Annotated in this window: 44 protein-coding genes and 1 riboswitch (1 of these 45 only partly in view); of the genes, 38 read left to right on the top strand and 6 right to left on the bottom strand. The window is 47.3% G+C overall.

Annotated features, from left to right (window positions below; genetic code table 11):
- The 26 genes from ACFVQB_RS29590 to ACFVQB_RS29465 all read left to right on the top strand — a co-directional run.
- On the top strand, positions 1 to 1,462 hold the 3' portion of the coding sequence (locus ACFVQB_RS29590; RefSeq protein ID WP_379447881.1) for an ABC transporter substrate-binding protein. Its footprint begins 227 nt before the window's first position; only the last 1,462 of its 1,689 coding nucleotides appear in the window; the start codon falls outside the window, past its left edge; it ends in the stop codon at positions 1,460 to 1,462.
- A gap of 382 nt (positions 1,463 to 1,844) precedes the next feature.
- Positions 1,845 to 3,545 carry an ABC transporter substrate-binding protein gene (locus ACFVQB_RS29585; RefSeq protein ID WP_379447879.1) on the top strand — a complete coding sequence of 567 codons (1,701 nt, stop codon included), beginning with the start codon at positions 1,845 to 1,847 and terminating at the stop codon, positions 3,543 to 3,545.
- A 318-nt stretch (positions 3,546 to 3,863) separates the two neighbouring features.
- Entirely contained in the window at positions 3,864 to 5,561 is a 1,698-nt protein-coding gene (locus ACFVQB_RS29580) for an ABC transporter substrate-binding protein (protein ID WP_379447877.1), read from the top strand.
- Between the two features lie 267 nt (positions 5,562 to 5,828).
- Positions 5,829 to 8,210: a glycoside hydrolase family 95 protein gene (locus tag ACFVQB_RS29575; RefSeq protein ID WP_379447874.1), complete on the top strand. Its 2,382-nt coding sequence runs from the start codon at positions 5,829 to 5,831 to the stop codon at positions 8,208 to 8,210.
- A gap of 16 nt (positions 8,211 to 8,226) precedes the next feature.
- Positions 8,227 to 9,573: a GH1 family beta-glucosidase gene (locus ACFVQB_RS29570; RefSeq protein WP_379447871.1), complete on the top strand. Its 1,347-nt coding sequence runs from the start codon at positions 8,227 to 8,229 to the stop codon at positions 9,571 to 9,573.
- Between the two features lie 398 nt (positions 9,574 to 9,971).
- Positions 9,972 to 10,235, top strand: a complete 264-nt coding sequence (locus ACFVQB_RS29565) for a hypothetical protein (protein ID WP_091000449.1) — start codon at positions 9,972 to 9,974, stop codon at positions 10,233 to 10,235.
- A 318-nt stretch (positions 10,236 to 10,553) separates the two neighbouring features.
- Positions 10,554 to 11,519, top strand: a complete 966-nt coding sequence (cyoA, locus tag ACFVQB_RS29560) for a ubiquinol oxidase subunit II (protein WP_379447863.1) — start codon at positions 10,554 to 10,556, stop codon at positions 11,517 to 11,519.
- 21 nt (positions 11,520 to 11,540) lie between these two features.
- On the top strand, positions 11,541 to 13,511 hold the full coding sequence (locus ACFVQB_RS29555) for a cbb3-type cytochrome c oxidase subunit I (RefSeq protein ID WP_379447860.1): 1,971 nt from the start codon (positions 11,541 to 11,543) through the stop codon (positions 13,509 to 13,511).
- Positions 13,511 to 14,131 (top strand): cytochrome o ubiquinol oxidase subunit III, encoded by a 621-nt coding sequence (cyoC, locus tag ACFVQB_RS29550; protein WP_379447857.1) that lies wholly within the window; start codon positions 13,511 to 13,513, stop codon positions 14,129 to 14,131. The genes ACFVQB_RS29555 and cyoC overlap by 1 nt, the downstream gene beginning before the upstream one ends.
- A complete protein-coding gene (gene cyoD, locus ACFVQB_RS29545) occupies positions 14,132 to 14,461 on the top strand; it encodes a cytochrome o ubiquinol oxidase subunit IV (RefSeq protein ID WP_379447854.1) in 330 nt (109 codons plus the stop codon).
- 216 nt (positions 14,462 to 14,677) lie between these two features.
- Entirely contained in the window at positions 14,678 to 15,694 is a 1,017-nt protein-coding gene (locus tag ACFVQB_RS29540) for a LacI family DNA-binding transcriptional regulator (RefSeq protein ID WP_379447852.1), read from the top strand.
- Between the two features lie 155 nt (positions 15,695 to 15,849).
- Positions 15,850 to 18,180, top strand: coding sequence for a glycoside hydrolase family 65 protein (locus ACFVQB_RS29535; RefSeq protein ID WP_379447850.1), 2,331 nt, complete (start codon positions 15,850 to 15,852; stop codon positions 18,178 to 18,180).
- A 27-nt stretch (positions 18,181 to 18,207) separates the two neighbouring features.
- Entirely contained in the window at positions 18,208 to 19,494 is a 1,287-nt protein-coding gene (locus tag ACFVQB_RS29530) for an ABC transporter substrate-binding protein (protein WP_379447848.1), read from the top strand.
- 61 nt (positions 19,495 to 19,555) lie between these two features.
- Positions 19,556 to 20,452 (top strand): carbohydrate ABC transporter permease, encoded by an 897-nt coding sequence (locus tag ACFVQB_RS29525; protein WP_053780124.1) that lies wholly within the window; start codon positions 19,556 to 19,558, stop codon positions 20,450 to 20,452.
- Between the two features lie 11 nt (positions 20,453 to 20,463).
- A complete protein-coding gene (locus tag ACFVQB_RS29520; RefSeq protein WP_483874968.1) occupies positions 20,464 to 21,309 on the top strand; it encodes a carbohydrate ABC transporter permease in 846 nt (281 codons plus the stop codon).
- Positions 21,310 to 21,365: 56 nt separating this feature from the next.
- Positions 21,366 to 23,567, top strand: a complete 2,202-nt coding sequence (locus ACFVQB_RS29515; RefSeq protein ID WP_379447845.1) for an alpha-L-rhamnosidase-related protein — start codon at positions 21,366 to 21,368, stop codon at positions 23,565 to 23,567.
- Between the two features lie 19 nt (positions 23,568 to 23,586).
- The gene (pgmB, locus tag ACFVQB_RS29510; protein ID WP_379447842.1) at positions 23,587 to 24,276 is read left to right on the top strand and encodes a beta-phosphoglucomutase; all 690 of its coding nucleotides are present in this window, start codon (positions 23,587 to 23,589) and stop codon (positions 24,274 to 24,276) included.
- A gap of 21 nt (positions 24,277 to 24,297) precedes the next feature.
- Positions 24,298 to 25,941 carry a glycoside hydrolase family 13 protein gene (locus tag ACFVQB_RS29505; RefSeq protein ID WP_379447840.1) on the top strand — a complete coding sequence of 548 codons (1,644 nt, stop codon included), beginning with the start codon at positions 24,298 to 24,300 and terminating at the stop codon, positions 25,939 to 25,941.
- 305 nt (positions 25,942 to 26,246) lie between these two features.
- A complete protein-coding gene (locus ACFVQB_RS29500; protein ID WP_379447837.1) occupies positions 26,247 to 27,230 on the top strand; it encodes a zinc-dependent alcohol dehydrogenase family protein in 984 nt (327 codons plus the stop codon).
- 183 nt (positions 27,231 to 27,413) lie between these two features.
- Complete coding sequence (gene kduI, locus ACFVQB_RS29495) at positions 27,414 to 28,253, top strand: 5-dehydro-4-deoxy-D-glucuronate isomerase (RefSeq protein WP_379447834.1); 840 nt, start codon at positions 27,414 to 27,416, stop codon at positions 28,251 to 28,253.
- Between the two features lie 37 nt (positions 28,254 to 28,290).
- Entirely contained in the window at positions 28,291 to 29,049 is a 759-nt protein-coding gene (locus ACFVQB_RS29490; protein ID WP_167434846.1) for a DeoR/GlpR family DNA-binding transcription regulator, read from the top strand.
- 82 nt (positions 29,050 to 29,131) lie between these two features.
- Entirely contained in the window at positions 29,132 to 29,884 is a 753-nt protein-coding gene (gene kduD, locus ACFVQB_RS29485; protein ID WP_053779016.1) for a 2-dehydro-3-deoxy-D-gluconate 5-dehydrogenase KduD, read from the top strand.
- 36 nt (positions 29,885 to 29,920) lie between these two features.
- Complete coding sequence (locus ACFVQB_RS29480) at positions 29,921 to 30,766, top strand: sugar phosphate isomerase/epimerase family protein (protein WP_379447828.1); 846 nt, start codon at positions 29,921 to 29,923, stop codon at positions 30,764 to 30,766.
- Positions 30,767 to 31,012: 246 nt separating this feature from the next.
- Positions 31,013 to 32,320, top strand: a complete 1,308-nt coding sequence (locus ACFVQB_RS29475) for a homocysteine synthase (protein ID WP_379447825.1) — start codon at positions 31,013 to 31,015, stop codon at positions 32,318 to 32,320.
- Positions 32,321 to 32,659: 339 nt separating this feature from the next.
- Positions 32,660 to 34,672 (top strand): heavy metal translocating P-type ATPase, encoded by a 2,013-nt coding sequence (locus ACFVQB_RS29470; RefSeq protein WP_379447823.1) that lies wholly within the window; start codon positions 32,660 to 32,662, stop codon positions 34,670 to 34,672.
- A gap of 226 nt (positions 34,673 to 34,898) precedes the next feature.
- Positions 34,899 to 35,714, top strand: coding sequence for an alpha/beta fold hydrolase (locus ACFVQB_RS29465; RefSeq protein WP_379447820.1), 816 nt, complete (start codon positions 34,899 to 34,901; stop codon positions 35,712 to 35,714).
- Positions 35,715 to 35,868: 154 nt separating this feature from the next.
- Here the strand turns inward: ACFVQB_RS29465 and ACFVQB_RS29460 are convergent, their stop codons facing one another.
- Positions 35,869 to 36,600 carry a ZIP family metal transporter gene (locus ACFVQB_RS29460; RefSeq protein ID WP_053779008.1) on the bottom strand — a complete coding sequence of 244 codons (732 nt, stop codon included), beginning with the start codon at positions 36,598 to 36,600 and terminating at the stop codon, positions 35,869 to 35,871.
- 253 nt (positions 36,601 to 36,853) lie between these two features.
- Between ACFVQB_RS29460 and trxB the strand changes: the two genes are divergently transcribed.
- Positions 36,854 to 37,795: a thioredoxin-disulfide reductase gene (gene trxB, locus ACFVQB_RS29455; protein ID WP_036668032.1), complete on the top strand. Its 942-nt coding sequence runs from the start codon at positions 36,854 to 36,856 to the stop codon at positions 37,793 to 37,795.
- Between the two features lie 58 nt (positions 37,796 to 37,853).
- Positions 37,854 to 38,084, top strand: a complete 231-nt coding sequence (locus ACFVQB_RS29450; RefSeq protein ID WP_024631391.1) for a glutaredoxin family protein — start codon at positions 37,854 to 37,856, stop codon at positions 38,082 to 38,084.
- A 218-nt stretch (positions 38,085 to 38,302) separates the two neighbouring features.
- On the opposite strand, the gene ACFVQB_RS29445 is transcribed toward ACFVQB_RS29450, so the two are convergent.
- Entirely contained in the window at positions 38,303 to 38,500 is a 198-nt protein-coding gene (locus tag ACFVQB_RS29445) for a hypothetical protein (protein ID WP_379447814.1), read from the bottom strand.
- A gap of 145 nt (positions 38,501 to 38,645) precedes the next feature.
- On the bottom strand, positions 38,646 to 39,812 hold the full coding sequence (locus tag ACFVQB_RS29440) for an ROK family protein (RefSeq protein WP_379448139.1): 1,167 nt from the start codon (positions 39,810 to 39,812) through the stop codon (positions 38,646 to 38,648).
- Between the two features lie 199 nt (positions 39,813 to 40,011).
- Between ACFVQB_RS29440 and xylA the strand changes: the two genes are divergently transcribed.
- The 9 genes from xylA to ACFVQB_RS29395 all read left to right on the top strand — a co-directional run bounded on the left by xylA (position 40,012) and on the right by ACFVQB_RS29395 (position 52,210).
- Entirely contained in the window at positions 40,012 to 41,328 is a 1,317-nt protein-coding gene (gene xylA / locus ACFVQB_RS29435; RefSeq protein ID WP_063566575.1) for a xylose isomerase, read from the top strand.
- A gap of 481 nt (positions 41,329 to 41,809) precedes the next feature.
- Complete coding sequence (gene xylB, locus ACFVQB_RS29430) at positions 41,810 to 43,303, top strand: xylulokinase (protein ID WP_379447811.1); 1,494 nt, start codon at positions 41,810 to 41,812, stop codon at positions 43,301 to 43,303.
- A gap of 294 nt (positions 43,304 to 43,597) precedes the next feature.
- Complete coding sequence (locus tag ACFVQB_RS29425) at positions 43,598 to 44,125, top strand: glycosyltransferase family 2 protein (RefSeq protein ID WP_379447809.1); 528 nt, start codon at positions 43,598 to 43,600, stop codon at positions 44,123 to 44,125.
- Between the two features lie 38 nt (positions 44,126 to 44,163).
- A complete protein-coding gene (locus ACFVQB_RS29420; RefSeq protein WP_379447807.1) occupies positions 44,164 to 44,313 on the top strand; it encodes a hypothetical protein in 150 nt (49 codons plus the stop codon).
- 19 nt (positions 44,314 to 44,332) lie between these two features.
- The gene (locus ACFVQB_RS29415) at positions 44,333 to 46,303 is read left to right on the top strand and encodes a glycosyltransferase (protein ID WP_379447804.1); all 1,971 of its coding nucleotides are present in this window, start codon (positions 44,333 to 44,335) and stop codon (positions 46,301 to 46,303) included.
- Between the two features lie 236 nt (positions 46,304 to 46,539).
- Positions 46,540 to 47,172, top strand: coding sequence for a bifunctional 4-hydroxy-2-oxoglutarate aldolase/2-dehydro-3-deoxy-phosphogluconate aldolase (locus ACFVQB_RS29410; RefSeq protein WP_379447802.1), 633 nt, complete (start codon positions 46,540 to 46,542; stop codon positions 47,170 to 47,172).
- Positions 47,173 to 47,328: 156 nt separating this feature from the next.
- Positions 47,329 to 48,279, top strand: a complete 951-nt coding sequence (locus ACFVQB_RS29405; protein WP_379447799.1) for an alpha/beta hydrolase — start codon at positions 47,329 to 47,331, stop codon at positions 48,277 to 48,279.
- A gap of 202 nt (positions 48,280 to 48,481) precedes the next feature.
- Entirely contained in the window at positions 48,482 to 50,884 is a 2,403-nt protein-coding gene (locus ACFVQB_RS29400) for a YcdB/YcdC domain-containing protein (RefSeq protein WP_379447797.1), read from the top strand.
- 198 nt (positions 50,885 to 51,082) lie between these two features.
- Entirely contained in the window at positions 51,083 to 52,210 is a 1,128-nt protein-coding gene (locus ACFVQB_RS29395) for a transglutaminase domain-containing protein (RefSeq protein WP_379447795.1), read from the top strand.
- A gap of 162 nt (positions 52,211 to 52,372) precedes the next feature.
- Here ACFVQB_RS29395 and ACFVQB_RS29390 read toward each other — a convergent pair whose 3' ends face one another.
- Positions 52,373 to 53,839 (bottom strand): amino acid permease, encoded by a 1,467-nt coding sequence (locus ACFVQB_RS29390; protein WP_379447792.1) that lies wholly within the window; start codon positions 53,837 to 53,839, stop codon positions 52,373 to 52,375.
- Positions 53,840 to 53,955: 116 nt separating this feature from the next.
- Positions 53,956 to 54,173: riboswitch (Lysine riboswitch) on the bottom strand.
- A 142-nt stretch (positions 54,174 to 54,315) separates the two neighbouring features.
- Positions 54,316 to 55,458 (bottom strand): virulence factor, encoded by a 1,143-nt coding sequence (locus ACFVQB_RS29385; RefSeq protein ID WP_379447790.1) that lies wholly within the window; start codon positions 55,456 to 55,458, stop codon positions 54,316 to 54,318.
- Positions 55,459 to 55,683: 225 nt separating this feature from the next.
- Here ACFVQB_RS29385 and ACFVQB_RS29380 point away from each other — a divergent pair, with 225 nt between their 5' ends.
- On the top strand, positions 55,684 to 56,124 hold the full coding sequence (locus ACFVQB_RS29380) for a hypothetical protein (RefSeq protein ID WP_379447787.1): 441 nt from the start codon (positions 55,684 to 55,686) through the stop codon (positions 56,122 to 56,124).
- A gap of 40 nt (positions 56,125 to 56,164) precedes the next feature.
- Here the strand turns inward: ACFVQB_RS29380 and ACFVQB_RS29375 are convergent, their stop codons facing one another.
- The gene (locus ACFVQB_RS29375) at positions 56,165 to 56,863 is read right to left on the bottom strand and encodes a response regulator transcription factor (RefSeq protein WP_379447783.1); all 699 of its coding nucleotides are present in this window, start codon (positions 56,861 to 56,863) and stop codon (positions 56,165 to 56,167) included.
- Positions 56,864 to 57,671 lie beyond the last annotated feature (808 nt).

The following is a 57,671-nucleotide window of genomic DNA, read 5'->3' as shown; positions in this document are numbered from 1 at the left end:
TGAATTTGCCGTCAGTGGTGGTCAGGATAAAGTATCCTTAATGGCAGCAAGCGGAGATTATCCGGATATTGTGTCACCCAAAGGAGAGCTAAGCAAGCTCGTGGATGCTGGGGCAATGGTTGATTTGACTGATCTGATCGAGCAATATGCTCCCAATCTGAAGAAGCTGTATGGTAATTACATGGACCGGCTGAAATATAGCAACGAAGATCAAGGGATTTATGTACTGCCTACGTATTATGCGGTAGACCAGAAGTATTTTGATGCAGGCGGCGGATTTGGGATTCAGCAGCGTGTATTGAAAGAACTGGGATATCCTGAAGTACGTACACTCCAGGATTATGAAAATGTACTGAAAGCCTACAAAGAGAAACATCCAACAATTGATGGTCAGCCGACAATCCCGTTAACATTGGACGCGGATGACTGGAGAATCATGATTACGGTAACGAATCCCGCATTCCTCGCAACGGGCGCTCCGGATGACGGCGAGTACTATATTGATCCTGAGACATATAAGGCAAGTCTCCATTACAAACGTCCGGAAGAGAAAGAGTATTTCCGTTGGTTGAACCATATGTACGCAGAAGGACTGCTAGATCAGGACAGCTTCGTACAGAAAACGGATCAATACAAATCCAAAATTGCAAGTGGACGTGTACTGGGCGTCATTGACCAGGATTGGGGTTATTCTGATGCGGAGAATGCATTGAAAGCAGCGGGTAAAGATGAAGCGACCTATTCACACTTCCCAGTAACTCTGTCTAAAGATATCAAGGATCATTCCTTCCAGGACCCTGGTTTTGTATCTGGATGGGGTGTAGGGATTACAACATCGAATCCGGACCCGGTTCGTACAATCAAATTCTTTGATTACCTGGCTTCTGAGGAAGGTCAAGTGCTGATGAACTGGGGTATTGAAGGCCAACAGTACGAAGTGAAAGATGGCAAACGTGTGATTCCGGCCGATATTCAGGACCAAAAAACGAATAATGCTGCCGTATTCCAGAAGGAAACAGGTATTGGCCTCTATACCAATATGTCTGGTCACTATGGAGATGGTGTCAAAGATACAACGGATAACTATTACACAACGAATTTCCCAGAACAGATTGTAGCGGCGTATTCCGATGCGGAGAAAGAGACACTCAAAGCATACGGCGCAACAACGTGGAAAGATCTGTTCCCAAGTGAAGATGAGTTCCCGGTTAAACCATGGGGAGCAGCATACAATATGCCGACTCCAGGTGACTCGGATTACAACGTTATTTTCCAAAAAACACAGGATATTATCCGTAAACGGATCCCAGAAGCAATCCTCAGTTCTCCTGAGCAATTTGATGCCATCTATGATGGGATGATTGCTGAACTTAACAAAGCAGGAGCAGAGGACATGGAAAAACAATACACCGAGCTGGTGCAAAGCCGTGTTCAATTGTGGAGCGGTGAAGAGAGCAAATAATGCGTTTTTAGCAGACTGATTTTTTCGAAAAAGAGGACCCGGGAAACTGGGTTCTTTTTTATAACTAAAACGTTTTCCGAAAAACGTTTTCAATTTTATGAATTCACTATTGACAAGGACTTTTAGAGAGATTATTATTCAAATATGAAAGCACTTTCATCGCTGGTTTATCAAGACTTGTATACGAATCTCTTCAGTCAAAGAGAGTAAGGAATGGTTCCGCAAATTACTGGATAGAATGAGTGTTTTTCACTTCATTTAGAAAACGCTTTTTATGTTATAAAATCAAACGTTTTACAATCAGAATCACCCGATTACGGTATGTGCAGGTCAGCCTGTTCTACAATAGATAGCTTCATTTTATCCATAAGGGGGATTACACATGAAGGGCAAAACACCAAAAACATTCGCAATGCTTCTGTTAGCCAGCGCTCTTGCTATTACAGCAGGTTGCAGCGGCGGAGGAGGAACTACGGCTTCAGAGACACCAACGGACACAGGGGATACGACCAGTCCAATCACCTTTACGTTCTTTGGTGCTGACGCAAGTCCAAACTGGAACAACATGAAGGACGCAGTCGGCCAAGAAATTACGAAACAAACAGGTGTTACAATTGAAGCCGAGTATGATGTGAATAATGGCGGCGACCAGAAGATACCTTTGATGGCTGCCAGCGGTGAATACCCTGATATTATCTATCCTAAAGGTAACTTGTCTAAGCTTGTGGATGCAGACGCGATGCTTGACCTGACAGATCTGATTGATCAATATGCACCAAACCTGAAGAAAATCTATGGAGACCAGATGAACCGTCTGAAATACAGTTTGGAAGATCAGTCCATTTACACGATCCCAACGAACATGGGTGTAGATAATGTTGCGTTTGATGCTACAGGCGGATTCGAAATTCAGCAAAAGGTATTGAAAGAACTCGGCTACCCAGAAGTGAAAACGCTTGAGGATTACGAGAAAGTTCTGAAAGAATATTATGCAAAACATCCAACCATTGACGGACAGCCGACGATTCCGCTGACGTTGAATGCAGATGACTGGAAGATTATGATTACGGTAACGAATCCAGCCTTTCAGGCAACAGGTGGACCGGATGACGGTGAATATTACATTAACCCTGAAACGTATGAAGCGGTGCTGCACTATAAACGTCCAGAGGAGAAAGAATACTTCCGCTGGTTGAACAAAATGTACAATGAAGGCATTCTGGACAAAGATACATTTGTGCAGAAAGACGACCAATACAAATCCAAAATTGCAAGCGGTCGGGTACTGGGGCTGATTGACCAGGAATGGAACTATGGTGAAGCTGAGAATGCTTTGAAATCAGTTAACAATGGCGAGAATACGTACGCTCACTTCTCTGTATCCCTCAACAAGGATATTGTGGATCATACGTTCCAACCAACCGGATTCGATGGATATGGCATCGGAATTTCGAAAACTGCAAAAGACCCTGTACGTATTATCAAATTCATGGATTGGCTCGCTTCGGATGATGGCCAAGTGCTGAGAAACTGGGGTATTGAAGGCCAACAATATAAAGTAGAAAATGGCACCCGCATCATTCCTGAGGATATTCAAGATCGAAAAACGAATGATAACTCGGCATTTACCAAAGAAACAGGGGTTGGCATGTATAACATCTTCAGCGCTAGATATGGCGATGGTGTCAAAGATTCTACAGGTAACTACTACACAACAAACTTCCCTGAGCAGATCCAAGCAGGTTATACTGCCGCAGAGAAGGAAACACTGAAAGCTTATGGCATTACAACGTGGAAAGATTTCTATCCTTCTGAAGATGACCTGAAACTGAAAGATTGGGGCGCAGCATATAACATGCCTGTACCTTCGGATACGGATTATAACGTAACGTTCCAGAAAACGCAGGACATTATCCGTAAACGTATTCCTGAAGCCATCCTTGCCAAACCTGAGAAATTCGACAAAGTGTATGATGATCTCCTGGCTGAACTGGATAAAGCCGGTGCGGTAGAGATGGAGAAACAATACACCGTTTGGATCAAGGAACGTGTAGCTCTGTGGACAGGTAAAGACGTGAAATAATAGTGAAAATAAGTCATAATATATGATCATTTTCATTGCGAGAAAGGTCCCTTAAAAGGGGCCTTTTTTGTTGTTGACGAAAGGGGGAGGATAGCATATAATCGTTAATGTAAGCACTTTCAGTAAGCGTTTTAAATTATTTTACGAAAACGTTTTACGTTTGTTAGAAGTAAGTTTTCATGAGTTAAGGTTTTAATAAAAAGAGTACAGATTTTATTTTATAGTAAGCGCATACAGAAATGCGTCTTACGGTGGTATCCTCAGGCTTAAAGCCTGTTATACAGATAAAACCTTCATAAATAATAGGGGGATTAGACAATGAGAGGCAAAATGAAAGGCAATACACCCAAGACGTTTGCAATGTTGATGCTCGCAAGTGCAATGCTGGTTACAGCTGGCTGCGGAAATTCGGGAAGCAAAGAAGCCTCCGAGTCCAGTGGAACCGAACCGGTTACTATCACATTCTTTGGTGCGGATGCAAGTCCAACCTGGAACAAGATGCAGGATGCAGTCGGTAAAGAGATTACCAAGCAAACAGGCGTTACAATTGAGGCTGAGTATGATGTGAACAATGGTGGCGATCAAAAAATTGCGCTTATGGCTGCCAGTGGTGATTACCCTGATATCGTTTTCCCAAAAGGTAACTTGTCTAAACTTGTAGATGCAGGCGCGATGCTTGACCTGACGGATCTGATTGAGGAGCATGCTCCAAACCTGAAAAAAATATATGGGGACCAGATGAACCGGCTGAAATACAGTTCGGAGGATCAGGCCATTTACACAATCCCAACGAATATGGGTGTTGATAATGTTGCGTTTGACGCAACAGGCGGATTTGAAATTCAGCAAAAAGTGCTAAAAGAGCTCGGATACCCTGAAGTGAAAACACTTGAGGATTACGAGAATGTATTGAAAGAATATGTGAAAAAACACCCAACGATTGACGGACAGCCGACCATTCCATTGACGCTGAATGCAGATGATTGGAAGATTATGATTACGGTAACGAACCCGGCATTCCAGGCAACAGGAGCACCGGATGATGGAGAATATTACATCGATCCTGAGACGTATGAAGCCACGCTCCATTACAAACGTCCAGAGGAGAAAGAATATTTCCGCTGGTTAAATCATATGTACAATGAAGGATTGCTGGACAAAGATACATTTGTGCAAAAGGATGATCAATATAAATCCAAAATTGCAAGTGGCCGTGTACTCGGTCTGATTGACCAAGAGTGGAATTATCAAGAAGCAGAAAATGCACTCAAATCAGCGGGCAAAGATGACAGCACATATGCTCACTTCTCTGTATCCCTGAACAAGGACATTGTGGACCATACGTTCCAGCCAACCGGATTTGACGGATATGGCATCGGAATCACAACTTCTGCCAAAGATCCGGTTCGCATTATCAAATTCATGGACTGGCTCGCTTCGGATGAAGGACAAGTGTTGAGAAACTGGGGAATTGAAGGCGAGCACTACAATGTAGAAGATGGTCAACGGGTGATCCCTCAAGATATCCAGGATCGTAAAACCAATGACAACTCTAACTTTTCCAAAGAAACAGGAATCGGAATGTATAGCGTGTTTAGTGCCAGATACGGTGATGGCGTGAAAGATTCCACGGATAACTATTATACAACGAACTTCCCTGAGCAGATCCAGGCTGGTTATACTGCGGCAGAGAAAGAAACGTTGAAAGCATACGGTATTACAACTTGGAAAGATTTCTACCCTTCTGAGGATGCGCTGAAGCTGAAAGACTGGGGCGCAGCATACAACATGCCCGTACCTTCAGGTACAGACTATAGTGTAACATTCCAGAAAACACAGGATATCGTGCGCAAACGTATTCCTGAAGCTGTTCTGACAACAACTGCGAACTTTGATAAAGTGTACGATGATTTCCTCGCAGAGTTGGACAAAGCCGGCGCAGTCGAAATGGAGAAACAGTACACTGTTTGGGTTAAGGATCGTGTTTCCCTGTGGACAGGTAAAGACGTAAAATAACGTAAGATTAAGTAAATAGGCGGATAAACAAAAAAAGGCCCTGAGATAGGGTCTTTTTTTGCTGACTATGTGATGTTTAACATTGACGCAAATTTCGAAATCAAATATAATTTTCTTACTGTAAGCACTTTCAGATAAACGAAGCTTAAGCTATGATTCTAATAGGGTTCGGCCAAGAGAAATCAGTATTTTTATTGTTTATTTAGTTGTTTCGAAAACGTTTTAGTAATAATTGAAAAATTGCTGATTCAGGAACAGGAGTTATCTATGTCCTCATTTAATGAAAAAACAAAAGAACACCGTCTGTGGTATCGTCAGCCCGCTACTCGCTGGGAAGAGGCGTTGCCTATCGGCAATGGTCGCCTTGGCGGTATGGTGTACGGCGGAGCAGCGGATGAACAAATCCAGCTAAATGAAGATACATTGTGGTCCGGATTTCCACGTGACACCATTCAGTACAGCAGTCAGCGGTACCTAAAGCAGACCCGTGAACTGATCATGTCCGGGCAATATAGCGAAGCTGAAGAATTGCTGAACCGCGAAATGCTGGGACGTGATGTGGAAGCTTATCAGCCGATGGGTCACTTTAAGTTGCAGCACGCTGAACTGGATGGGATCCCGTACGATGAATTTGAGCGGGAGCTTAATCTCCACACCGGGATTACAACGACGAAGTATTCATATGAAGGCACACGTTATGTGCGTGAAGTATATGCCAGTGCACCGGATGATCTCATGGTCTGTACCATCACTGCTGATCGTGATGGAGCTGTAAACGTCAGTGTTACGTTGGATAGTCCACATCCATATAACGTTGAGGCTTCGGGTGATGCACTTACTTTGTTCAGTCGCTGTCCGAGTCATGTTGAATCGAATTATTTCAGGGATCATCCAGAGTCTGTCATCTACGAAGAAGATCGGGGAACGGCTTATGCTGTGCAATTGGTCGCAACTGCGACGGGGAAGAATGCCGAAGTAGCGGTTATGGACGGGAGACTTCATATTCAGGGAGCTGACCAGGTTATTTTTTATCTGGCAGCGGCGACCGCCTTTGAAGGCTATGATGTGGCGCCTGTTAAAGATGGTGTGCTTCTGGACCAGGAGTGCAGGCAGGTAATCACTAAAGCGATGGCTCATGGCATGAAGGCACTTCGGGAGCGACATGTGATGGATCATGAGGCTTTGTTTTCAAGAGTGTCTATTGATCTCGGCGCATCAGCGAATGAAGCATTACCTACCGATGAGCGGCTGCAAGCTTACCAGGCTGGAGCCAATGATCCCGGCCTGGAGGCGCTCTATTTTCAATATGGCAGATATCTGTTAATGGGTAGTTCGCGCAAAGGAAGCCAGCCAGCCAATCTGCAGGGAATCTGGAATCATCAGGTGGAGCCACCTTGGCACAGTGATTACACGATTAATATCAATACCGAGATGAATTACTGGCCGGCAGAAGTATGCAACCTGAGTGAATGCCATGAGCCGCTGTTTGGCTTGTTGGAGGATCTAAGCGATACCGGGAGAAGGACGGCACGCATTTTGTACGGAGCGCGCGGCTGGACAGCCCATCATAATGTAGATATCTGGAGGACATCCACGCCTACAGGCGGAGACGCAAGTTGGGCGTTCTGGCCGATGGGCGGTGTGTGGCTGACTTCACACCTATGGGAGCATTATCTGTTTACCCGTGATCAGCAATTCCTTGCGGAACGCGCGTATCCAATCATGAAGGAAGCGGCACTCTTCTGTCTGGACTGGCTGGTGGAGGGACCTGACGGATATCTGGTTACCGCTCCATCAACCTCTCCAGAGAACAAGTTCCTCACCCAGGAAGGTGAAGCTCGCAGCATCTCCATGGCTTCGACGATGGATATGACATTGATTCGTGAATTGTTCGATCGGTGTATTGAAGCAACGAAGCGGCTGGATGTGGATCAGGAGCTGGCGAATGAGTGGGGCGAGGCGCGTAGCAAGCTCTATCCATTCCGAATCGGAAGCGAGGGGCAGCTGCAGGAATGGTTTAAGGATTTTGCCGAATCCGAACCTGGGCATCGTCACGTCTCTCATCTGTATGGTCTGTATCCGGGGGAGCAGATCAACCGACTGGATACGCCTGAACTGGTGGAAGCAGCACGAGTGTCACTGGAACGTCGCATCTCACAAGGTGGCGGGCATACAGGCTGGAGCTGTGCCTGGTTGATTAATCTGTATGCGAGGCTGCTGGATAGCAAGCTGGCACATCAGTTTGTCCGTACGCTGCTGGCTCGATCCACCCATCCCAATCTGTTCGATGATCATCCGCCGTTCCAGATCGATGGCAACTTCGGTGGCACTGCGGGGATTGCCGAAATGTTGTTACAAAGCCATTTGGGCGAATTACATCTGCTTCCAGCGCTGCCTGAGTACTGGGCAAGTGGCAGTGTGAAAGGGCTTCGGGCACGAGGTGCATATACGGTGGCAATCGAGTGGATAGACGGCAGGCTCTCAAGCGCCGATATTAAGGCTGATCACGATGGCTCGATAACCATTCGGAGCGCATATCCACTGCGTTTGGAAGGAAACGACCAGGCTCAGGCGCAGCTTACAACTCAGGGTGATTATGTAGTTATTTTAACCATGACCGCAGGACAGACGATCCGCGTGTCATCATGAGACGGAGGAGTAGACAATGACGATTTTTAAATTTCCACTAGATTTCCGCTGGGGAACAGCAACAGCTTCCTATCAAATCGAAGGTGCAGCGCAGGAAGGCGGACGCGGGGTATCCATCTGGGATACGTTTGCCCGTACGCCCGGCAAAGTATTCAATGGAGATAATGGTGATGTAGCATGTGACAGTTACCATCGTTACGAAGAAGACATCGAGCTGATGAAAAAGCTTGGGATCAACACCTACCGATTCTCCATCGCCTGGCCGCGTATTATTCCTGATGGAGATGGCGAGATCAATCGGGAAGGCTTAGACTTCTATCATCGATTCGTGGATAAGTTGCTTGAAGCGGGAATCGAACCTTTCTGTACGCTGTATCATTGGGACCTGCCTCAGACGTTGGAGGATATCGGAGGTTGGGGCAATCGCAGGACGGTGGATGCATTTGTAAAATATGCTGAAGTCATCTTCAAGGAGTTTTCCGGTAAAATTAATTTCTGGCTGACTTTCAATGAACCATGGTGTATTGCGTTTCTGTCCAACCTGCTTGGTATTCATGCGCCAGGAAATAAGGACCTGCAAACATCCATTAATGTTGCTCACGGACTGCTGGTTGCTCACGGTAAAGCCGTTCAATCGTTCCGTCGCTTGGGTACAACAGGACAGATTGGTATTGCACCCAATGTATGCTGGGCTGAGCCTTACAGCAAATCTCCAGAAGATCAGGCAGCCTGTGATCGGGCGATTGCTCTGAATACGGATTGGTTCCTAGACCCGATCTACAAAGGAGCTTATCCACAATTTCTGGTTGACTGGTTTGAAAAAGCAGGTGCTACAGTGCCAATTCAGGAAGGCGATATGGAGATCATCTCGCAACCTATTGACCTGCTGGGCATCAACTATTACACGATGGGCATCAATCGTTTCAATCCAGAGGCGGGTGCATTGCAATCCGAAGAGGTCGATATGGGACTTACCAAGACCGATATTGGCTGGCCTGTGGAATCACGCGGACTGTATGAGTTCATGCATTATTTGCAAAAATACGGAAATGTGGATGTCTATATCACAGAAAATGGTGCTTGCATCAATGATGATTTGCAAAACGGCAAAATCAATGATGATCGCCGGATTGCATACTATGAGCAGCATTTGGCCCAAATTCATCGGATTATCAATGACGGGATTAACCTGAAAGGCTACATGGCTTGGTCTCTGATGGATAACTTTGAATGGGCGGAAGGATACCGTATGCGCTTTGGTCTTGTGCATGTGGATTACCGGTCGTTGGTCAGAACACCTAAAGAAAGCTTTTACTGGTATCAGAATGTGATCAAAAATAATTGGTTGGAAACACGAATTTAGGCTTTAATTTCAATGTTTCAGGAAGAAGTGCTCTGAACCTGACATAAATAAGTAATAACGTTAGTTCAATTGTTAAGTGCAGGGACATACGTGTTTAATCAGAATAAAGACGGTGGTTCGGTAATCCGAAGCACCGTCTTTTTTATTGTTTTATTTTCAGCCAGGACTCACATGTTCATGAAGGTTTCATAAGGTCAAGGCTGTTTCATGTTATGAGGAGAGCGTTTTTGGGTTATAAGAAGTAAGAAGAAGTGAATTGGTTCTTGTCAACAGTTAAATTACAAATAAAGTGTCCAAATTGCGAAAGAAATTTGAACATTTGTTGACTAAAAATCATACTGATGTGGTATATTGGTATAAGGAAAGCACTTACAAAAAGGGAAAAGGAAGTGTTTACTATGGCATCGAAGACAGCAATGGTAAGCCAATTGGAGCGCAAAGATAAAAATATGCGGCGTGCAGTGTTAACGATGACAGTTCTGGCTTGGATTGCCCTCATTACGGGAGTAATCATGTGCCTGATTAACCTGAATGATTTTAATGATCGTAACCTCGGATTAATGGTGGGTATCGGTTTCTTGGTGGGTAGTGTATTTATTTACGTAATTGCCAAATCGATTGGACTTGTTCATACACGCCGGGAAGACGAAGGCGCCGATTAAATAATCTTGCGTTAATTCGTTCATAATAAAGACTGGATGAGCACCCGGAATCCCAGTCAATAAAGCCCTTTGCGGATTCGTTGATACTGTTCAACGGGACTGCAAAGGGTTTTATTTTGTGACTTGAAGTGTAAAGATTACAATGAGGAAATATCAAGTATGCAAGTGATTTGTGAGAAAAAATTCACACATTTAAGGTGCAAAATCGACAAATTTGTTAACATGAACAAAAAAGTTGCTCATTTCTGATATCTTTAGAAGGAAGAGAGTAGTATACTGTTTTTTCAGTATGAGCGAATTTAAGGAGAGGGGATCAAGATGAACAAGAAACCTAGGTCGCTAATTCGGATAATCATTCCGGTTGTCCTGACGTTGGTTACAATTGCATTGATTGTCTGGCCAATGCTGGCAGGCGGGCAGTACGTTGTTCTGGATCCGAAGGGGCCCATCGGCTCTTCGCAGAGAGATTTGATTGTCATTTCGACAATTCTTTGTGCAATTGTTATTGTGCCTGTATTGATTTTGTCTGCTGTAATTGTATGGCGTTACCGCGACAAACCGGACAATAAAGCTGCATATGAGCCTAACTGGGCTCACAGCACCAAAGCGGAGGCTATCTGGTGGACCATTCCGATTATTATTATTGGGTTGCTTGCGGTTGTAACGATTCGCTACACCTATGATCTGGAACCTTCGAAGCCACTGGCTTCTGAGAAAGCCCCGGTGACCATTCAAGTGTCTTCACTGGATTGGAAATGGCTGTTTATGTATCCGGAGCAAGGTATTGCAACGGTCAACACGTTGAATATCCCGGCAGACCGGCCCGTAAAATTTGAGCTCACCGCGGATTCACCGATGAACTCGTTCTGGATTCCGCAACTTGGTGGACAAATTTATACAATGTCGGGTATGGCGATGACCTTGTACTTGCAAGCTGATCATGAAGGTCAATATTGGGGTTCAGGTGCCAACTTTACGGGGGAACACTTCGCCCAAATGCGTTTTGATGTGAATGCTACATCGGAGGAAGACTTCGATAAATGGGTGAATGAAGTGAAGCAGCAATCCCAGCCACTGACACAAGAAACGTACAACACGCTGGCGGAACCGGGAACAAGTAATGTTGCTTATTATTCTTCTTTCCCAGAAGGTTTGTTCCAGGACATCGTGACCAAGTACGTTATTGACGGTCAAGGTGCTCACAGCAAACACGGCGGAAGCTCGGATGAAGCTTCTGGCGCCAAAGAAAGTACTACGCACGACGTGGTCAAGAGTGCTAACTAAAGATTTGAAAGGAGGCCCCCAATGTTAGAGAGACTTAAGGAGTTTGCATCGGAATTTTTCGTAACCGGTGATCCGCTGATTTATGGTGCGGATGTGGCGATCGGAATTACGATGATTACCATCGTAGCGGTGCTGACTTATTTCAAAAAATGGGGCTGGCTCTGGCGTAACTGGTTAACTACCGTCGATCACAAAAAGATCGGTATTATGTATATCATTGCTTCCATAATCATGCTATTCCGTGGTGGTGTGGATGCACTGATGATGCGTCTTCAGCTAGCTATGCCTAACATGGATTTCTTGCATCCCGAGCATTATAATCAGGTCTTTACGACTCATGGTACAATCATGATCCTTTTCATGGCGATGCCATTTATGTTCGGTTTGTTTAACGTTATTGTACCGCTTCAAATAGGAGCAAGGGACGTTGCGTTCCCGTTCCTGAATGCACTAAGCTTCTGGTTATTTTTCCTGGGAGCAATGCTGTTTAACCTGTCCTTCGTTATCGGTGGTTCACCGGACGCAGGCTGGCTCAGTTATCCGCCTTTATCGGAGCTATCGCATAGCCCGGGGGTGGGACAAAACTTCTATATATGGGGTATTCAGATTTCGGGTATCGGTTCCCTGGCTACCGGTATCAACTTCCTGGTTACCATCATTAAAATGCGTGCGCCAGGCATGAAATGGATGAAAATGCCGATGTTTACATGGTCGGTATTCTCCACTTGTATTATCATTCTGTTTGCATTCCCGATCTTGACCGTGACACTTGCACTGCTCTTCCTCGACAGGTTTGCCGGGGCGCATTTCTTCACGCTTGATCTGGGCGGTAATCCGATGATGTATATCAACTTGATCTGGATGTGGGGTCACCCTGAGGTATACATTGTAGTCTTGCCGGCATTCGGTGTATTCTCCGAGATTGTAAGTACCTTCTCGAGGAAAAAACTGTTTGGTTACAAATCGATGGTATTTGCGATGCTGATCATTAGCTTCCTGTCCTTCTTTACATGGGCGCATCACTTCTTCACGATGGGTTCGGGAGCGGACGTTAATGCATTCTTCGCCGTAACCACGATGTTGATAGCCATTCCAACAGGGGTTAAGATCTTTAACTGGCTGTTTACGATGTATCGGGGAAGGATACGAATGGCGACCCCGATGATGTGGACATTAGCCTTTATCCCGTGCTTTATTGTCGGGGGGATGACGGGGGTTATGTTATCCGTAGCTCCTGCTGACTTCCAGTTCCACAACAGTTACTTCCTGATTGCCCACTTCCACCAAGTATTGATCGGTGGCGTAGTATTCGGATACTTCGCAGGTCTGTACTACTGGTGGCCTAAAATGTTCGGTTTCCAACTCGAAGAGAAACTGGGCAAATGGGCATTCTGGACTTGGAATATTGGTTTTTATGTCTGCTTCATGCCGCAGTATGCTGTCGGTTTGATGGGTATGACACGTCGTCTGAGCACTTACGGCTGGGATACCGGCTGGTGGGAGCTGAACTTCGTATCCACAATCGGGGCATTCCTGATGGGTGTCGGATTCCTATTCCAGGTTGCACAAATTGCAGACGGTATTCGGAAATACAAATCACTCAAAGCTTCGGCTGATCCATGGGGTGGACGTACGCTCGAGTGGTCGATTCCTTCACCAGCTCCTGAATATAACTTCGCCATTACACCGCGCGGAGATGATATTGATGAGTGGTGGGAAGAGAAAGAACGTCGTGCCAAAGGCATCTATCCACCAGAACAGCCGCTTGAGCCGATTCATATGCCTAAAAATTCCGCGATTCCGTTCATCATGTCGATCTTCTGGTTTATCGCTGGTTTCGGCTTTGTATTCGGATGGCTATGGATGGCGATTCTTGGACTCGCCGGCGTAGGGATCTGCATGATCGCCCGTTCATTCTCATACGATACGGATTATTACATTCCGGTCGACGAAATTAAGCGTACCGAAGCGTCGTTAAGGGGGTCGGTATAATGGCTCAAGCAGCCGCTAAGCACGGTGAAAATCATGCACATGGTCATGACCATAGCCATCATGATCCACAAGAATTGAAAGTACTCGGATTCTGGTTCTTCCTGATTTCCGACGTTATCCTGTTCTCCGTATTGTTCGCAACCTTTATTGTGTTGCGTGACAATACGGCGGGCGGACCTGTATTGTCTGAGTTAATCAAAATGCCTGGCGTTATTGCCGAGACATTTATCTTGCTGACAAGTTCATTTACAAGTGGACTTGCGGTTCTTGCCATGAATCAGGGCAAGGTGAAGCAATTGATCAGCTGGCTGGCAGTTACAGCTGTTCTGGGTGCGGGCTTTATCGCCCTGGAAGTAACGGAGTTTATTGAGTTGATTCACGAAGGATTCAGTTATACGACTAGTGCTGCTTCCGGCGCATTCTTCACCCTTGTTGGTACTCACGGACTCCACGTATCGCTCGGTCTGATCTGGATGATCGGTTTGATGCTGCAACTGAAAAAACGTGGAATTACCGATGTAACTCGAGGTAAAATCAACGTAATCAGCTTGTATTGGCACTTCTTGGACGTCGTCTGGATTTTCCTTCTGTCGATCGTCTATCTGATGGGGGTGATGTAGATGGCAGAACATAACTCACATGAATCCCATGGCCATGAGCAGCATGGTTCACTCAAGTCCTATGTCATCGGCTTCATTCTGTCCATCGTCCTCACAATCATCCCACTTGTGGTGGTTCTGAATGACATGATGGGCAGAACAGGAACAGTAGCTGTTGTCTTGGTAACAGCAGCATTTCAGTTTGTGGTTCAACTTTTCTTCTTCATGCATATCCGTGAAACGGAGAAGCCACGCTGGAATGTAATGGCTCTGATTTTTGGTCTGTTGATGATGTTGACCATCGTGATTGGTTCAATCTGGATCATGTTGAACAATGCAGTTGCACATTAAGTTTTATGCAATAGCTTAAGGGATCTCCTGACTTTATTAAAAGGTCGGGAGATCTTTTTTTTACCTATTTGATTGAACGGAATGCGGATAGAATAAGGAAAGGGATAGATGAGTTCCGAAGAGGCGAAAATATTGTCGAAAAAAGTTCTTGATTTTTCTTCTCGAATCCGTATACTCAGAAATATAAGTAATCCGAAACGTTTTGGAGGAAAGCAATTGGCTACAATCAAAGACATATCACAAATGACGGGATTTTCGATTACGACCGTATCCAGAGCTCTGAATGGGTACTCGGACGTCAGCGATAGTACGCGCAAACTGATTAAAGAAGCCGCCGAAACCCTGAACTATAGTCCAAATGGTCTAGCGAGAGGCCTGGTCATGAAGGAAACCAAAACACTGGGGTTGCTCGTATCAGGCATGACGTACAAAAACATCGATAACAACTTTGTATTCGAGGTGCTTTGCGGTATTAATGACAGCGCCGCCAATTCGGATTATGATCTGATTTTGTTCAGCACGAATACAGCGAAGCAAAAGATGAAAACGTACACACAGTTGTGCAGGGAACGAAAAGTGGATGGTGTCATTCTTCAGGGTGTGAAGACGGATGATCCGTATTTGCAAGAAGTATTGGATAGTGACATTCCCTGTGTATTGATTGATATACCCATTCACAGTGAGTATGTTGGTTTTGTATCAACGAATCACAAACAAAGTGCACAGACTGCTGTAGAGCACCTTATTGGTTTGGGTCATCAGCAGATTGCCATGGTAAACGGTTACCCGGAGGCTTTTGTTTCCAAGGAGCGCTATGAAGGATATTCCGATGCAATGCACAATGCAGGATTGAGCTCGAAGCCTGAATGGATCGTAAACGGGAATTTCACGGAAGAGGAAGCGCAGCAACAAGCTTCTGAATTGTTGAAGACATATCCGGAAATTACCGCAATCTTTTGTGCAAGTGACATGATGGCTCTGGGTGTAATGAAGGCTGCGAATGAACTAGACATCTCTATACCGAATGAATTATCTATAGTGGGATTTGACGACATTCCAACTGCTGCCTATTTTCAACCACCACTCACCACCATCGGACAGAACATGTATCAGTTGGGACATGAAGCTGCAAACCTGCTGATGGGCATGCTGAGATCGGAAGACAGCCCCAAATTTAATATTTTGCAAAATGAATTGGTTTTGAGATCCTCGACAGCCAAACCAGGTCGCTGAGATAGCTGAGAATACGGTTCGCGAGGGATTGCAAAATGAATGAGATGAAGAGAGCACCGAAATGTTTTATTAAATCCGAAACGTTTCGGTATTATTTTAACTCAAATCCAAAACGTTTCGGATACAACATAAGATAGACATAGGGGGAATACACATTGCTGAAATACGATGCAGGACAAGGAGAATGGAGTAACTGGCTGGTAACTGAAACCGGGTTTGATCCGGCTCATCAAGGGAAAGGCGAAGCTGTGCTCTCACTTGGGAACGGCTACATGGGACTTCGCTCGGCAACGGACGAGAATTATGTTGGACAGGTACGGAACTGGTTCGTAGCCGGAACCTTCAATAAGTTTGACGAGCATGAAGTAACAGAACTCCCTAATGCAGCGGATGTAACGGAACTTTCAATCACCCTGAATGGGGAAACCTTCAGTTTGGAAAAAGGAAGAACGATCAGCTACAGTCGTCAACTGAATCTCAAGAACGGTGAGCTGACCCGTAACGTGGTATGGCAGAGCCCGACAGGAGAAAGCTTTGAACTTCAATTCCGTCGCTTTGTTTCCTTGAATAATCGTCATCTGGTTGGTTCATCTGTAAGCATCAAGCCACTGGATGGTCAGGCGCGTGTTCACATTGCATCCGGTATTAATGGACAATGGACGAACTCGGGTGCACAGCATTTCACGGAAGGCGAAAAACGGATATTTGAAAAGACTTATATTCAAATGACGTCAACGACGACACAATCGGCTGTTGATTTTGTAACCAATACGGTGCACCACTGGCAGCTGAATGGTGCAAAGGTTGAGCCGGAATTGCGTCAAACGATGGGACGCCGCAAGGTAGGCATTGAAGGCACAGTGACTGTGGAAGCCGGACAATCGGTAACACTGGAGAAAATCTCGAATGTGCATACCAGCCGCGATCTGGTTTACAACAAAGGTGGATATTCACTGGAGCAAATGCGTGAATCGGCGCTGACGGAACTGAAGCAAGAGTCGCAAAAAGGGTATGATCAGCTATTTCGTGAAAGCGCTAACGCTTGGGCGGAAACCTGGTCCACGTACAACATTGAAGTGGACAGCACAAGCGGATATGACCAGCTTGCCATCCGTTTCGCCATCTATCACCTCGTCATTATGACACCTGCGCATGATAATCGCATGGGCATCGGGGCGAAAGGGTTGAGTGGTGAAGGGTACAAGGGACATTCCTTTTGGGATACGGAAATCTTCATCCTTCCATTCTTCATCTACAGCAATCCCAAGATCGCAAGATCCTTGCTGGAATATCGATATCAGGGGTTGGATGGAGCTCGAAGCAAGGCCAAGGAGAACGGGTTCGAAGGAGCCATGTATCCGTGGGAAGCAGCCTGGATCGAAGATGGCGAAGTTACACCGGTATGGGGAGATGTAGATATCGTAACCGGAGAACAGACGAAGATCTGGTCCGGCTTCATTGAACAGCATATTACCTCTGACATCGCTTATGCTGTTTGGCATTACGTCCAGTCTACAGGCGATGAGGCGTTCATGAATCAATATGGCTACGAGATCATTTTTGATACAGCAACGTTCTGGGCCAGCCGTCTGGAGTGGGATGAGGCCAAGGGGCGCTACCACATCAATGAGGTTGTTGGACCGGATGAGTATAAGGAACATGTGGACAACAATGCATTCACCAATCATATGGCTCACTTCAATATGGAGCTGGCCATTCAATATTATGAAAAGCTACAGCAGGAGAAACCTGAGTTGCTCAAAGCATTGTCTGCGAAGCTTAACCTGACATCCGCTCGGGAAGCGTGGAACAAGCTGGATCAAATGTATCTGCCAGGGCCCAATGAACAAGGACTTATTCCACAAGATGATACCTACTTGCAGAAGAAAGTCATTGATCTTACCCCTTATAAAAATCAGACCAAAGTGGCCAGCATCTTCAATGACTACAACCTGGATCAGGTTGGTGAAATGCAAATTTCGAAGCAGGCTGACATCATGATGCTGTTCTTCCTGCTTGAGAATAAATTTGAACCCGCTATCAAACGTGCCAACTACGATTACTATGAGGAAAAAACATTGCATGATTCCTCATTGTCCCTGTCGACACATAGTATTCTTGCCAGTGACTTCGGTGATCGTCCGCTCGCATATGATCTGTTCCGCCGGGCGTCCGAGATTGATCTGGGGCCGCATATGCACTCTTCGGATGCAGGCATCCATTCAGCTTCTTTGGGCGGAATATGGGAATGTGTTGTGATGGGATTTGCCGGAGTTCGCATGTTGGATGGCCAGCTCCATCTCGATCCGAAGCTGCCTGAGTCCTGGAGCAGTCTGAAATTCCCGCTCTACTGGCAAAACCAGCTGTTGCATATCACAATCACGTCCGAGGGTATTCTAATCGAGAGTGATGCAGAGGAAGAAATTTCTCTCCTTCTGTCCGGTCAGCAAGTTACTTTCAGCAAACGGTTTCAAACCTTGGTTTAATATAAATCCATGTGGGAGGTCATTTAAATGAAAAAAGGGTCCGCAAGTTTGGTCATGATGCTGATTTTGGTATTAGTGTTATCTGCGTGTTCTTCAGGTGGAAGCAACAATGCGGAAGGCGGAAAAGGAGAAAAGGTAAAACTCACCTTCTCCGTATGGGGAGATGTCAACTCCGGTGCGGATGAAGTGAAGCTTGCGGAAGAGTTCAATGCTGCACACCCGGAAATCGAAGTGAAGTTTGAGCCTATTCCAAGTGAAGGTTATGGAACAAAACTCACCACATCCCTGGCAGCAGGTCAGGCACCAGACGTATTCCTGGTTGGTGAAGGCGACTACTACAAATACGTTGATAAAGGTGTAATTGAGCCACTTGACGATTATTTGAGCAAAGATACATCGTTTAATCTCGATATTTTCCAAAAGGATCTTATTGAAAATATGAAAATCGAAGGCAAACAATACTACTTGCCTAAAGATTTCAACCCACTTGCTCTGTGGTACAACAAACGCATGTTTGACGAAGCTGGAATCCCTTATCCAACAGATGAATGGACTTGGGATGACATGATTGCAACTGCACAAAAACTGACTAAAAAAGATGGCAATAAATATACTCAATTCGGATTCAACGCAGGCAAATGGGAATATCCGATCTATACGTACCTGTGGGATTACGGTACAGACATCGCGAATGAGGATGGAACAGCTGCGGAAGGCTACATGAACAGTGAAAAAACAATCGCAGCAATGGATAAATACGTTTCCTGGTCTCAAGGAGATAGCCGTGTATCCCCGACGCCACTGGATTCTGAAACGCTTGGCGGAGATTCATCGATGTTCATGACAGACAAGCTCGCCATGATGATTACAGGTCGTTGGATCAAAGGTGATCTCGACAAATCCGATGTTCAATATGGTTCTGCACTGATTCCACAAAATACGGACGGTACTCGTTCAAGCATCATCGCAAGTGCGGGTTGGGCGATCAACGCAGCCGGTAAAAATAAAGAAGCAGCTTACGAACTGGTAAAATGGCTCTCGGGCACAGATGCACAGAAGCTTCGCTCTGCGAACGGTAAAGTACTGCCAGCGACTGTGAAAGAACTGGACGAAGTCAAAGCCAAAGAAGTAGCAGACAAACCGGTCATCGAAATGATGGATTATGCTAAAAAACCGGTAACCATGCGTTCTACAAACGGACCTGTGTTTGTTGAAGAATTCACCAAGGCGCTGGAAAAAGTGCTGCTTGGCAAACAGGATGTCAAAGGCGCTCTGGATGAAGCTGCGAAGAACGTTGACAGCAAAATCAAGTAAAAACCATGCGGGTGAGTCGGCGGCCATGCTGATTCACCCTCTTCATCAAGGAGGCTGTGCTATGCGTAATTCTAAATCCGAGCGCGCCGGGTATTGGTTCATATTGCCCTGGCTTATAGGTTTGTTGCTCTTTACCATTGGTCCAATGTTATTCTCCCTGCTGCTGGCTTTTAGCAAATGGGATATTATTACCGGCGTACAATCGATTGAATGGGTCGGTCTGGATAACTTCAAAACGATGTTTCATGATGAGTTGTTCTATCAATCGTTGAAAGTTACCTTTATCTTCGCTCTGGTATCTGTACCACTGTATCAAGTGGCATCACTGCTTATCGCCTTGCTGCTGAATATGCGGAACAGAGGCATGAAATTTTTCCGATTGATCTATTTCATGCCATCCGTCATTCCGGCTGTAGCGGCATCAATGATGTGGATTATGATTTTCAATCCGGAATACGGCATTCTGAACCGGGCACTTGCCTTTTTCGGCGTACAGGGGCCAGCTTGGCTTCAAGATCCGAGCTATGCGCTGGGCGCACTGATTGTCATGGGGTTGTGGGGCGTCGGCAACACGATCATCATTTATTTGTCCGGCTTGCAGGGAGTTCCCGAAGAGCTGTATGAAGCTGCCAATCTGGATGGAGCGGGACCGTTTCAACGGTTTTTCAACATTACATTACCTATGATTTCCCCAACGGTGTTCTTCAACGTTATTATGGGTATCATCGGCGGATTCCAGTATTTCACACAAGCATTTGTTATGACCAACGGGGGACCGCTTAACTCGACCTTGTTCTATAACTTGTATCTGTACAATAAAGCTTTTACCGATTTTGAAATGGGTTATGCTTCGGCACTCTCCTGGGTATTGTTCATCATCATTCTGGCGTTTACGTTGCTGGTCATCCGCAGTTCTTCGATGTGGGTCTATTACCAGGGCGATAACGAAAAGGATTGAGAGGAGGACAAATGATGAATCAAGCAACGAAACGGAAACCGGTCTACTCGAAACTATTTTCTATGCTTATGCTTCTCGCTGGTGCGGCCGTCGTGCTGATCCCGCTGTTATGGACGTTTGCAACGTCTCTTAAAACACCTGCCGAGGTGTTCAAAGATGATTTTTTCCCGGCTGTATGGATGTGGTCTAACTATAAAAATGCCGTTCTGGCCATCCCGTTTTTTACATTTTTGAAAAATACGCTGATTATTCTGATTCCGGTATTAGTCGGTACCGTATTCTCGTCTGCCCTATGTGCGTATGGTTTCGCCCGGTTTAACTTCCGCGGCAAACGCACGTTGTTCCTGGTGCTATTGGCGACGATGATGCTGCCTTCGCAGGTAACGATGATCCCGATGTTCATCATGTTCAAGGAAATCGGCTGGGTTGATACATTTTTACCACTCATTATCCCTGCATTCTTCGGTGGCGGAGCGTTTAACATCTTCCTGATCCGCCAGTTCATGCGCGGCATTCCGCGTGATCTTGATGAGTCCGCTTTTGTGGATGGAGCAAATAAAATGCAGATTTTCACTAAAATCATGCTGCCGCTGTCCATGCCGCCACTGATTGCTGTATCGATCTTTACCTTTATGGGCGTATGGAATGACTTCCAGGGACCGCTCATTTATCTGAATTCCAGTGAGAAGTATACGCTGGCTCTTGGATTGTCCATGTTCAAAGGGCTGTATAACGTAGAATGGAACATGTTAATGGCTGCAACGATGCTGATTATGCTTCCGCCACTCCTTGTATTCTTTGTTGCACAAAAATACTTTATTGAAGGCATTTCCATTTCTTCTGCAATCAAGGGCTAATCGTCCGTATTAATAGAAGAGATGAGCGGTGAGCCAAACCGCAGAGGAGGACTACCATGGCCACATTAACAAGCAGACATCCTTTTAATTTGTATTATAACGCAGGTGAATATGTAAAGATTTGCGGTACCCAGGACGGATACTTTCCCGATTTTGGGCATCATATGGCTAACGAAATGGGCGGTGTATGGCTGCATCCGATCAAGCTGCTGGACGGCTTCTGGCTGAAGGTGACCGATCTGGATCGCAACATTGCGGTATGGGCAAGGGCAGACGGATTCACAAGCGAATCCTGGGGCGGGAGCCGGTTCGATTATGATCACGGATTAAGCCACATTCCGGTATCCATTGAACGCAGTCAGTTTGCCCCCGATTATGAAAAAGGCATGGTCGCAGAATATGAGATCGGCGCTTACGGCAAAGGAACAACCCGGCTCAAGCTGGAGCTGCTGTCACGGACCGATCTCCGTCCAGTGTGGTATTCCGATGAAATCGGAATTATCCCAGGAGCGGGTGAAACGGCAGAAGCCATTTCTTCGCGCAAGGTCATCGTAAAAGATGATGCCCAAGACTGGTATGCCATGATTGGAAGTGACCTGCCTGGAACGGAAATGACCGTTGGACCTGAGATTTACGGACCAGAACTGACAGCAGGCAAGGGCACAGGCATTTCTTTTGTAACCGAATGCACGCTGGAGGAGAAGGATGTGTTCCGCTTCCGGTTATTTGTTGCCGGTTCGGAGTCGTCACGTGAAGCCTGTGAGCAGACTTATGCAGTCATCGAACGTGACTACGTCAGCTTGAAAGAGCAGAAGCAGCAGCTCTACGACAAGTTGGATCAGCGCGCAGTGCTGACCATTGAAGGCGAAGATGAGCTGAACGAGCAATTTGCCTGGGTGAAGCGCAATAATCAGTGGCTGGTGCAGCAAGTGGATGGAATTGGTCGCGGATTGACGGCAGGCGGACCCACGTATCCGTGGTGGTTCGGCTGTGACAGCACGTATGCACTTCAGGGTGTGCTTGCTACAGGAGACCATCAGCTGGTGCGGGATACGTTGAATTTGTTGCTGGCGAAATCCAAGGAAGCGAACGGGAATGGACGTTTTGTGCATGAAGTGACCACATTGGGAGCGGTGTCTAATCGGGGCAACACGCAGGAAACGGCACATTATATCGCCTTTGTATGGGAAATGTTCCTGTGGACCGGAGACGATGCACTTCTGCGCGAGCATTATGACTACTGTATTCAGGGAATCGACTGGCTGCTGGGTGAGATGGACCCGGACGGAGACCTGTTCCCTTCGGGTTACGGCATCATTGAGATTGCCGGATTGAATATGGAACTGATTGATAGTGCCGTATATACTGCGAAGGCTATTCAGGCGCTGGAGCACATGAGTCTCTATTTGGGTGAAACGAAGCGGCATCAGACATATCAAAAACTGGCTGAGCAAGCGGTACGTGCGGTGAATGATGTGTATTGGTCTGAAAAAGACAGCCTCTATGCGGATGCCGTTGCACCTATTTCCGATATTGTGCCCAAGGTGGATTACATGGTATCTCTCGCTGAAAAGCAAGGGATCACAGACTACCGGGAGTACGTGGAAGGATTGCTTGCCGATGCAGGTGAGAATCAGAAAGACCGCGGTTGGCTGTTAAACAAAAACTGGGTCATTGTCACTCCAATGGAAGCAGGAATTGCCGATCAGGACAAAGCACAGCGTGCTCTGGAAGCGATGCGAAATCGCGACTTCATCGGTGAATACGGTACGTATCTTGCTGCCATGTATCAACAGGGCACGATGACGATCTCTACCGGAGCGCATGCGGTTGCCGAAGCGGCGTACGGGCATCCGGATCACGCGCTGGATTTACTGCGCCGGATGGGGAAAAGCTTCTCACGTGTACTGCCGGGTTCATTCTCGGAGATGTCCCCGGACTACGGCTGTGTAGTGCAGGCGTGGACGATCTATGCACTGGCTGTACCAGTCGTACGACATTTCTTCGGCGTTCAACCGGAAGCACAGCATCGCCGTTTAACTTTATCACCTAATATGCCGCAGGCATGGGACCACAAAACATGCAGTCTGGAGCATCTGATGGTAGGCGATGCGGAGTTCGATATTCATTTTGAATCCCGTGAGGGCAAACGAATTGCGAGCATTTCCAATACATCGGGCTGGACGGTCGTTCTGGACTGGAAGGGCGAGAGACGGGAAAGCAACGAGAAACGAATTGAATGGCAACTAGAGCAATGACATGGGGAGGAACGGAAAGATGAAAGGGAACGGAGCACTTCAAGCCGTTATTTTTGATTTGGATGGTGTCATTACTGACACGGCGGAGTACCATTATGTAGCGTGGAAAAGGCTGGGGGAATCGCTGGATATTCCGTTTGATCGGGAGTTCAACGAGCAGTTAAAGGGCATTAGCCGCGGGGAGTCGCTGGCTCGCATTTTACGTCTGGGTGGCAAGGAAGATGTATTTTCGGTTGAGGAAAAGGAAGAATTCGCACAGCGTAAAAACGAACATTATGTCTCGTTGCTGGACTCGCTGACACCGGAGCACACATACCCTGGAATTCGGGAATTGCTGCTTGAGCTGCAAGCTTCCGGCATTCCTGCGGTGATCGCCTCGGCCAGCAAAAATGCCCCTCAAATTCTGAAGGCGCTGGAGTTGGACTCGCTGTTCCGCTATGTGGTACATCCAGATTCCGTACCGCACGGCAAACCTGCACCAGATCTGTTCCTGCGAGGAGCGGAAGAAGTGGGTGCTGACGTTGAGGCCTGCATCGGCATCGAGGATGCGCAGGCGGGTATTGAGGCCATCAAATCCGCAGGCATGATCGCCGTTGGTATTGGTGAAGAAGCTGTACTTAAAGGTTCCGGTGCGGACGTGGTGCTGAAGGATACGAAACAGCTCACGCTGTCATTCCTGGAGCGTACGTTGCAGGAGCATAGCCATTAAGCGGAAAAGGGGAGATGCAGCATGAACCGGGCATGGTGGAAAGAAGCCGTGGTATATCAGGTCTACTGGCGGAGCTTCCTGGATGCGAATGGGGACGGCATCGGGGATTTGGAGGGCTTGATGCTCAAGCTCGACTATATCAAAAGTCTGGGGATAGATGTCATCTGGCTTAATCCCATTTATGAATCGCCGGATAAAGATAACGGATATGACATAGCGGATTATTACCGCATCATGGCGAAAGCCGGAACGATGGAGCAGTTCAGGCAATTGCTGGACAAGGTCCATGCACTGGGCATGAAGCTCATTATGGATCTGGTGGTCAATCATACATCAGAGCAGCATGTATGGTTTGAAGAATCTCGTTCATCTGTCGATAATCCGAAACGCGACTGGTATATATGGAAGCCGGGGAAACAGGATGGCCTGCCGAACAACTGGCGCTCCTATTTTGAACCGTCGACGTGGACCTACGACGAGCGGACGGGAGAGTATTATTTCCATTCCTTTGCCAAGGAGCAGCCTGATCTGAATTGGGAAAATGCTGAACTGCGTCAGGAGATTTATCGGATGATGCGTTTCTGGCTGGATCAGGGCATTGACGGCTTCCGCATGGATGTTATTAATCTGCTCGCCAAGCTGGAAGGTTTCCCGGATGCGGATCACCCGGAGCATATTGATTATCTGGGTAATAATCCGGGCATTCATGAATATTTGCAGGAAATGAATCGGGAGGTTCTCCAGCATTATGACATCATGACTGTAGGAGAAATTCCGTTTGTCACACCAGAGGATGGCCTTCTGTATGTGGGGGATAACCGGAAAGAGCTGCATACGTTATTCCATTTCCAGGTGGCGGATGACATGCCTACTTGGGATTTGGCACGGTACAAGGAAATTCAGGAGAGCTGGTATGAAGCATTCCGCCATGAAGGTTGGAACTCCCAGTTCCTGAACAATCACGATCACACCCGACAGGTTTCGAGGTACGGCAATGATGGTCAATACCGTGTGGAATCGGCCAAACAACTGGCGACCATGATTCATACCCTTCCGGGAACACCGTATGTATTCCAGGGAGAGGAGATTGGCATGACGGGTGTCCGGTTCTCTTCCATTGATGAATATCACGATATTGCAATGAAGAATAAATATAAGGAAGAAATCAGTAAAGGCCGTGCGCCAGATGAAGTCCTCCACAGTCTTCAGCCGCTGAGCCGGGATAATTCCCGCACACCAATGCAGTGGGACAGCCGCAAATACGCCGGGTTTACCGAAGGGCAGCCGTGGATGCAGGTGAATCCCAACTATGAAGAGATTAATGTGGAGCGGGATTTGGCCGCGCAGGACTCCGTATTTGCATATTATCAGCAGTTGATTGCCCTGCGTAAAACGCACGCGGTTATGGTCTATGGAGATTATCGTGACCAATCGGCAGGGGATGAGCATGTATATGCATATAGCCGCAGTCTGGATGGAGAGACATGGCTTGTCATTCTCAATCATTCGGACCGGGAGCAGTCCTATCGTCTGCCTGCTTCATTTGCTGATCGAGCCTCGAATGCCCGCTTGGTCATTGGCAATCTGGATCGGTCAACCTCGGATGAGGTTAGAGAAGGCACCCTTCGTTTGCGTCCTTATGAGGCGCTCATTTACTCCTTATAATACATCGCAAGTTCACCAGAACCTGGCGGGGATTTTCCCGTCAGGTTCTTTGATTTATCCCAACACTGGGGACACTAGTGTTATATTTTTATAAAGTAACCAATTGTGTTTACACTAAATTGGTAAATGGGATAATCTTTTCTTTAGAGATCTCCTTTTGAATTGTGTTAGGGTAGTTTTTACTAAAAGGGAATTCTCTTTCAAATCAAACCCTGTTTTTGGATAAACAACGTTGCTTATTATCTATTTTATTACATACTATATTTATATTTTCATCTAAGAAAAATGATTTTAGGAGATGCAATATGAAGACCAAGGTTATACGTTATTATCGTTTCGGCGAGCCGAACGAAGTGCTGTGCATAGAGGAGAAGGAGTTAGTGCCCCCTGGCCCCGGTGAATTAGCGGTGAGGATGTGCGCTCGGCCTATTAATCCCTCAGATGTCATTCCTGTCCGAGGCGCATATCCGCATCGGACGGCATTGCCAGCCGTACCTGGGTTCGAGGGAGTGGGGGTAGTGGAGGCAGTAGGACCGGGAGTATCCAATCAAATGTTGGGTCGGCGCGTCCTGCCTCTGAAAGGAGAAAACACGTGGCAAGAGATGGTGAGAACTTTGGATCGACACGCGATCGTTGTGCCTGATGATATTAATGATCAATCGGCAAGTCAGATTTACATTAACCCGATAACAGCTTGGCTGATTTGTACGGATATACTTCATCTTACGTACGGCGATACCTTGATTGTCAATGCCGGTGGTTCCGCGATTGGGCGAATCTTTGCACAATTATCGAAGATTCTGGGATTTCGTATGATTGCGCTCACAAGAAATGATCGCCATACTGCTGAGTTATATCGCCTTGGGGCAGTTTCTGTCGTGAATACGATGGAAGAGTTGCTACAGGAGAGAATTGCAGAATTAACGGAGGGGCGTGGCGCTAATGCGGCCGTCGACTGCATCGGAGGGGCAGATGGAGAGCAACTCGTGAGTTGTATAAGGCCGCATGGCACGGTAATAAGCGTCGGACTGCTCTCAGGTATCTCACCGTTATGGCATGAGATGACTCGTGGAACACAAGTTAACGTTAAACTCTTTTGGCTGAAGCATTGGGTAGAACGATGTTCGCAAGAACGATGGGAACAGGTATTCAATGAAGTGATTGAGCTAGTTCGGAAAGGACAGCTATTGATGGCCAACATTGGGGCGACGTATGAGCTTACAAATGTGAAACAGGCCATTGCAACCGCTGAATCGAGCATCGAGGGAAAGGTTCTTCTATTAAGTTAATACGTAATCAATTGTAAAAATATTAAATATATTATTAAGTATAGGATGCTGTTCGTATTATGAGGTTAGCCAATAAATACTGGTTAGCCTTTTTTTTATAAAAAAAGGTACACAAAAGATACATAATGAACTAAAATGAACTTATATGAACATTATCTGACTAACGAAAGGAATGGATTAATAATGCAAAACCGTTATGCTGCACACCCAAATGAAGTGAAAAACTATGATACATCCCGTCTGCGTGAGGAATTCCTGATGGAGCAGCTGTTTGCGACAGATGAATTGGTGACGGTATATTCCCATGTGGATCGTTATATTGTAGGAACGGCTATACCTCAGAGCAAGGATATCGCACTTGAAGTGAATCTGAAGGATATCGGAACGAACTTTTTCCTGGAGCGTCGTGAAATCGGTATCATTAATGTTGGAGGCCATGGAACCGTGACAGCTGACGGTCAGGGATACGAGATTGGTGCGAAAGAGTGCCTGTATATCGGCAGAGGTGTAAAAGAAGTTGTATTCAAGAACAGCGGCAACGACCAGCCGGCTCAGTTTTATTTTGTATCCACACCAGCGCACCATACTTATCCTACGCAAAAGGCAACCCAGGAGCAGGCTCAGCCGAACCATCTCGGCAGCATCGAAAGCTCCAATGAACGTACGATATATCGTTATATCCACCAGGGAGAAGGAGGAATTCAGAGCTGTCAGCTGGTGATGGGCATTACGGAACTCGACAAGGGCAACATGTGGAATACCATGCCTGCACATACCCACAATCGCCGTTCCGAAGTATACTTGTATTTCAACCTGCCGGAAGATGGCGTCGTATTTCATATGATGGGCGAGCCAAACGAAACACGGCATCTGGTTGTACGTGACCGTCAGGCCATCATCTCTCCAAGCTGGTCCATCCACAGTGGTGTTGGTACGAGCAGCTATACCTTCTGCTGGGCAATGGCTGGTGAAAACCAGACGTTCGAGGATATGGACGGCGTGGCGATGAAGGACCTGAAATAGGCGCGTAAATTCCAAAGAAACAGGAAGTTGATCTGTGATGAATCCATTGAAAAGACATGAAAAAATTATGGAGGCTCTGCTGGAACGGCAGGAAGTCACCGTCAGTGATCTGAGTGAACTGCTGCAGGTGACGGGCAAGACCGTACGGGAGGATCTCGATAAGCTGGAAGGCATGGGATTACTCGTACGTGTCCATGGGGGTGCGATGCTGGCTCAGAACGACCAGTACGGCATCCTCACAAGTCGCGGGGCTACGGAAAAGCATCATTCGGAAAAAACGGAGATTGCCGAGCGAGCCCTTGCGTATATCCGACCAGGAGATATTGTTGCGCTGGACGGCGGAAGCACCACGTTGGAGATGGCGAAGCGCATGGACAATCAGCCCATTACCGTGGTTACCAATGATTTGTTCATCATTGCTGAGTTGACCAAAAAGGAGCAGGTGCGACTGGTTGTGCCAGGCGGAGCAAGAGTCCGTAATATGCTGGTGGGAGACGATACGGCGGCCTTCATTTCGGGTCTCAACATTCACAAAGCATTTATCTCAACGACGGCACTTCATCCGGAATTTGGACTTTCCATATATACAGGAGATCTGGTACCACTGAAAAAAGCAATGATCTCTGCCTCTCAGCAGGTCTATGGCGTCGTGGATCATTATAAATTCGGGCAATTTGCCCTTCGGACCTTTGCACACTGTTCGGAGCTGGACTGCATCATCAGCGACAGTCGCCTGGATGAGGAGACAGCAGCCCTGTACAGGCAAAATGGCATCGAAGTGGATTATCAGAGCTGACCTTCAGTTCTACAGTGGTTACGTGACTGCCGAGGCTGAAGAACAAGGTTTGCAACCCAATAACCATGCGGAGGAATCATTCATGAACCCATTTGATTTAAGCGGACAAGTTGCACTTGTCACTGGTACATCAGGAGGACTGGGGCAAGGAATGGCGATTGGCCTTGCTGAAGCCGGGGCGGATGTTGTGCTGGTGTCTTACTCCAATCCATCGGAAACAGCGCGTGCCATTGAGGCTCTCGGACGCAAAGCGTATGTGATTGAAGCTGATTTGAGCCGTGAGGACGAATTGACCGGGGTGTTTGAAAAGGCATTAGCCTTTCAAGGGAGAATTGATATTCTGGTCAACAATGCGGGAATTATTCGTCGTACACCTGCAGCTGATCACGGTCAACAGGACTGGCATGATGTCATAGGTCTTAACCTGAATACGGTATTTTTCCTGAGCCAGTTGGCTGGCAGACATATGATTGAACGAGGAAGTGGCAAGATCATTAACATTGCCTCCATGTTGTCCTATCAGGGTGGAATTAACGTACCGGGATATACGGCCAGTAAACATGGGGTAGCCGGTTTAACGAAAGCACTTGCGAATGAATGGGCAGGTAAAGGTGTTCAGATCAACGGGATTGCACCAGGCTATATGGAAACAGACAATACGACTCAGATTCGCGCCGATGAAAATCGGTACCGTGACATCACGGCACGGATTCCGGCTGGACGCTGGGGAACACCTGAGGATCTAAAAGGCCCGGTGGTATTCCTTGCATCGGCGGCTTCGGATTATTTGAATGGTCACGTACTGAATGTGGATGGGGGCTGGATGGCTCGTTAACCCTGTCAGCGATCCGATTGCAAAGGAGGCAGTGACATGAAACTTGGTATTCTTGCGCATACATTTGGCAAACAGCCTACAGCACAGCTTGCACAGACCATCGCGGATAACGGATTCAATTCGGTACAGCTGGCATTAGCCAAAGCTTTGTCGGATGTGGACTCAGCCAATGGCAAGCTGAGCCCTGGACTGGCGAACGAGATCGGAGATCAATTTGCACAGCGCGGAGTCAAGATTGCGGTACTGGGCTGCTACATCAACCCGATTGATCCTGATCCTGTGGCCCGTCGTGCAGACATTGATCGGTTCAAGGAACATCTGCGTTATGCCCGGGATTTCGGTTGCAGCATGGTGGCAACGGAGACCGGGGGCTTGGATACGTATCGCGGCTCTCATCCGGACGGATATGAAGAAAAGGCTTGGACGGTGCTGCGGGAAACGTTAGAGGAACTGGCGGAAGAGGCGGAAAAGTGGGGCGTTCATGCGGCGATTGAGCCTGTGTCTACCCATACACTTCATACGCGTGAGCATATGATCCGCCTGTTTGAAGAAATTCCTTCATCCAATCTGGGCATGCTGTTCGATCCTTGTAATCTGATCAAACAACCGCATGTGGCTGACCAGTCTGCATTTCTGCGTGAAGTGATGGAAACGCTGTATCAGCGCATCATCGTCATTCATGCCAAAGATGTGGCTTTCAATGCGCAGGGTGAGAAGTTCAATCCGGTGCCGGGTGAGGGCATCCTGGATTATCCGTTATTTTTTGAACTATTGAAGACCTATAAACCACACATCGATATTTCACTAGAAGGGGTAACGGCGGAAGAAGCTGTCCCGGCGGCCAAGCATTTACGTGAGATATGGAGTGGAGTTCGGGTATAGACGGTATAAAAGTCGCGCAGAAGTTCAGCAGGTGATAGTTGAAAGAATCCGGAAAACCTTTGCGAGAGCAAAGGTTTTTTTGTTGTATCAGTCGAACTAATACATAATTAACATTTCTCATCGGAAAAATCGGAAATATTTCTTTTCAAAAGCGACATCTTGTGAGAGAATATGGAAAACATACGCCACCATGTCATGACATCTGGGAAAGAAGCCAACGTATAAGTTAAGGGAGGAAACCGATTTATGTCAAACGAACGTGAGCTTTCATTTGAAACATTGGCAATCCATGCAGGCCAGGAGATTGATCCGACCACCCATGCACGTGCAGTACCGTTGTACCAAACAACATCCTACGGATTCCGTGATACGGAGCATGCAGCCAATCTGTTTGGATTGAAAGAGTTTGGCAATATCTATACGCGTCTGATGAATCCGACCACGGATGTGTTCGAACAACGTATTGCTGCACTTGAGGGAGGCGCGGGTGCACTGGCTACCGCTTCCGGTCAGGCAGCGATTACGTTCTCCCTCTTAAACATTGCAGGTGCGGGAGATGAGATTGTTTCCGCAGCGAGTCTGTATGGGGGAACGTACAATCTGTTCTCAACCACACTACCGAAACTTGGCCTGGATGTAAAGTTTGTAGATTCCAGCGATCCTGAGAATTTCCGGGCGGCGATTACAGATAAGACAAAAGCATTGTACGCTGAAACGATCGGTAATCCGCAAGGCAACGTACTGGACATTGAAGCAGTAGCAGCCATCGCCCATGAACATGGCATTCCTTTGATTGTGGACAATACATTCCCGAGTCCTTATCTGCTTCGTCCGATCGAGCATGGAGCTGATATTGTCGTTCATTCGGCTACCAAATTTATTGGCGGTCACGGTACATCCATTGGTGGTGTTATTGTGGACAGCGGCAAATTCGACTGGAAAGCGAGCGGCAAGTTCCCGGGACTGACAGAACCGGATTCCAGCTATCATGGCGTCGTATATACGGAAGCGGTTGGACCAATTGCTTATATTATCAAAGCCCGTGTGCAATTGCTGCGCGACTTGGGTGCAACGATCTCACCTTTCAATTCATGGTTGCTCATTCAAGGACTGGAGACACTGCATCTGCGTGTTGAACGTCATAGCAGCAACGCACTGGCTGTGGCGCAATATCTGGAGAAACATGCGGATGTGGAATGGGTCAGCTACGCAGGTTTGCCGAGTCACCCTTCCTATGAGCTGGCACAGAAGTATTTGCCGAAAGGCCAAGGAGCCATTCTGACCTTTGGTATCAAAGGCGGCGTGGATGCAGGACGCAAACTGATTGAAAATGTGAAGCTGTTCTCTCACCTTGCCAACGTAGGTGACTCCAAGTCACTGATCATTCATCCGGCAAGTACGACGCACCAACAGCTGACAGAAGATGAGCAGACCGCAGCAGGCGTTAATCCTGAGCTGATTCGTCTATCTGTGGGTACAGAGAATATTCAGGATATTATCTATGACCTGGAGCAAGCTATCAAGGCTAGTCAGCAATCAAGCGTTAGTGTTTAATTCAAAACGTAAATAAATTAAATTTACACGAGCCGCTTGTCCTTATGGACGAGTGGCTTTTTTGACTTGAGACCGACTACGGTGAAAAACCCATTTACAAATGCAAAGCACAGGCATATAATAAAGCAAAAGTTGTATTGGGTAAAAATAATTGCATAAGTACAAAAATGATTATCATTCTCATTTGATTGCCATGCTGCTGCGGGATTCCCGCAGCAGCATGTGTCATTTTAAGGGCATTAACAATGGCTCTCATTCTCAATACGACTTCAATACAGGGGACATGGATGCAGCAAAATGCAGTCTACAACCCGACAATCAGAAAGGATTGTGATTCATATGCAAGCGATACACCAACCTATTAAAACCAAAGCGAAAGCTGAACAGCGCTCTGCCAACACACCTGGTCCGGGCCGGGGGCGCAAACCGGACTTTCGGGCCATGCTGCGTAACAAGGAAATGCAAGCTGCACTGGGCAGTGGACTTTTGATGCTTATCGCCTGGGCAACGGCATCCTGGTCCAACCCGTTATCCGTACTGCTATATATTGTTGCTTATGCCATAGGTGGATGGACCAAGGCCAAAGAAGGCATAGAGACATTGGTCAAGGATCGTGATCTCGATGTGAATCTGCTCATGATTGCAGCATCGCTCGGAGCGGCAGCCATTGGCTACTGGAATGAAGGTGCTATGCTGATCTTTATTTTCGCGTTAAGTGGTGCGCTGGAAAGTTACGCGACGGAGCGCAGTCACAAAGATATTTCATCACTGCTCGCGCTCAAACCGGAAACGGCGCTGCGTATTGAGGACGGTAAAATGAATCGTGTATCCATCGATGATTTGCAGCCGGGGAATCTGTTGCTGGTCAAACCAGGCGAACTGGTCCCGGCGGATGGTGTCGTGTACAGGGGTAGCTCTTTTATCAATCAGGCCTCGATTACAGGCGAATCTTTACCTGTAGACAAAGTCGCTGGTGACGAAGTATATGCAGGTACCGTCAATGGCGAAGGGGCTCTATACGTGGAGGTGACCAAATCCGCTGAAGGATCGTTGTTTGGCAAAATCATTAAACTGGTGGAAGAGGCGCAGACGGAAATGCCGGATTCCCAACGCTTTATTGAACGATTCGAGGGGATATACGCGCGTATTGTTGTCGCCGTAACGGTGCTGGTTATTGTGGCAACACCGCTATTGTTTGGTTGGACATGGAACGAGGCGTTTTACAAAGCAATGGTCTTTCTGGTTGTAGCTTCACCTTGTGCCCTGGTTTCTTCCATTATGCCGGTCATGTTATCAGCGATGTCCAGCAGTGCGCGTCGCGGTATTCTCTTCAAGGGTGGCGCTCATGTGGAGAACATGGCCCAGACCCGGGTGGTTGCTTTTGATAAAACAGGGACATTGACGATGGGTACACCACAGGTGACCGATATTATAACGGCAGACGGATATGACCGGACACAATTGTTGGGTACGGTAGCCGCCATCGAGAACCTTTCGATGCATCCACTGGCTCGGGCCATTGTGGAGCAGGCAAGCAAGGAGGACATCATACTCCCTGTTGCCGAACAGGTCCAGGCTCTGACGGGCTGGGGGATTGAGGGAAAAGTAAACGGTGTTCTCTGGAAAATTGGCAAAACGGATGAGTTGGATACGCATCATATCAGTGAGGTAAATAACGCAAATGATATAGAGAAGCGATTGGGTGCTTCAGCTATGAATGATCTTACTATGTGGCATGGCATACGTGCCCAACTTGAGGGAGAAGGCAAAACTGTATCTGCCATAACAGCGAACGGGGAGATGGCCGGACTGATCGCGATGAGGGACACTGTGCGCCCACAAGCGGCCGCAGCGGTGAAAATGCTGGAAGCGATGGGTGTTAAAGTGGCTATGCTGACAGGTGATCGTCCCGAATCGGCAGCAGTGATCGCGCGTGAGACAGGTGTGAGTCTGGTATACGCAGGTTTGCTACCCGAAGATAAAGTGAAGCAGGTGCATCTGCTTCGTGAACAGTACGGGCAAGTGTTGATGGTTGGGGATGGTGTGAATGATGCGCCTGCACTTGCAGCGGCAACGGTTGGCATGGGTATGGGGGTATCGGGCAGCGGCACTGCACTGGAAGTAGCAGACGTTGTACTGATGAATGACAATATTGAAGAGATTGCCTGGGTGATCAGGCAGGCTCGCCGGGCGCAGCGGACGGTGAAGCAGAATATGTTTTTTGCCATCACGGTAATTCTGGCTCTAATCGCGGGCAACTTCTTACAAGATGTTGCATTGCCATTGGGTGTAGTAGGCCATGAGGGCAGCACGATTCTGGTTATTCTGAATGGACTAAGACTGCTGCGATAACAAGTCAGACAGTGGTATCGATTGGATAGCGGTTCTGTATCCTTTTAAAAAGGATGGCGTTTGAACCTTGGGTCAGAGGGTAATGATTCGAAGAGACGATTCCAGAGGGAACGTTCCAAACGGAATTTTCACTTATAGAACGTTGTTATTGAAAGTTAGCGAAACATAACCATGCAGTTCGGCATATGCCGTTGCAACGACATGACAATAAAGGGAGCAGTGAAATATGGGACGTTACGTACAAGTGGAACCAAATGTGAATGTATTTGTTGAAGATATTGGTCAAGGAACACCGGTTGTCTTTTTGCACGGCTGGCCTGTCAATTATAAAATGTTCGAATATCAATTAAATGTACTGCCGAATCATGGCATTCGTACCATTGCAATAGATTTCAGAGGTTATGGCAAGTCGGACGCACCGTCCACAGGCTATGACTATGACCGGATGGCGGACGATGTTCGTGCCGTGATTGATGATCTGGAGTTGACAGACGTTGTACTTGCAGGCTTCTCCATGGGTGGAGCGATTGCCGTGCATTATATGGCCCGCCATGCGGGACATGGTGTATCCAAGCTGGCGCTATTGTCTGCGGCGGCACCGGTCTTCACGCAGCGTGATGGTTATCCGTATGGACTGACTCCAGCGCAGCTCACCGAGCAGATTATTGAGCCGATCTTCGCAGATCGTCCGAAGCTGCTGGAGACGTTTGGCGGCATGTTTTTCGCGAAGCAGCATAGCCAGCCGTTTATGGATTGGTTCCATGCACTCGGCATGGAGGCTTCGTCTTACAGTACGATTAACAGTGCGATTGCCTTGCGGGATGAGGATTTGCGAGGTGACCTGAGTTCGATTCAGGTACCTACAGCCATTTTGCATGGGAAGAAGGATGAGATTTGCCCATTTGAGTTTGCCGAAGAGATGCACAAAGGCATTGCCGGTTCTCAATTGATTGCTTTTGAGGAGAGCGGTCACGGGGTGTTCTATGATGAATTGGAAAAATTCAATGCCGAATTGATTCGGTTTATCAAATCCGGATTGTGATCGTCAAACGACCTTTACAGATCGTTCCAACTATTTCATTGAATCTTCATTTGTGAACAAAAAAAGAACCTGGAAGTTAGCGTGCTGCTGTCCTTTCAGGTTTTTTTGCCGTCCATCGTTGTGTTCATGTGAGGGATGTTCTTTGTTCTTTCTATTAAAAGAGTTCAGTCAGGCCAATCATCGTGATCAGTCCAAGCAAAAAGGAAACCGTTGCCGCCCGTGCATTGCCGTCGCCGTGGCTTTCAGGAATCAATTCCTTGTACACGATGAACATCATGGCACCCGCTGCAAAGGCAAGACCATAAGGGACCAGACCGGAGACCAGACTACTGAGTGTGTAACCAATCATGGCTGTAACAATCTCAACTGCACCCGTCAGCGTGGCGATGCCGAGCGCCTTGAAGCGACCGATGTTCTGATTGACAAGGAAGAGGGCGACCAGAAATCCTTCCGGCGCATTTTGCAATCCAATGGAAAAGGCAATCAGATTGCCAAGTCCTGCGTCACTGCTTGCGTAGCTGACACCTACCGATAGCCCTTCGGGCAGGTTATGCATAGTGATGGCTGCAATAATCATGAAGGCTTTGGCTTCAATTTTGAAAGGCATCTTCTCAGGATTTTCCAGATCCACATGGGGAATCTTCATCTCCAGCACAAGTAGAACCATGCTGCCCAGCATAATACCAAGGGCAAGTACAAACAAATTGGATTGCCCGAGTGCTTCCGGAATGAGATTGTACACCGAGGCAGAGGTCATGATGCCTGCTGCGTAGGCAAGCAAAATATCACGCAGACGGTGGGTTACTTTGCGCATAAATAGAATAGGTATGGCCCCAAGGCCGGTAGACATGGCTGAGATAAAGCTGCCAATGAGTGCATCGTTCATGCTTCCATTTTCCCTCCTGATGAAGACTTCTTCATAATCGCTGCCGAGCATTGACACCGTACATAAAAGAGATCATAATGAACAACAGATTAGAATTATTATAAATTAGAATTCCGTTTCTGCATAGGTTAATTGTCATAACGGGCAGTTCATGTGGACATGATGTAGGCTTTCGTTCTAGTGTATGCAAAAGCATTTGCTTTTGATGCCGGAGAGCCTGACCTTTTTGCAGAACCCGGGGGAGGAACTATACATGTATAAATCAATTATTATTGGAACAGGCCCTGCAGGGCTGACAGCAGCAATCTATCTTGCACGTGCCAACTTGAACCCACTCGTTATTGAAGGACCGCAACCTGGTGGTCAACTGACAACAACAACAGAAGTGGAGAACTTCCCAGGTTTCCCTGACGGCATTATGGGTCCTGAACTGATGGACAATATGCGCAAACAAGCAGAACGCTTCGGTGCAGAATTCCGTACAGGCTGGGTAAACAACATCGATATGAGCGAGCGTCCATTCAAAATTCAGGTTGAAGGTATGGGTGAGCTCGTATCCGAAACCTTGATTCTGTCTACTGGCGCATCTGCTAAATACCTTGGTATTCCTGGCGAAGAAACGAATGTGGGCCGTGGTGTCAGCACTTGTGCCACATGTGACGGATTCTTCTTCCGCAACAAAGAAATCATCGTTATTGGCGGTGGCGACTCCGCGCTGGAGGAAGCGAGCTTCCTGTCTCGTTTCGGTTCCAAAGTAACTTTGGTACACCGTCGTGAAGAACTGCGTGGTTCCAAAATCATGCAGGATCGTGCACGTAGCAATGAGAAAGTGGAAATGGCATTGAACCGTACCCCTCTTGAAGTGCTGGCTGGCGACAACGGCGTAACTGGATTGAAAGTATTGAACAACGAAACAGGTGAAGAAGAAGTGATCCCTGCTAGCGGCGTATTCGTAGCAATTGGTCACACACCAAACACTGGATTCCTGGGCGGACAGATTACAACCGATGAACACGGTTATATTCTGACTACACCGGGCACATCCGAAACCAATATCCCAGGCGTATTCGCTTGTGGTGACGTGCAGGATACCCGTTACAAACAAGCGATCACAGCAGCAGGCAGCGGATGTATGGCTGCGATGGATACAGAGAAATATATTGAGAGCTTGGAGCACAGCGCAGTAGTCCTGTAAGGGAAGAGCTGTTTTGATCAATAGATTAGTCCATAAAAAAAATATGAGGTGAATAAACATGGAGAACGTAATTGTATACACATCAACCAACTGCCCAAACTGCAAATCGGTAAAAAGCTTCCTGGCTGACAAAGGCATCTCTTATGAAGAGCGTAACATCGAGACAAGCGATGAGTTCGCACAACAAGTATGGGACATGGGTGTTCGTGCCGTACCTCTGACTGTCATTGGTGAACACCGCATTCTGGGTATGAACAAAACTCAATTCGCCAAAGCGCTGGACGCTTAATTTATCCTGTATAGGGTAGTTTAAGTCACATGCAGCTATTCCGGTTCGCGCGAGCCGTTTGAATATATATTGGAGAAGCCTTAGTCCAGATCAGGACTGAGGCTTCTTTTATCTGCAACATGAAAAATCCCCTTTCACAGCTACAACAGAGCACATGTTTCATGAACTCTTTTGTGGATGTAAAAGGGGATTTGACGTTAAAATCAAACATATTTTATCTAAAAAAAGATACTCATAAAGGTCTGAAATACTACATACACCAGTACGCCTGAAAGCATGTACATGAAACCAGCCTTCTTTCTGCTCTGAAACAATCGAAGTATGCCAAGGCTGAACAGCGGCGCAAGCACGATCAGGAACAGGAGTACGGTGACAAACATTTGCGCCGAGATATCTGAAGTATCCACGTAGGTCACGAATTTTCACTCCGTTTCGTCATCGGAATTAACACAGTGGCATTCATGCCGCCATGACAAAAATCACATAACCCTATTATACCTCTGGATTTCTTTAACAAAAAGGGAGGAAATGGGGCAAAATGATGTCAATTTTCATCGCTTATTAGACGGACACTCTTATTTTGCCTAAAAATTGGGAAATGGCTGAGTAAGCGGCACCAACACGTGTGGACCGACTGCCCAGAGCAGCCCATTCAATCTGTAAACTGCGGCGGTGATAGGGCAACGTACGCTCCTCCACCACTTGTTTCAGCGCCGTTTCAATCCATGGTCCTGCTTCAGAAAGAGGGCCGCCAATAATGATGCGCTCAGGATTGAAACTGTTGACGATATTGGTGATGCCAACTCCCAGTTTGCGGCCGATTTCCTGGTATAGCTTCAATACATCTTCATGGCCATGCTGTGCATAATCAATCAATTCCCGCGTAGTATGTGCCGGCAAAAGCAACTGATGATCCGGGTGCTCATAAGCTTTCTCCGACGCATATAACTCCCAGCAGCCACGATTGCCACAGGAGCAAGGCCTGCCCTCTGCTTCAATGGACATATGGCCTGTTTCTCCGGCATATCCCCAGGCTCCTTTGTACAGCTCGCCGTCCACCATAATACCTGAACCGATCCCAATGCCTGCACTAATGTAAATCAGATGACGTACACCAATGCCCGCACCAAAATTCAACTCTCCGTGAGCGCCTGCATTCGCTTCGTTATCAATCGTGACAGGCAGCTCGAATGCTTCTTCCAGCATGGCGCGCAGTGGCACTTTCTCCCACCCCAGGTTGGGTGCAAAGAGTACCGTTCCTTCCTCATCCACCATGCCCGGCACCCCGATACCAATACCAATCACACCGTGAGGGGAGGAAGGGGCTGCCTGAATCAGATGTTCTGCCGCAAGTTTCAACTGTTCTAATACTGAGGAGACATCATGTTGCTCCAGCTTCACTGCGTACTCTGTGATGATATGACCTTCCAGGTCGGTAAGCACACCCTTTAAGTGGGTCACGCTGAGCTCCAAACCTACGGCATATCCCGATGTACCGCGAAATAGCAGCATCAGAGGTTTACGTCCACCGCTGGATTCCCCAGGGCCGATTTCTTGCAAGAGTTCATCATTGATCAGATCGGCAACCAGATTGGATACCGTAGCTTTATTCAGCCCTGTAATCTCGGATACCCGTGCACGGGAAAGGGGAGCATGACGCCGAATCGTATCCAGGACGATTGACTTGTTTATTTTTTTGACCAGCATCTGGTCTCCGGTAATTTTCATATCCATAAGGCACTCCTATTCTTGTATAAAAGGGTTCAGACCCGCTATCCGTAAACAAGCTATTCGACTATTATAGCGTAAACAAACGTGCAAAAAAAATTTTATTTTTACTTTGTTTAACCAATAGACAAAGTATAACCGATGTGATAGGATAACGTTGTAAACGATTACTTTTAAAACTATTGAGGAGGCATTTTACATGGCCTATTTTGAATCCGTTAATAAAATTTCGTTCGAAGGTAAAGATTCCACGAATCCATTTGCTTTTAAACATTATAATCCGGAAGAAGTTGTAGCCGGCAAATCGATGGAAGAGCACTTCCGTTTCGGCATGGCTTACTGGCATACATTAACAGCGGGCGGTAGTGACCCGTTTGGTGCGGAGACTGCTGTTCGTTCTTGGGATAAATACTCCGGTCTGGACCTCGCGAAAGTACGTGTGGAAGCGGCATTTGAATTTTTGGAAAAAATGAATCTACCGTTCTTCTGTTTCCACGATGTGGACATCGCACCAGAAGGCAACAGCCTGCGTGAGTTCTACAGCAACATCGATACGATTGTTGACCTGATTGAAGGTCACATGAAATCCAGCGGCAAAAAACTGCTCTGGAATACAGCGAACATGTTCTCCAACCCACGCTTCATGTTTGGTGCAGCTTCCACTTGCAACGCAGACGTGTACGCTCATGCTGCAGCGCAAATCAAGAAAGGTTTGGAAGTGGGTAAACGTCTGGGCGCAGAAAACTATGTGTTCTGGGGCGGTCGTGAAGGTTATGACACATTGCTGAACACAGACATGCAGCTGGAGCAAGACAACATTGCCCGCATGTTCCACATGGCAGTAGACTACGCGAAGGAAATTGGCTTCGATGCACAATTCCTGATCGAGCCTAAACCGAAAGAGCCAACCAAGCACCAATATGACTATGATGCAGCAACTTCCATTGCCTTCTTGCAAAAATACGGTTTGGACAAACACTTCAAACTGAACTTGGAAGCTAACCATGCTACACTGGCTGGTCACACATTCGATCACGAGATCCGCGTTGCCCGCACAAACGGCATGCTCGGTTCCCTCGATGCGAACCAAGGCGACATGCTGATCGGTTGGGATACGGATGAGTTCCCGGTTGATATGTACGATGCTACATTGACCATGTACGAAGTATTGAAAAACGGCGGTATCGGCCGTGGTGGTGTGAACTTCGACGCCAAAGTACGTCGTGGTTCCTTCGAAGCAGACGATCTGTTCCTGGCACACATCGCTGGTATGGATACGTATGCTAAAGGTCTGAAAGTGGCAGCAAAATTGATTGAAGATCGCGTATTCGATGACTTCATCGAAAAACGTTACAGCAGCTTCAGCGAAGGTATTGGTGCAGATGTGGTTGCAGGTAAAGCAACACTGGCTTCCCTTGCAGAGTACGCGCTGAACAACGAAAGCCCACGCAAAAACCAATCCGGACGTCAGGAATTGCTGAGAGCAAAACTCAACCAATACATCCTGGCTGACTAATACCAGGTTTCACCTATGCAAGGTATGGCATGTAACCATGCCTGCCCTGTACAAGCTTGTACCACGGAACGCCTGAACAAGCATGACATTCGGACCGTCCCCGACTTTCCCCTGGGAAGGCGGGGGCGGTTTTTTGATACCCGAGCCAATGATACCCGAGTGACCTACAGACGTATCAAGGTTTCATTTATAACCAATGAGGAATCAAGGTCATTGGATCAATCTTTCCGTTATAAGAACGAGTACGTTTTTACTGTTTTGATATAAATGTTTGTCTAAGATGGTGCATGCAGAACGAAGTGAGCAGAAAGGACCCGAGGAAGCGAAGTGTGCGCATTTATCCCCGGATTTCTCCCTTGCTAAAGGGTATAAAGGAAATCCGGGGGTAACGGCGATCCGAGGGTTTTCTGATCACGGAGTGCCCACATGAGCATCAAAGTTTCATTTATACAATCCTGTTACAAACGAGAGGAGTTAACCCATGAGTTACGTAATTGGTGTCGATCTGGGAACAAGCGCAGTCAAAACTGTGCTTGTTAATATTGAAGGGAAAGTGGCATTTGAAGCATCCGAGGCTTATCCGCTGTACCAGCCCAAAGCTGGATACAGTGAGCAGAACCCGGAGGATTGGGTAGAACAGACAATTGTGTCGCTGCGCAAATTGCTGGAAGTGTCCGGCGTACATCCTTCGGAAATCGAAGGACTGAGCTTCTCCGGACAGATGCATGGATTGGTGCTGGTAGATGCTGAGGGTAAACCGCTGCGCAATGCCATTCTGTGGAACGATACACGGACAACGGCTCAGTGCCGCCGCATTGAGAAAGTACTGGATGGCAAATTGTTAAGCATTGCCCGCAACCGTGCACTCGAAGGTTTTACTCTGCCTAAAATCCTGTGGGTACAGGAGAACGAGCCAGAATTGCTGCAACAAGCGGCCTTGTTCCTGTTGCCGAAGGACTATGTGCGGTATCGCCTGACAGGTGATTATGCTATGGATTATTCGGATGCAGCGGGCACTTTGCTGCTGGACGTTGCAGGCAAGCAGTGGAGCAAAGAAATCGCGGAAGCTTTTGAACTGCCGTTATCCTTGTGCCCACGTCTTGTGGAGTCATTTGAGGAAGTAGGCACATTACTGCCTGAGATTGCGGATCAAACCGGACTTGCAGCGGCAACCAAAGTATATGCGGGCGGTGCGGACAATGCATGCGGAGCCATTGGCGCTGGCATTCTGAGTGAAGGACAGACGATGTGCAGCATCGGAACGTCCGGGGTAGTACTTTCCTATGAAGAGCGCAAGGATCTCGATTTCGAAGGCAAAGTGCACTTTTTTAACCATGGCGAGAAGGATGCCTTCTATATTATGGGGGTAACGCTTGCGGCAGGATACAGCTTGTCCTGGTTCAAGGATACTTTTGCAGCAGACAAATCATTTGATGTGCTCTTGCAGGGCATTGATGCGATTCCGGCGGGAAGCAACGGGTTGCTGTTCACCCCTTATATCGTTGGCGAGCGTACGCCGCACCCGGATGCGAACATTCGTGGAAGTTTTATCGGCATGGATGCAGGGCATAAGCTGGAGCACTTTGGGCGTGCTGTGATGGAGGGGATTACGTTCTCGCTGCGGGAGTCCATCGATATTCTGCGTAACGCTGGCAAAACGGTGAATGAAGTTATCTCCATTGGTGGCGGTGCTAAAAATGAAGCCTGGCTGCAAATGCAGGCCGATGTCTTCAATGCAACCATTGTGAAATTGGAAAGTGAGCAAGGTCCAGCAATGGGCGCGGCGATGCTGGCAGCTTATGGCTGTGGTTGGTTCCCATCCTTGCAAGAATGTGCAGCAGCGTTCATTCGTCCTGCCAAATCCTATGCGCCTAACCCGGATACGGTTAAGGTGTATGACGGATTGTTTGCGCTATATCAGGATGTGTATGGGCAAACACGCAGCCTGAACGACCGTCTGGCTGCATATCGTTAATTATTCAAACCTCTTCTATATTGAGATCTCAATAGGTCATTAAATATTAAACCAATGAAATATTACATTAAGGAGGCACCTGCCAAAGCGGGTGCCCTTTTTGTCGTTGTCCAAGAAAAGAAGGACAGATCGTATTTTGAAGGTTTCTAAACGTCATGAAAGGTTGCCCAGCCAGACATAACCCTGTTCCAGATGCGCATAGATTAGATACTGAGTTTACAGGGGTTCAGCTAATTGAATCATCCATTTCATATCAGTCATTACGCGTGACAGACTCAGCCTGGAGGTGGGGAGTTGGAAGATCGTGAAGAAACCACGAGGCCGCATGTCACCTTGTCCATGATTGTCCGCAATGAGGAGCACAGGTATCTTAGACAGGCATTGGAGACTCACCGGCCGTGGATTGATCGTGCAATGATCATTGACGATGGTAGTACGGACCATACCGTCGCTTTATGCCAGGAAATGCTGGAGGGAATTCCGCTTACATTGATTGTGAACCCGGCCTCCCTGTTTGCAGATGAGGTAAGTTTACGCAAGCAGCAGTGGGAGACAACGGTGGCTACCGGACCGGAATGGATTTTAAACCTGGAGGCGGATGAAATTCTGACGACGGATTTTGGCATTGTTCGGAATCAATTGTTAAGTGGAACGGAGGATGCCATTTATTTCAGGCTTTTTGATATGTGGAGCGAGACACATTACCGGGAAGATCAATACTGGCAGGCTCATGCGTATTATCGGCCATTTCTGGTTCGATACCGCCCCGAATGGAGCTATGACTGGAAGGAAACCCCCAGCACTGCGGCCGTTTTCCGCTAACGATTCAGCATTTTGCCTATGGATGTCACTCCCCTCGGGTGAAGTATTATGGTTGGGCACGTGCAGAGGACCGGATTCGTAAATACGAGCGCTATCAGGCACTGGACCCGGATGCAAGATATGGCTGGAAGGAACAGTACGAATCCATTTTGGATGCAGAGCCTAGACTCCTGCAATGGTCGGAATAAGGAAAGGAGGACAATCCATTTGAAGAAGGAAAACGAACAAGGAGAAGAAGAGCAAAAGGAAAAGGAAAGGATTCTTATCGCAAGCCCTGTTCGGCAGACGGCCGCGGTACTCCGTGAATTTCTCCAGTCCCTGGAATCGCTTGAGCGAACGACGGTAACGACAGACTATCTGTTTGTGGACGACAATGAAGAAGAAGCGGCATCCAATATGCTCCATGAGTTTGCACTTCGACATGAAGGTCGCCTTATGGATGCCAATGTAGATGAAGCAGATACCAGTCAGGGAAAAGGAATATACAACAAGGACGAGGGTGGGCATTATTGGCGCGACGAACAGATCTGGCGGGTAGCGGGACTGAAAAATCGAATTTTGGCATATGCCCGTGACCAGAAGTACGATGCCGTGTTCCTGATTGATTCCGACCTCGTCCTGCATCCACGGACATTGGAACAGCTCGTATCCAACAGGAAGGAGATTGTCTCCAATATCTTCTGGACACGATGGCAGCCGGGCACAAGGGAAATGCCACAAGTCTGGTTGCAGGATGAGTACGCCCTCTTTCGCAAAGGAGGCAAACGCATCATAGGGGAGGAAGCAGAGGACGAGAATATACAAACGGATACGTTTCTGAGGCAATTGCGTACCCCGGGCTGTTATGAAGTGGGGGGACTTGGGGCGTGTACCCTTATTCGCAGGAACGTATTGGAGTCCGGGGTTTCCTATGACCAGATTCCGAATGTATCTTTCTGGGGAGAAGATCGCCATTTTTGCATCCGTGCTCAAGCACTGGGTTTCCGATTATATGTGGATACACATTTTCCGGCCTATCACATCTATCGACTATCGGAATTGCCCGGAGTAGCTGCTTTTAATCGCAGAGCCATACGCGGAGAGGAATCGATCAGTATTTCGCTATGTATGATTGTGAAAAATGAAGGGGCTTCCCTCGCCAGATGTCTGGACTCGGTTAACGGAATCGCTGACGAGATTGTGATCGTAGATACGGGGTCGACGGACCAGACGCGTCAGATCGCGGCTTGTTATACGGAACGCATTATCGATTTTGAATGGGTGGATGATTTTGCGGTGGCAAGGAACTTTGCCTTTGAACAAGCAACAAGTGAATATATATTATGGCTGGATGCAGATGACGTGTTTGAACCGGATGACCGAGTGAAGCTCATTGAACTGAAGCGTTCCCTGGACCCTGCTGTGGATAGTGTTACGATGGATTATCATCTGTCCTTTACGGAGGAGGGGAAGGTGTCATATAGTCTAAGGCGGAACCGGCTGGTGCGCCGGAATCGGAATTATCGCTGGATTGGTGCAGTGCATGAATATCTGGAAGTGGCTGGTCATCTGCTGCATAGTGATGTGGCAGTCACGCATAAAAAAGATAAGGAATACACGAATCGCAATCTAAAAATTTATCGCAAACGCGAACAGGCAGGGGAGGAATTCTCTCCGCGTGATTTATATTATTTTGGCAATGAACTAAAAGACCACGGGCATCTGGAAGATGCAGTGCAGTACTATAGAAAATTTCTGGACACCGGGCTGGGATGGGTGGAAGATCAGATCGCGGCATGCCAGAAGATAGCTGATTGCGAGGCATCGCTTAAACATTCGGAAAAGGAAGTCTCGGCATTGCTGAGATCCTTTGCCTTTGATTTGCCGAGGGCAGAGATTTGCTGCCGATTGGGTGGATATTTTGCCGACCGTACCGATTACCGCAAAGCCTTATACTGGTATGAGCAGGCGACCCGCGCCGTACGCCCGACCGATCCAATGGTAGTATTAAACGAAGCTGCATGGACATGGATGCCGCATTTACAATTGTGTGTGTGTTATGACCGGATGGGCAATCGGGCAAAAGCCAAAGAGCACAATGATATTGCTTTGATGTACCATCCGACACATCCCAGCATGTTGTATAATGATAAATATTTTAAGGATCTGGAGAAGGATAGTGTGCTGGGAAATGCTTAAAGCAAACCTCTCTAAAGGAATAAAGTGGATAAATAATCCCTTTTTCCATGGAGAGGTTTTTGTGTTTCCATATAACTGTATACCGGAGACTTTGATGTACATACTCTCTCACAAGAAATTGGATCAAATGATTACATCCAGGGGACGATATGCTTTACAATAGTGACTAACGGAAAAGCGGTGATAACGAATACTTGTCTTCGGCTGCCGAATCTATGAAACAAGGGGAAGTTGGCATGAATCTGACGGAAGTATTACTAGAATCGAGACTGGTGGCTATTGTTCGCGGTATTAGCCGGGAATCTGCTCAGGCAGCAGGGCAAGGGATGACCGATGGGGGAATCCGTCTGATGGAAGTGACACTTAACACACCTGGGGCACACGATATTATTGCAGACTGGCGCGAACGGCATGAGGGTAAGGCTTACATCGGGGCAGGCACGGTACTGAATGTGCAGATGGCCGAAGAAGCCGTTGCAGCGGGTGCTCAATTTCTCGTGTCTCCGAATGTCGATCTGTCCGTTATTGAATATGCTGTAGAACATGGAGTGGAGATCTGGCCCGGTGCGATGACTCCAACGGAGATTGTGGCTGCTTATGAAGCAGGAGCAAAAGTGGTGAAGCTGTTCCCAATGGCGAGTCTGGGTATTCCGTATTTACGTGAAATTAAGGCTCCACTGAATCATATTCCACTGCTTGCAACAGGAGGAGCCACCCTGGATAACATTACAGATTATTATGCTGCGGGTGCGGCAGCAGTGGGCCTTGGAAGTGCACTTTTACCAAAAGAAGCACTCGCAGCAGGGAATGATGAGCAGATTGCCGCTTGCACACGTGCATTTGTGAATATCGCGAAAATTGAGGGTTGAACCATGTGCTAATGGAAGTGGATCGGACACATCGGGGTATATATAAGGAGAACTTCTGTACCATTGGATAATATAAGAAGTGATGTAGATTAACGTCCTGTTAACCTTGCTGTCGTATGATGGAGTTAGGCCAGAAAACGGAGAGGAGTGACACCAGTGAAAGCTAAAACGATGATTGGCGGGATGATTGCGGTTGCCGCGGTAACTGCGGGTGGTTTATGGAAGGCAGCGGTGAAGAGTCAGACGCCCAAAAAGATTCCGATTACGCTCACACCGCCTATGCCATTTGAGGATATAACCTTCGAGAGTGGAGGCGGGCGAGTGCATGGCTGGTTCATTCCGGCTGGAGCTCATGTCCCGAAGCCTTGGCCGTTGGTTATTATTGCACATGGATGGGGCTCCAACCGATCCCGTGTCCTCCGTTATGCACGTCCTATTTGGGAAGCAGGGTACGCTCTCTTTATGTACGATGTTCGAAGTCATGGAGCCAGTGATCCGGTTAAAGCGGCTTCAGCTTACCTGTTCCGTGACGATCTGCTGTCAGCATTGCAATATACGTCGTCACGACCGGAAATTGATCCTGCTGCAATCGGTGTGCTTGGGCACTCCTTGGGCGGACTAGGGACGATTCTCGCTGTGACGGAGGACATTCCTGTAGCAGCGGTGATCACAGACTCCATGCCATCCCAATTCGAGGTTATCGTCAGTTCCGAGCTGAGACGGCGACGTCTGCCTCTGTTTCCGCTGGCCCAGCTGATTCCGAGAATCTGGTTCTGGCGGCTTGGTGAATCTCTGAAAACGTATCGTAAGCGTGATCCTGTCATGCTGCTGAATGAACGGCGCAAAGGAATGCAGCTTCCGATGCTTATGGTACATTCCAAAGGGGATAACTTTATTCCACCAAGCGAACTTGATTATTTTATGTCCAAAGCTGATCCGCCCGTGGAGCATCTGTGGGTCAATAGCGGTGGGCATAGCTGTTCAGAAGAAGATCCTGCGTTCTGGAATACGGTGATTCCTTTTTTGAAAAATCATGTCCAGGTGCAGGCTCAGTCCAATGAATCTGTTATACCAAACGTCAATATAGAGAAAATTCAGTCCACTTAATGCTCAGGCTGATCGTCGAAACGCCAACCCGGTTGGTGTTTTTTGCTGTTTCTATAAAATATGCAGAAATTCACATTTGTAAAATTGTTGGGAAAATGACGATTAAAAAGGAAGCTTATGGTATCATAGAATAGACTGGCAATATTCATGCGAGGTTATTTTGCATGCATCCTTGTATGAAATTGAAGGGAGAGGTCCAGATTTGAGTTTTGATTGGAATTTTAATGTACGATTCAAAATGTTCACAGCCAAAGCGGCTACAGCAGCCATGGCAACTTTGCTTCTGGCATCACAGACACCAGGGTTTGCAGGCAGCGCGTCGGCAGCAACAGCGGAACAGGTAACCGAAGCCGCAGCGGGGGAAGCGGAACAACCACTTGGATTAACAGACAACGAGGTGCCTGAAGGAGCCAAAATCTCCTCCAAGCAAGCCAGCGAGAATATACTGAAATTATTTCCATTGTTAAAAAAGGCGACGATTTCATACGCAAAATTTGATTCACCGAACTCTTTTCCACCACCAGATTACAAGGCATGGGATATCGGATTTGAACTGCGTGAAGGGAATCGGTCCACTGGATTCAGCGCAGCGGTACATGCGGTTACAGGGGAAGTACTAAGTGTACATTTGCCTTCTGAGTTGCTGGAAAAGCAGGTTTCAGATTCGGAGACGAAATTAACGAAAACCGAAGCGAGAAAGCAGGCAGATGAGTTTCTGTATAAGGCAATTCCGAATCTGAAGGAAGATGGTTTTGTTGCCGTTGATGAACGGTATATAAACAATGCGCAGCAATCCCTGTTTGGCCGAACAGAATATACTTACAGCTACCAGCTGAAACATGAAGGCTTGGTATCCGAGGCGGAAACAGCCTACATAAGTGTGGATCAGAGCGGCGGTTTGGTGACGGGATATTCACGAACTACGATTGGAGCTGAATATCCATCATCGAAGGCAGCCATTTCAGCGGAGCAGGCTCAGCAGAAGTTCGAGGAACAGTTCGATGTTCAGCTGGCCTATATTAGCGAAGAACGATTTTCTTCTCGCAAAGGCCAAAAGTATTACTTGGGATACACGCCGAAAAATTCAAGTGTTACGCCACTAGATGCGAATACACTGGATCGAATCAACAGCATGACAGGTGAAGCTATTGCCCAGGAAGTTTCCCAGGAGGACAAACCTCTGAAAGGCAGTGTAGCTGCCTTTACACCGAATACTGGATCGAAATTGAATGCTCAGCAGGCAGAGAAGCTGGTCAAAAAGAGTTTTAATATACCGGAAGGTTATCAATTGGATTACAGCCAGTTAACCAAAGGCAGTTTTGCAAGTCCAAACAATCAGGTCTGGAGCCTGAGCTGGAGCAACCGCAATGCAAGTGTGTCTTACATGTTTATGAGAGACATTTCGGCACAGGTTGATGCGGCAACCGGACAGATCTACAGTGTGAACATTTATCAGCGCATGATGCCGGGCATGGAGCAGGAGAAGTCAGAGACGGAAGTGAAAGGTAAGACCGTAACCAAATCTCAGGCGGAGAAACTGGCTGTTAATACAGTCATCTCACTTGTGCCGGATGCAAGCAAGCAATTCCGACTTTCATCGGTGCTTGAACTGGACGATGCACGAACATTTATATTTCAACGGTACTTAAACGGAATCTTGGTTAAGGATGATACGGTTCAGGTACAAGTTTCAAATGATGGAACGATCAATGAATATTATTCGCTGATTGCTGCAACGCCAGAGCAACTGCCGACGGATGTCAAACCGGCCATCAGCTATGAGAAAGCCAAGGCTTCCTACCTTGAAGAATTCAAGTTGGTACTGGCCTACTCGCGTTATGGAGGATTCAGCATGGGCAACAGTGAATCGGTTCCCGTGGGTACCAAGCTTGCCTACATGCCTACTCGAACTGACAGTTCGTTGACTAGCATCACGTATGAAGTACTGGATGCCAACACGGGAGAATGGAAGTCGATGTACGGCAGTATGACTGGAGCAGTTCAAGTTACAACCAGCGATACTACAGGACATGCCGCTAAAGCAGCCCTGCAGAATATGGTGCAACATGGTGTGCTTCTTGCAGATGAACAGGGACGTGTATTCCCAGACCGGGTCATCACCAAGGGTGATTGGTTTACCTATCTGGCAAGAGCAGTTAATCCAAATATGGATATGTATTATAGTGGAGATGGGGATGGCAATCTATATGCTGACATCACCCCAGAGAGCCCTTATTACCAAGCTGTACGGACATTGATCGATCAACGCTGGTTAGCCGGTGCCGATTCTGAAACGAAGTTAAATCCAGAGGAGGAGATGACTCGTGAAGAGTTGGCAGTATTACTCGTGCGCATTTTGCGCTATGAGAAGCTGGCCGGATTCTACACGTTGCCTTCGGATCTTCCCAACCTGGCAGATGCCAGTGCAGTCAACAACAAGGGAGCTGTCTCCCTCAGCATCAAGCTGGGATTGTTGCCTTCAATCGAAGGACGATTCATGCCTGCACGCAAAGTGACGGTTGCCGAGGCGGCTCAGGTATTGGAACGGCTGGCCAAGCTTCAGGGCAAGACGGATACCTTTATGAGCGGCAATCGTTTATATTGATTGGGGTTTGTTGCATAAATGCCCGGAAGAGTCATATGATGAGGATAACGGGTAGGTTAGGTTTGTTTTGCTGAAGACAGGGGACCTTCTGCGGAGGGTCTCTTTTAATGCTTTTCGACAAAACTAGAAGCCTGCCGTCAATCCCTTTTGTGATACAATGAGGCATGAGAACTTTGCAAAGAGAGGTGGTATCCTTTCATGGGCAAGCACGGAAAACGAGTGATAACCCTGCTATTGGCTGGCTGTCTCGTCGCTGTGGCACTGCCACATGCAGTCGATCTCGATCAGCTGTACGCGGCGTCGGGAACATCGGACATATCCACGAATACGGATTTGCGCGAGACGTTGCTGAATGCGATGTCCCAGCGTACGGAGGAACTTGTTTTTACATACAAAGGCAATGTGAAAGGCCTCAAGAAACAGTTGCAGAGCTCCATTGACGAAGCAATGACCAGTGATCCCTATATTCAATATACCGTTAAAAGTTATGCATTTAACTATAAAGGCTCCAATGTATCTGCAGAGGTACATGTGAAGCTGGCCTATCGGGAAACGAAGGAACAGACCGATTATGTGAACCGCAAGGTGACCAACGTGCTGAAAGAGATTATCGTGCCTGGCATGACGAATCATGAGAAAGTTAAAGCCATTCATGACTGGATTGTACTTAACCTTTCCTACGATACATCCTTGCAGAAATATACTGCATACGATGGACTTGTTACCGGAAGTACCGTATGTCAGGGATATTCACTGCTTGCTTATCGCATGCTGGAGCAGGTGGGTATAGATAACCGGATTGTGGAAGGAACGGCTGGTGAGCAATTACACGCCTGGAATCTCGTCAAGCTGGATGGAAAGTGGTACCATATGGATACGACGTGGGATGATCCTACTCCTGACCGTAAGGGCAAGGTAAGTCACAGTTATTATTTGCTCAGTGATGATGAGATGGCACGTGATCATGTCTGGACAGCTAAAGGCAAGTATCCTGCTGCATCTGCCCCCTATCGTGAGGCTTTGCAAACGTTGGTGAAGGCGGGAGGCAGTAAGGCAACCGCGTATAAGAAGTTGTATCATGCGCTGGAATATTCGCTCTACGACGAAAGCGATGCGGTTAGTGGTCATTCCGCGCTGAAAACAAAAGTTCAGAGTGTGCTTAAGGATGGCGGAACTTCGCTGACTTTCAGATACAAAGGTACCGAGACGAGACTTGTAGAGGATTTGCAGGATTTGTATCAGCTTGGTATGAAGTCAATATCGTATTACGTGTCCAACATGGAGGATACCGTCGATCTGCGTGTGAAGATTGCCTGGACCATGTGACAGCAGACTGTATGAATGATTATAATAGGACACACCTTATGGTGAACAAGGACGCTCATGGATGAGCGTTCTTTTTGCTTGAGTGATAGCTATCCCGAAACTTGGACGAAAAAAATAGGCATCCTTCTCTCCAGTGGAAAGAAGGATGCCTATACAATAACGTTATTCGTTTGTTGTTGTAAAATCACATTCCTGTAATGGTACGACTTTTGTTTTCTTAATAAATTTATAACCCAGCCATAATATCAGGAACAGCGGAACGCTTAAGTATACGACGAGGGCTCCGCTCCAATCGATCTGATCGCCTGTGAACGCCTGATAGTTCTGTCCAATAATGACGATGATACATAACACAAAAGCAAAGATCGGACCAAATGGGAACCAGCGTGCACGATAGGGCAAATCGTTCAAATCACGTCCCTGAGCCACATAGGCACGGCGGAAGCGATAATGGCTGATGGCGATGCCGAGCCAGGTGATAAAGCCACACATGCCGGATGCATTAAGCAGCCAAGTGTATACAATACCATCACCGAAAAGGGAGGCTAGAAAAGCGAGCATACCCACCGCTGTAGTCAAGAGAAGGGCATTCATTGGTATGCCCTTTTTGTTCAACCGACCCAGGAAGCGAGGCGCTTTGCCATCTCGGGCGAGAGCATACAGGACGCGGCTTGAAGCATACATGCCTGAATTTCCGGCAGACAGTACAGAGGTCAAAATAACAGCATTCATGACAGAAGCAGCAATGGCCAGACCCGCCTTTTCAAAGACAAGAGTAAACGGACTGACTCCGATGTTGTTCAGATCCCCTTTAAGCAGATTCGGATGGGTGTAAGGAATGATCAGACTGATAACTGTGATTGCCAGAATGTAGAAGATCAAAATACGCCAGAACACTTGCCGAATAGCACGAGGGACATTTTCACGCGGATTTTCACTCTCACCGGCTGCGACGCCAATGAGCTCCGTTCCCTGGAAAGAGAACCCTGCAGCCATAAATACACCGAGAACCGCGAAGAATCCACCATGGAATGGTGCGTCCCCTACAGTAAAGTTGCTGAACCCAACCGCTTCTCCGCCGATAATGCCGAAGATCATGAGCACACCAACGGTAAGAAAGATGATCACTGTAGCGACTTTGATAATGGCGAACCAGTATTCCGACTCTCCATACCCTTTAACGGACAACACATTCAGAGCAAAGATTAATACGAGAAATAACAGACTCCACAACATGGATGAACTGTCAGGGAACCAGTATTTGATGAGTACGGTTGCGGCAGCGAGCTCTGCCGCAATGGTGACGGCCCAGTTGTACCAGAAATTCCAGCCCATGGCGAAACCAAGGGCCGGATCGACAAAGCGGGCCGCATACGTATTGAATGAACCGGAGTCCGGCATGAAGGTAGCCAGTTCTCCGAGACTGGTCATTAGAAAGAAGACCATGATGCCGACGGCAGCGTAAGCAATCAGTGCACCGCCTGGACCTGCATTGGAAATGGCAGTTCCACTTGCGAGGAACAGTCCTGTACCAATGGATCCACCGAGTGCAATCATGGTCATATGCCGTGCGCGTAGTCCTTTTTTCAGGGTAGGTCCTGTTGCGGTTTGGTTGTTGCGGTCTTGCATGGAAACACTCCTTTTTTCAGCATACTAATGGGTTCAGAACAATGGAAAATAACACAAAAGACCGCAGGCATTAGCCTGCGGTCTTTATTATCAATCGTCCGCACCTCGTCCCAAATGTTTAAGATAGCTCAACACAGAAGAAATCATACCCTCCGGGGAAGGCATCATACATCTGTGACAGTTCTGCACCTTTCGGCAACAGCCCCAGCCGCGCTGGACAACGTAAGGAACCGTCCTGCGGGCTTCGGCGGGTGCACCTTTCGGCTGAATTCATAAGCGGCTCCTTAGCGCCTCCTTCAGCGTACTGATCGCACCCGCGACCTCTACCTCATCATCATGGATGAGGTGTATCTATTGTCTATGAAATTATAAATCACAGAACGTAACACTCCATGTTCTGTTTAATAAACAGACAATCAGTATAACCCCCATGGTATTCCAGCGCAATAACAATTGTTGGATATGAATCGAAAGGACTATTCCAACGTCTTGTTACGCCCAGCCATCTGCTGCCATACGGTTCCGGCTGCCTGTTCCCCGGATTCAATCCGTTCCAGTGCCATTTTGGCTTGCAGGCTGACTTCAAACTCAGGGTCATCGGCTGCCTTCCGCAGAGCTTGCTCTGCTTCTTCGGTTCCAACTTCGTACAGGAAGCGGGCTGCACGCCAGCGTACAAGTTTGCTTTTGTCAGATAACGTAGCTGTCATGGCTGCTGTTGCAGCAGGATCACCGATATCGGAGAGAGTATCTCCTGCAGTCCGACGTACGGCAGGCGAACTATCCTGCAGAGCTTCGTACAGCAGTTCCATCGCTTCCGGTGTACGGATATCACCGAGATATACAACAGCCAGCCGGCGTATCTGCATTTTATTGTCATGGAGTGCATGGGCAACGAGTGGCAATCGTTCTGCTGTTGGCTCCATACCATCAAATGCAGCGTAGCGAACATTCCAGTCCTCATGATGAAGAGCCTCTTCAAGCTCGGCACCATCCAGCTGACGGCGACGTTCAACGAACTCTTCGGAGTTGGTTCCGTGCTCGATAGCTTGTTGAATTACGCCTTCCAGACGCTCTGGCGGATATGCTGCTTCCAGCTCCTGTTCAACTTCTCTTGCAATATCAGGCAATTCCCCGTAGCGAACACCGTAATCACTCAGTTTCCGTTCCTTGATCAGCGTTGCGCTGGCGACTTCAGTAACGGCTTTGACGAACCGATCCGAGAGCGAGATTCGCTCTTCCTTGGCGCCGGCTTTGACCCGAATTTGCATCGGCACACCTCTGAAGAATTGAACGAATACCTGTGCTTCACCGAAGTGCTCACCAGAGGCATCTTCAGATTCGATCCAATCCAGATCAATTCCTTGCTGCCCGAGACGGCTTTGAACTTCGCCAAGAATGACGGCCCAGTCCGCATTTCCCTTACGGTCAAGCGCTACGAAGTCGGTCGTGTGGAATACACTTTTTACTCCGGGAATATGAAGCATCTGGCGAATAAACGCCGGAGCAGACCGTTCATTATCCAGTGTATATGTTCTGCGGATTCCGTCCTCCAGACGTTCATCCAGATGCAGCATCATCGTATTGGGACTGGGTGTTGGTTCAATGGAAACAATATTCATCGGTTCATAACCTCCTGTACCGGATTCATTCTTAAAGTTCCCGTAATTAGCACGGGCATATCCCTATTTTACATGAATTGCCGCAAACTGCGAAATGGGTAATGAACCTTACACAGTTTGTGAAGAAGTACGAAGATAGTTAACACTTCTTTTATGTTCACACACGAACATTTTTAAATGAAGATTGGCACAATAAGAAAAGAGAATGAACTGGAGGTTAAAACTATGAAACCCATTACCGTACTTTCGGACAGAAGTCGTGGTATTGATTATGACAATATAATTAATTTGCTGAATGAATGGATAACAGACGAGCAGAGGGAGTCCGCAGTGAAGAAAGGAAAGAACGTGAATAGCGAGGAGGAGGCGAAATGGGGCAAAGCTCATTATTGTATTGTGGATTATCAGGACGCTGGGCAAGCCGTATCAGCTGCAAATGCTATTCGGGCATTTATGCCACAGATTCCTTTACTGGTGATTACGGATTTCCAATCCCTGATTCGCAAGCGCCATTTGCAGCTTATTACAGGTACGGGGCTGATAAAGATGATTCTCTGGCAAGAGAAAGAACCAGATAGGCTGATCATGGAAATCCAGCGGTGGCTGGATTCTTTTGCATACAAAACGAAAACAGCTCTGACCTCAACCCAGTCGATGAGACGATGACAGAGAGAGGAAATGAGCCGTTATCTAATGTCGACGTTTACTAAATGACGTATTTATATCCCGTCCCCCAAACCGTCTTGATATACCGCGGATTTTTGGGGTTGGGTTCAATTTTTTTACGCAGACTGGAGATGTGTACATCGATTGTACGGTCCAGATATGCCCGTTCTGAGCCTTTAATTCGGTCCATGAGTTCATTGCGGGTGAACACTTTGCCAGGATTTCGGTACAACTCCTTCATAATTTCAAACTCAATATGAGTGACCTCAATTTCAGTGCCATTCACAAACAAGGTTCTTCTGTACTCATTCACACTGACATGTCCGACAACTTCAGCAGGTTTGTCCTCTTTTATCGGTTTGTCCGGGTGGCAGATAGCCGATCTGCGCAATAGTGCCTTAATCCGCGCATCAAGCTCTTTCAGACTAAAGGGTTTACACAGAAAATCATCCGCACCATTGTGCAATGCTCGGAGCCGATCATTCAGCATGGTGCTTGCGGAGATCATAAGCACCGGAATAGTCGACTGCTGACGCAAAGATTGTACAAGTTCATTTCCGTCTGTCTCTGGCAGCATCAGATCTGTTACAACAATGTCGGGTTTGAATCCGGCAAAAGCTTGCAGGGCTTCACGTGCATTATGTGCACGTTCAGTTTGGTAGCCTTCTTCCTCGAGGAAGAAAGCGATCATATCTGCCAAGTTTCTTTCGTCTTCAATAAGGAGCACTTTAATGGACATAGGACTACACCTCTGATGTATGAATTTGTTAAGAAACTACTAAGAAAATATCCAGTATAACAAAAAAATGATGTAAGAAATTTAATGTTTTTATCTCAAAATATAGGATGAAGAGTACTAGGTCTATTGATTGTATAACAAACGAAACATTTTGGGATGAAAGGGGCAGTCAGATGCGCTTAATATTATTATCGGGTGGAGCGGGCAAACGTTTATCGCCTTTATCAAATAATAATAGGACTACCTTATCATTACAATCCGTTGCGTAGTATGTATAATGATGTTCCCGAATGCAGCTTTGATGTTGAAGTTGTAGAGAAAACAAAACGGTAACTAAACGGATTATCATATCTGCAGGACGTGGCATCAGTTATCAGGAACATTTAAATCTGGAATTGATAGAGTCACAGATCGAAAAGGAGATTGGTGAAATGGATACAGCACGATTTACGCATGCTTGGGATCACTACGTGCCGCTGACAAGTTGAAATTATGGATAAAGCCTCGACTAAATCGTTAGCGCCAGTCATAGCGTATAAACTTAGAAAACCTTGGATTGGTACGTCCGTTTTAACGATACTGGGCACATTGGGAAGTCTGTATCCTGTCACGCTGTTTTATGGTGTTGATCTCCTGATGGGGTCGTTGGCTTCGCTGATAACACTTCGTATGTTTGGTGGCATGTATGGAATCACGTCCATACTATTGATCAACTTCATGTACATGGTTATATCTGGCAATTGGATATGCAACCTGGTTGATATGACTATTGTTGTACCGGAGATTATTTGGGTCTGGTGTCTTCAAA

It is taken from the genome of Paenibacillus sp. NPDC057886 (assembly GCF_042796655.1).
GTDB lineage: Bacteria > Bacillota > Bacilli > Paenibacillales > Paenibacillaceae > Paenibacillus.
The sequence above is the reverse complement of the archived record's forward strand: the minus strand, read 5'-3'. Positions and strand labels throughout refer to the sequence as shown.

What these genes read in the sequence shown, in the direction of transcription:
- ACFVQB_RS29575 (WP_379447874.1), top strand. Translation starts at nt 5,829, where the DNA reads ATGTCCTCATTTAATGAAAAAACAAAAGAACACCGTCTGTGGTATCGT.
- ACFVQB_RS29480 (WP_379447828.1), top strand. Translation starts at nt 29,921, where the DNA reads ATGAAACTTGGTATTCTTGCGCATACATTTGGCAAACAGCCTACAGCA.
- kduI (WP_379447834.1), top strand. Translation starts at nt 27,414, where the DNA reads ATGCAAAACCGTTATGCTGCACACCCAAATGAAGTGAAAAACTATGAT.
- ACFVQB_RS29450 (WP_024631391.1), top strand. Translation starts at nt 37,854, where the DNA reads ATGGAGAACGTAATTGTATACACATCAACCAACTGCCCAAACTGCAAA.
- ACFVQB_RS29470 (WP_379447823.1), top strand. Translation starts at nt 32,660, where the DNA reads ATGCAAGCGATACACCAACCTATTAAAACCAAAGCGAAAGCTGAACAG.
- ACFVQB_RS29475 (WP_379447825.1), top strand. Translation starts at nt 31,013, where the DNA reads ATGTCAAACGAACGTGAGCTTTCATTTGAAACATTGGCAATCCATGCA.
- ACFVQB_RS29525 (WP_053780124.1), top strand. Translation starts at nt 19,556, where the DNA reads ATGCGTAATTCTAAATCCGAGCGCGCCGGGTATTGGTTCATATTGCCC.
- pgmB (WP_379447842.1), top strand. Translation starts at nt 23,587, where the DNA reads ATGAAAGGGAACGGAGCACTTCAAGCCGTTATTTTTGATTTGGATGGT.
- cyoA (WP_379447863.1), top strand. Translation starts at nt 10,554, where the DNA reads ATGAACAAGAAACCTAGGTCGCTAATTCGGATAATCATTCCGGTTGTC.
- ACFVQB_RS29580 (WP_379447877.1), top strand. Translation starts at nt 3,864, where the DNA reads ATGAGAGGCAAAATGAAAGGCAATACACCCAAGACGTTTGCAATGTTG.
- ACFVQB_RS29530 (WP_379447848.1), top strand. Translation starts at nt 18,208, where the DNA reads ATGAAAAAAGGGTCCGCAAGTTTGGTCATGATGCTGATTTTGGTATTA.
- ACFVQB_RS29380 (WP_379447787.1), top strand. Translation starts at nt 55,684, where the DNA reads ATGAAACCCATTACCGTACTTTCGGACAGAAGTCGTGGTATTGATTAT.
- trxB (WP_036668032.1), top strand. Translation starts at nt 36,854, where the DNA reads ATGTATAAATCAATTATTATTGGAACAGGCCCTGCAGGGCTGACAGCA.
- ACFVQB_RS29375 (WP_379447783.1), bottom strand. Translation starts at nt 56,863, where the DNA reads ATGTCCATTAAAGTGCTCCTTATTGAAGACGAAAGAAACTTGGCAGAT.
- ACFVQB_RS29565 (WP_091000449.1), top strand. Translation starts at nt 9,972, where the DNA reads ATGGCATCGAAGACAGCAATGGTAAGCCAATTGGAGCGCAAAGATAAA.
- ACFVQB_RS29390 (WP_379447792.1), bottom strand. Translation starts at nt 53,839, where the DNA reads ATGCAAGACCGCAACAACCAAACCGCAACAGGACCTACCCTGAAAAAA.
- ACFVQB_RS29515 (WP_379447845.1), top strand. Translation starts at nt 21,366, where the DNA reads ATGGCCACATTAACAAGCAGACATCCTTTTAATTTGTATTATAACGCA.
- xylB (WP_379447811.1), top strand. Translation starts at nt 41,810, where the DNA reads ATGAGTTACGTAATTGGTGTCGATCTGGGAACAAGCGCAGTCAAAACT.
- xylA (WP_063566575.1), top strand. Translation starts at nt 40,012, where the DNA reads ATGGCCTATTTTGAATCCGTTAATAAAATTTCGTTCGAAGGTAAAGAT.
- ACFVQB_RS29460 (WP_053779008.1), bottom strand. Translation starts at nt 36,600, where the DNA reads ATGAACGATGCACTCATTGGCAGCTTTATCTCAGCCATGTCTACCGGC.
- kduD (WP_053779016.1), top strand. Translation starts at nt 29,132, where the DNA reads ATGAACCCATTTGATTTAAGCGGACAAGTTGCACTTGTCACTGGTACA.
- ACFVQB_RS29500 (WP_379447837.1), top strand. Translation starts at nt 26,247, where the DNA reads ATGAAGACCAAGGTTATACGTTATTATCGTTTCGGCGAGCCGAACGAA.
- ACFVQB_RS29520 (WP_483874968.1), top strand. Translation starts at nt 20,464, where the DNA reads ATGATGAATCAAGCAACGAAACGGAAACCGGTCTACTCGAAACTATTT.
- ACFVQB_RS29395 (WP_379447795.1), top strand. Translation starts at nt 51,083, where the DNA reads ATGGGCAAGCACGGAAAACGAGTGATAACCCTGCTATTGGCTGGCTGT.
- cyoD (WP_379447854.1), top strand. Translation starts at nt 14,132, where the DNA reads ATGGCAGAACATAACTCACATGAATCCCATGGCCATGAGCAGCATGGT.
- ACFVQB_RS29440 (WP_379448139.1), bottom strand. Translation starts at nt 39,812, where the DNA reads ATGAAAATTACCGGAGACCAGATGCTGGTCAAAAAAATAAACAAGTCA.
- ACFVQB_RS29490 (WP_167434846.1), top strand. Translation starts at nt 28,291, where the DNA reads ATGAATCCATTGAAAAGACATGAAAAAATTATGGAGGCTCTGCTGGAA.
- ACFVQB_RS29505 (WP_379447840.1), top strand. Translation starts at nt 24,298, where the DNA reads ATGAACCGGGCATGGTGGAAAGAAGCCGTGGTATATCAGGTCTACTGG.
- ACFVQB_RS29465 (WP_379447820.1), top strand. Translation starts at nt 34,899, where the DNA reads ATGGGACGTTACGTACAAGTGGAACCAAATGTGAATGTATTTGTTGAA.
- ACFVQB_RS29585 (WP_379447879.1), top strand. Translation starts at nt 1,845, where the DNA reads ATGAAGGGCAAAACACCAAAAACATTCGCAATGCTTCTGTTAGCCAGC.
- cyoC (WP_379447857.1), top strand. Translation starts at nt 13,511, where the DNA reads ATGGCTCAAGCAGCCGCTAAGCACGGTGAAAATCATGCACATGGTCAT.
- ACFVQB_RS29555 (WP_379447860.1), top strand. Translation starts at nt 11,541, where the DNA reads ATGTTAGAGAGACTTAAGGAGTTTGCATCGGAATTTTTCGTAACCGGT.
- ACFVQB_RS29570 (WP_379447871.1), top strand. Translation starts at nt 8,227, where the DNA reads ATGACGATTTTTAAATTTCCACTAGATTTCCGCTGGGGAACAGCAACA.
- ACFVQB_RS29385 (WP_379447790.1), bottom strand. Translation starts at nt 55,458, where the DNA reads ATGAATATTGTTTCCATTGAACCAACACCCAGTCCCAATACGATGATG.
- ACFVQB_RS29410 (WP_379447802.1), top strand. Translation starts at nt 46,540, where the DNA reads ATGAATCTGACGGAAGTATTACTAGAATCGAGACTGGTGGCTATTGTT.